General features: G+C 54.0%; 49 protein-coding genes, 2 tRNA genes, 1 pseudogene and 1 riboswitch (1 of these 53 running past the window's edge). Of the genes and pseudogenes, 35 read left to right on the top strand and 17 right to left on the bottom strand.

From position 1 onward, the window contains the following. The 13 genes from VGM48_RS24385 to VGM48_RS24325 all read left to right on the top strand — a co-directional run. Nucleotides 1–3,254, top strand: the 3' portion of a protein-coding gene (locus VGM48_RS24385; RefSeq protein WP_331583498.1) for a hypothetical protein. The gene continues 757 nt to the left of window position 1, outside the view; 3,254 of the gene's 4,011 nt are visible here — the last part of the coding sequence; its start codon lies off the left edge, out of view; the stop codon is at nt 3,252–3,254. Continuing rightward, nucleotides 3,254–5,410, top strand: coding sequence for a hypothetical protein (locus VGM48_RS24380; RefSeq protein ID WP_331583496.1), 2,157 nt, complete (start codon nt 3,254–3,256; stop codon nt 5,408–5,410). The genes VGM48_RS24385 and VGM48_RS24380 overlap by 1 nt, the downstream gene beginning before the upstream one ends. Then, nucleotides 5,403–6,344: a hypothetical protein gene (locus tag VGM48_RS24375; protein ID WP_331583494.1), complete on the top strand. Its 942-nt coding sequence runs from the start codon at nt 5,403–5,405 to the stop codon at nt 6,342–6,344. The genes VGM48_RS24380 and VGM48_RS24375 overlap by 8 nt, the downstream gene beginning before the upstream one ends. After that, nucleotides 6,345–7,772 carry a hypothetical protein gene (locus tag VGM48_RS24370; RefSeq protein ID WP_331583492.1) on the top strand — a complete coding sequence of 476 codons (1,428 nt, stop codon included), beginning with the start codon at nt 6,345–6,347 and terminating at the stop codon, nt 7,770–7,772. Further along, the gene (locus VGM48_RS24365; RefSeq protein ID WP_331583490.1) at nt 7,769–11,875 is read left to right on the top strand and encodes a hypothetical protein; all 4,107 of its coding nucleotides are present in this window, start codon (nt 7,769–7,771) and stop codon (nt 11,873–11,875) included. Before VGM48_RS24370 ends, VGM48_RS24365 begins: the two co-directional genes overlap by 4 nt. 7 nt (nt 11,876–11,882) lie before the next feature. Further along, on the top strand, nt 11,883–13,397 hold the full coding sequence (locus VGM48_RS24360; RefSeq protein ID WP_331583488.1) for a hypothetical protein: 1,515 nt from the start codon (nt 11,883–11,885) through the stop codon (nt 13,395–13,397). Next, a complete protein-coding gene (locus tag VGM48_RS24355) occupies nt 13,397–13,681 on the top strand; it encodes a hypothetical protein (RefSeq protein ID WP_331583486.1) in 285 nt (94 codons plus the stop codon). Before VGM48_RS24360 ends, VGM48_RS24355 begins: the two co-directional genes overlap by 1 nt. Before the next feature lie 4 nt (nt 13,682–13,685). Then, entirely contained in the window at nt 13,686–13,949 is a 264-nt protein-coding gene (locus VGM48_RS24350; RefSeq protein ID WP_331583484.1) for a hypothetical protein, read from the top strand. 19 nt (nt 13,950–13,968) lie between these two features. Then, nucleotides 13,969–14,118: a hypothetical protein gene (locus VGM48_RS24345; RefSeq protein WP_331583482.1), complete on the top strand. Its 150-nt coding sequence runs from the start codon at nt 13,969–13,971 to the stop codon at nt 14,116–14,118. Beyond that, a complete protein-coding gene (locus VGM48_RS24340; protein ID WP_331583480.1) occupies nt 14,115–15,158 on the top strand; it encodes a hypothetical protein in 1,044 nt (347 codons plus the stop codon). The genes VGM48_RS24345 and VGM48_RS24340 overlap by 4 nt, the downstream gene beginning before the upstream one ends. Then, nucleotides 15,155–15,577: a hypothetical protein gene (locus VGM48_RS24335; RefSeq protein WP_331583478.1), complete on the top strand. Its 423-nt coding sequence runs from the start codon at nt 15,155–15,157 to the stop codon at nt 15,575–15,577. The genes VGM48_RS24340 and VGM48_RS24335 overlap by 4 nt, the downstream gene beginning before the upstream one ends. Continuing rightward, on the top strand, nt 15,559–16,176 hold the full coding sequence (locus VGM48_RS24330; protein ID WP_331583476.1) for a hypothetical protein: 618 nt from the start codon (nt 15,559–15,561) through the stop codon (nt 16,174–16,176). The genes VGM48_RS24335 and VGM48_RS24330 overlap by 19 nt, the downstream gene beginning before the upstream one ends. Before the next feature lie 98 nt (nt 16,177–16,274). Beyond that, nucleotides 16,275–16,532 carry a hypothetical protein gene (locus tag VGM48_RS24325; RefSeq protein ID WP_331583474.1) on the top strand — a complete coding sequence of 86 codons (258 nt, stop codon included), beginning with the start codon at nt 16,275–16,277 and terminating at the stop codon, nt 16,530–16,532. Here the strand turns inward: VGM48_RS24325 and VGM48_RS24320 are convergent. The 6 genes from VGM48_RS24320 to VGM48_RS24295 form a co-directional block, all read right to left on the bottom strand. Further along, nucleotides 16,512–16,742, bottom strand: coding sequence for a helix-turn-helix transcriptional regulator (locus VGM48_RS24320; RefSeq protein WP_331583472.1), 231 nt, complete (start codon nt 16,740–16,742; stop codon nt 16,512–16,514). The two genes, VGM48_RS24325 and VGM48_RS24320, sit on opposite strands and share 21 nt — an antisense overlap. Nucleotides 16,743–17,081: 339 nt before the next feature. Next, nucleotides 17,082–18,353: a hypothetical protein gene (locus VGM48_RS24315; protein ID WP_331583470.1), complete on the bottom strand. Its 1,272-nt coding sequence runs from the start codon at nt 18,351–18,353 to the stop codon at nt 17,082–17,084. Between the two features lie 107 nt (nt 18,354–18,460). After that, a tRNA-Met gene (locus VGM48_RS24310) sits at nt 18,461–18,534 on the bottom strand. Between the two features lie 555 nt (nt 18,535–19,089). Next, complete coding sequence (locus tag VGM48_RS24305) at nt 19,090–20,289, bottom strand: pyridoxal phosphate-dependent aminotransferase (RefSeq protein WP_331583468.1); 1,200 nt, start codon at nt 20,287–20,289, stop codon at nt 19,090–19,092. An 80-nt stretch (nt 20,290–20,369) separates the two neighbouring features. After that, nucleotides 20,370–20,807 (bottom strand): DUF1573 domain-containing protein, encoded by a 438-nt coding sequence (locus VGM48_RS24300; protein ID WP_331583466.1) that lies wholly within the window; start codon nt 20,805–20,807, stop codon nt 20,370–20,372. Between the two features lie 5 nt (nt 20,808–20,812). Then, nucleotides 20,813–21,271 carry a DUF1573 domain-containing protein gene (locus VGM48_RS24295; protein ID WP_331583464.1) on the bottom strand — a complete coding sequence of 153 codons (459 nt, stop codon included), beginning with the start codon at nt 21,269–21,271 and terminating at the stop codon, nt 20,813–20,815. A gap of 168 nt (nt 21,272–21,439) precedes the next feature. On the opposite strand from VGM48_RS24295, the gene VGM48_RS24290 reads away from it, so the two are divergent. Further along, nucleotides 21,440–23,836 (top strand): alpha-ketoacid dehydrogenase subunit alpha/beta, encoded by a 2,397-nt coding sequence (locus VGM48_RS24290; protein ID WP_331583462.1) that lies wholly within the window; start codon nt 21,440–21,442, stop codon nt 23,834–23,836. A 38-nt stretch (nt 23,837–23,874) separates the two neighbouring features. Here VGM48_RS24290 and VGM48_RS24285 read toward each other — a convergent pair whose 3' ends face one another. Together VGM48_RS24285 and VGM48_RS24280 are read right to left on the bottom strand one after the other, a co-directional pair. Continuing rightward, on the bottom strand, nt 23,875–24,597 hold the full coding sequence (locus VGM48_RS24285) for a YebC/PmpR family DNA-binding transcriptional regulator (RefSeq protein WP_331583460.1): 723 nt from the start codon (nt 24,595–24,597) through the stop codon (nt 23,875–23,877). Between the two features lie 88 nt (nt 24,598–24,685). Then, nucleotides 24,686–26,182, bottom strand: a complete 1,497-nt coding sequence (locus tag VGM48_RS24280) for an amino acid permease (protein ID WP_331583458.1) — start codon at nt 26,180–26,182, stop codon at nt 24,686–24,688. Nucleotides 26,183–26,359: 177 nt separating this feature from the next. Here VGM48_RS24280 and VGM48_RS24275 point away from each other — a divergent pair, with 177 nt between their 5' ends. The 5 genes from VGM48_RS24275 to VGM48_RS24255 are packed head-to-tail and all read left to right on the top strand — an operon-like array spanning nt 26,360 to nt 31,638. Further along, nucleotides 26,360–27,604, top strand: coding sequence for a dicarboxylate/amino acid:cation symporter (locus VGM48_RS24275; protein WP_331583456.1), 1,245 nt, complete (start codon nt 26,360–26,362; stop codon nt 27,602–27,604). Nucleotides 27,605–27,614: 10 nt separating this feature from the next. Continuing rightward, entirely contained in the window at nt 27,615–28,319 is a 705-nt protein-coding gene (locus VGM48_RS24270; RefSeq protein ID WP_331583454.1) for a DedA family protein, read from the top strand. A 6-nt stretch (nt 28,320–28,325) separates the two neighbouring features. After that, complete coding sequence (locus tag VGM48_RS24265) at nt 28,326–29,558, top strand: MFS transporter (RefSeq protein WP_331583452.1); 1,233 nt, start codon at nt 28,326–28,328, stop codon at nt 29,556–29,558. 2 nt (nt 29,559–29,560) lie between these two features. Continuing rightward, the gene (locus tag VGM48_RS24260; protein WP_331583451.1) at nt 29,561–30,565 is read left to right on the top strand and encodes a glycosyltransferase family 9 protein; all 1,005 of its coding nucleotides are present in this window, start codon (nt 29,561–29,563) and stop codon (nt 30,563–30,565) included. A 14-nt stretch (nt 30,566–30,579) separates the two neighbouring features. Next, nucleotides 30,580–31,638 carry a DUF3667 domain-containing protein gene (locus VGM48_RS24255; protein ID WP_331583449.1) on the top strand — a complete coding sequence of 353 codons (1,059 nt, stop codon included), beginning with the start codon at nt 30,580–30,582 and terminating at the stop codon, nt 31,636–31,638. A gap of 51 nt (nt 31,639–31,689) precedes the next feature. Here the strand turns inward: VGM48_RS24255 and mdh are convergent, their stop codons facing one another. Together mdh and VGM48_RS24245 are read right to left on the bottom strand one after the other, a co-directional pair. Next, nucleotides 31,690–32,619 (bottom strand): malate dehydrogenase, encoded by a 930-nt coding sequence (gene mdh, locus VGM48_RS24250; protein ID WP_331583447.1) that lies wholly within the window; start codon nt 32,617–32,619, stop codon nt 31,690–31,692. 32 nt (nt 32,620–32,651) lie between these two features. Further along, entirely contained in the window at nt 32,652–33,194 is a 543-nt protein-coding gene (locus VGM48_RS24245) for a hypothetical protein (RefSeq protein ID WP_331583445.1), read from the bottom strand. 119 nt (nt 33,195–33,313) lie between these two features. Between VGM48_RS24245 and VGM48_RS24240 the strand changes: the two genes are divergently transcribed. The 5 genes from VGM48_RS24240 (at nt 33,314) to accC (ending at nt 38,672) form a co-directional block, all read left to right on the top strand. Further along, a complete protein-coding gene (locus VGM48_RS24240) occupies nt 33,314–33,679 on the top strand; it encodes a BlaI/MecI/CopY family transcriptional regulator (RefSeq protein ID WP_331583443.1) in 366 nt (121 codons plus the stop codon). A 19-nt stretch (nt 33,680–33,698) separates the two neighbouring features. Then, nucleotides 33,699–35,975 (top strand): M56 family metallopeptidase, encoded by a 2,277-nt coding sequence (locus tag VGM48_RS24235; RefSeq protein WP_331583441.1) that lies wholly within the window; start codon nt 33,699–33,701, stop codon nt 35,973–35,975. Nucleotides 35,976–36,122: 147 nt separating this feature from the next. Continuing rightward, nucleotides 36,123–36,686 carry an elongation factor P gene (efp, locus tag VGM48_RS24230; RefSeq protein WP_331583439.1) on the top strand — a complete coding sequence of 188 codons (564 nt, stop codon included), beginning with the start codon at nt 36,123–36,125 and terminating at the stop codon, nt 36,684–36,686. A 134-nt stretch (nt 36,687–36,820) separates the two neighbouring features. Continuing rightward, nucleotides 36,821–37,312, top strand: coding sequence for an acetyl-CoA carboxylase biotin carboxyl carrier protein (gene accB, locus VGM48_RS24225; RefSeq protein WP_331583437.1), 492 nt, complete (start codon nt 36,821–36,823; stop codon nt 37,310–37,312). 22 nt (nt 37,313–37,334) lie between these two features. Next, nucleotides 37,335–38,672: an acetyl-CoA carboxylase biotin carboxylase subunit gene (gene accC / locus VGM48_RS24220; protein WP_331583435.1), complete on the top strand. Its 1,338-nt coding sequence runs from the start codon at nt 37,335–37,337 to the stop codon at nt 38,670–38,672. Here the strand turns inward: accC and VGM48_RS24215 are convergent. Next, nucleotides 38,659–39,882, bottom strand: a complete 1,224-nt coding sequence (locus VGM48_RS24215; RefSeq protein WP_331583433.1) for a 4-hydroxy-3-methylbut-2-enyl diphosphate reductase — start codon at nt 39,880–39,882, stop codon at nt 38,659–38,661. The genes accC and VGM48_RS24215 overlap by 14 nt on opposite strands. Nucleotides 39,883–40,061: 179 nt before the next feature. Between VGM48_RS24215 and VGM48_RS24210 the strand changes: the two genes are divergently transcribed. Beyond that, nucleotides 40,062–41,345, top strand: a complete 1,284-nt coding sequence (locus VGM48_RS24210) for an alpha-amylase family glycosyl hydrolase (RefSeq protein WP_331583431.1) — start codon at nt 40,062–40,064, stop codon at nt 41,343–41,345. On the opposite strand, the gene VGM48_RS24205 is transcribed toward VGM48_RS24210, so the two are convergent. The 3 genes from VGM48_RS24205 to VGM48_RS24195 form a co-directional block, all read right to left on the bottom strand. After that, a complete protein-coding gene (locus tag VGM48_RS24205; protein WP_331583429.1) occupies nt 41,335–42,084 on the bottom strand; it encodes a S1C family serine protease in 750 nt (249 codons plus the stop codon). The genes VGM48_RS24210 and VGM48_RS24205 overlap by 11 nt on opposite strands. Before the next feature lie 63 nt (nt 42,085–42,147). Next, entirely contained in the window at nt 42,148–43,665 is a 1,518-nt protein-coding gene (locus tag VGM48_RS24200; RefSeq protein ID WP_331583427.1) for a trypsin-like peptidase domain-containing protein, read from the bottom strand. A gap of 181 nt (nt 43,666–43,846) precedes the next feature. Next, nucleotides 43,847–44,842 (bottom strand): acyl-CoA reductase, encoded by a 996-nt coding sequence (locus VGM48_RS24195; RefSeq protein ID WP_331583425.1) that lies wholly within the window; start codon nt 44,840–44,842, stop codon nt 43,847–43,849. 109 nt (nt 44,843–44,951) lie between these two features. Between VGM48_RS24195 and VGM48_RS24190 the strand changes: the two genes are divergently transcribed. From VGM48_RS24190 to VGM48_RS24175, 4 genes are all read left to right on the top strand, one after another. Next, nucleotides 44,952–45,299 (top strand): 4Fe-4S dicluster domain-containing protein, encoded by a 348-nt coding sequence (locus VGM48_RS24190; protein WP_331583423.1) that lies wholly within the window; start codon nt 44,952–44,954, stop codon nt 45,297–45,299. Nucleotides 45,300–45,569: 270 nt separating this feature from the next. Beyond that, nucleotides 45,570–46,562 carry a D-alanine--D-alanine ligase gene (locus tag VGM48_RS24185; RefSeq protein WP_331583421.1) on the top strand — a complete coding sequence of 331 codons (993 nt, stop codon included), beginning with the start codon at nt 45,570–45,572 and terminating at the stop codon, nt 46,560–46,562. A 26-nt stretch (nt 46,563–46,588) separates the two neighbouring features. Then, nucleotides 46,589–47,398, top strand: a complete 810-nt coding sequence (locus tag VGM48_RS24180) for a PASTA domain-containing protein (RefSeq protein ID WP_331583419.1) — start codon at nt 46,589–46,591, stop codon at nt 47,396–47,398. A gap of 15 nt (nt 47,399–47,413) precedes the next feature. Then, a complete protein-coding gene (locus VGM48_RS24175) occupies nt 47,414–47,722 on the top strand; it encodes a rhodanese-like domain-containing protein (RefSeq protein WP_331583417.1) in 309 nt (102 codons plus the stop codon). On the opposite strand, the gene VGM48_RS24170 is transcribed toward VGM48_RS24175, so the two are convergent. Beyond that, nucleotides 47,719–49,719 carry a S9 family peptidase gene (locus VGM48_RS24170; RefSeq protein ID WP_331583415.1) on the bottom strand — a complete coding sequence of 667 codons (2,001 nt, stop codon included), beginning with the start codon at nt 49,717–49,719 and terminating at the stop codon, nt 47,719–47,721. The genes VGM48_RS24175 and VGM48_RS24170 overlap by 4 nt on opposite strands. Before the next feature lie 8 nt (nt 49,720–49,727). Then, nucleotides 49,728–51,983, bottom strand: coding sequence for a TonB-dependent receptor (locus VGM48_RS24165; RefSeq protein WP_331583413.1), 2,256 nt, complete (start codon nt 51,981–51,983; stop codon nt 49,728–49,730). 56 nt (nt 51,984–52,039) lie between these two features. After that, nucleotides 52,040–52,143, bottom strand: a riboswitch (TPP riboswitch). A gap of 64 nt (nt 52,144–52,207) precedes the next feature. Here VGM48_RS24165 and VGM48_RS24160 point away from each other — a divergent pair. The 6 genes from VGM48_RS24160 (at nt 52,208) to VGM48_RS24135 (ending at nt 56,409) form a co-directional block, all read left to right on the top strand. After that, nucleotides 52,208–52,930 carry a head GIN domain-containing protein gene (locus VGM48_RS24160; protein ID WP_331583411.1) on the top strand — a complete coding sequence of 241 codons (723 nt, stop codon included), beginning with the start codon at nt 52,208–52,210 and terminating at the stop codon, nt 52,928–52,930. 31 nt (nt 52,931–52,961) lie between these two features. Further along, nucleotides 52,962–53,678, top strand: a complete 717-nt coding sequence (locus VGM48_RS24155) for a head GIN domain-containing protein (protein WP_331583409.1) — start codon at nt 52,962–52,964, stop codon at nt 53,676–53,678. A 52-nt stretch (nt 53,679–53,730) separates the two neighbouring features. Further along, nucleotides 53,731–53,802, top strand: a tRNA-Met gene (locus VGM48_RS24150). A gap of 179 nt (nt 53,803–53,981) precedes the next feature. Beyond that, the gene (era, locus tag VGM48_RS24145; protein WP_331583407.1) at nt 53,982–54,851 is read left to right on the top strand and encodes a GTPase Era; all 870 of its coding nucleotides are present in this window, start codon (nt 53,982–53,984) and stop codon (nt 54,849–54,851) included. A 12-nt stretch (nt 54,852–54,863) separates the two neighbouring features. Beyond that, complete coding sequence (gene der, locus VGM48_RS24140) at nt 54,864–56,174, top strand: ribosome biogenesis GTPase Der (protein ID WP_331583405.1); 1,311 nt, start codon at nt 54,864–54,866, stop codon at nt 56,172–56,174. 46 nt (nt 56,175–56,220) lie between these two features. Then, entirely contained in the window at nt 56,221–56,409 is a 189-nt protein-coding gene (locus VGM48_RS24135; RefSeq protein WP_331583403.1) for a hypothetical protein, read from the top strand. Between the two features lie 33 nt (nt 56,410–56,442). Here VGM48_RS24135 and VGM48_RS24130 read toward each other — a convergent pair. Beyond that, a pseudogene (locus VGM48_RS24130) lies at nt 56,443–57,671 on the bottom strand (DUF4954 domain-containing protein); the annotation flags it as partial.

Below are 57,671 nucleotides of genomic sequence, written 5' to 3'. Positions count from 1 at the left end.
ACTACACCAATTCTTTTTCCAAGGCCCTGACGGTCCTACAGGATCAGCTGGCCGGGTTAAAGGGGGAATTAAGCAACCTTGACCCGGGGTCGAAAGGCTTCGCCCAGACCGAACAGCAGGTGGCGCTCCTGGAGCAGATACTGCAAAGCGTGTCGGGCGAATTCTCATCCTCCAGACAGCAGCTCCGGGCCTTCCAGGAGGCCGCTGTCAACCTCGGGCTCGCCGTAGGACAGACGGACGAAAAGTTCCTCCTGTTCAACGAAGCCATAGGCGAAGTAAAGAATTCCATCAACGACATTAAAGCCGCGACTGCCTTCCAGGCTCAGGATGCAAAAGTTATCGTTGGTCTTACTTCAGCAGTAAATGGCCTGGTGGGAGCCTACGGCGCTGCTCAGGCAGCCATTGCACTCACCGGCGAAGAATCGGAGGACGCCCAAAAGCAAATGGCGAAGTTTCAGCAGTTGCTTGTTCTGATCAACGGATTACAGCAGGTCAGCAACGCCCTGCAGGAAGAGTCTGGGGCTGTCCAGTTAGTGCTGGCGGCGAGGACGGCTCTGCTGAGCGCTGCGAAGAAGATAAACATCATCCTGACCTCCGAGGCCGTCGCCACAATAAACGCGGAGGCTGAGGCAAATCTCGCCCTCATTGAATCATACAATGTCGTTATTACGACCGAGGCAGAAGCTGCCGCGGCGATAGAGGCGGTTGTGGCGGCGAATACCGAAGCCACTGTGTCAGCTTTGGGGCTGGCCGAGGCGGCGGCGGCAGAGGCTGCGGCAATGGGTACGGCCACAGCCGCGACGACAAGTTTCGGCGCGGCACTCGTCGCTACCGGGATTGGGGTCGTCATCGTTGCCGTCGGCGCAGCCGTGGCCTACCTGGTTGTGAAGATACAGGAATGGACGGCATCGACCGCGCTCAGCGTCGAGCAGCAGAAAGACTTGAACGACGCCCTGGCTGCTCAGTCCGACGCCCTGCAGAAGATCAGCGACCTGCAGGACAAGTCCGGGAAGAAGTATCTCGATGACCTGCAGCATCAATTGGAATTAGAACAGGCGAGCGGTCAAAACCAGTTTGCTATACTCGCCATTAAGCAGAAGATCGCCGACAAAAATGCGGAGATCGCCGACAATAAATATGCTCTGGCGCTGAGTAAGGCGGAAGATCAGTATGTAAAACAGGGCCTTATCGGTATCGATGCCCTGCACAGGGCGCAGGGCGACTATTTCGAAGACCTCACCAACAAAACGTATAAGGTATCGGTGGTTCAGCAGGAGCTAAATAACGCCCTGTCGCTTACCGACAAACAAAGGAAACAGCAGGGCGTCTCCAACAAGGATATCGACCATATTAAGGACCGCCTGGCATTAGCCAAAAGCGAGCAGACTAACGCGCAGGCCAATTACGACTTTTATGAAAAGGCCGAGGAGGATCGGACCAAAGGCCACAATGAGCAGGAGAATATCCGCACCGACGTGTCGAAGTTGAATGCCGACGAGATCCGCGAGTACACGTTGTTGTCCGAAAAGCTCAGGGCAACGGCGATTATCGACGCCAACCAACTGATCCTAAATAATGAGGCGTCCACCAAGGACCAGCGCATTGCCGCCGAGGAGGCCATACTGGCGGCGCAGAAGGCGACCGCTCAGGCCGAACTGAATGCGAAGTTGTCCGATCCATCGCTGACAGATGGACCCAACGGGCAGAAGGCGCAGGCCAGAAAGCAGGCGGCCGCCGATCAGATAAAGCTGGAGCAGGATACCGCCGAGAAGATCAGGGCCATCACTGAGCAGTACGCGAAGAAAGACCGCAATGCCTCTGCCCAGATATACCAGTTGGAGCTGCAGGACCGGATAAATGGTGATCAGGTTGTTATCGACGATGAAAAGGTATCCTACGAGAAGAGACTCGCCGCCCTGTCGGCAGCGGAAAGCGATCGCCGGGCTGTTATTATTTCCCAGTATTACAATGAGCTGGCGGACGTATCGCTGACCGAAGAACAGCGGGCAGCGATCCTGGCGAAGGCCAATAGCGCACTGAAGGCGGCAGAAATAAAATATCAGTCAGATGTCCGAAATATAGTCAAGCAGAATCAGGCCAAGATATTGGCCGATCTGCAATCTTTCGCCGCGATCCGGCAGGCCCAGATCAATACGGATGAGGCGAATGCTTTAAATGAGCTGAACGAGAGATACAATAGCGGGCTCGTCTCGGTAGCTGCGTATGAGAAGGCCAGAACCGACCTGCAACGCAACTATGCTAAGCAGCGTCTTCAGGCGGCGATACTTGACGACTATAGACTTATCGCCCAAACAGAGGTTGGCACTGCGGCTCGCGCTAAGGCTGAGGAGCAACTAAGCAAGGATATCCTTGCTCTTAGTCAATCCACAACCGACAAACAAATCGCCGACCAAAAGAAGTTGGCCGACGCTTATAAGGAGGCATTCAATGCGGTTCAAGATGCAGTCTTCGCCGCCTTGGATGGGAGCATTGACAGCCAGAAAAACGCCATCCAGAAGCAGATCGACCTCATCACACAGCAGAAGGATGCGGCGATCGACGCTGAGAATGCTACGGCGGATGCGGCTGCTGTAAAGGCCGATAAGATCGCCAATATCAACGCAAAAGCTCAGGCGGACACAGAGCGGCTACAGCTGCGGCAAAAGCAGCTGGACGTACAGAAGGCGAAATATGACCGGGCGAAGTCGATCGCGCAGGTGATCGAGAAGACGGGCGTGGCTGTCATGGAGTTTCTGTCCGAAGGAGATGTGCCACTCTCCATCTTAGCCGGCATAACTGGCGCGGCCGAACTCGCCACCATCCTTGCTACGCCTATTCCGCAATACCGGTATGGCACCGGCGAAGGCGGTCACCCGGGCGGTCCGGCTATCGTTGGGGATGGCGGCCGGCAGGAGCCTATCATTCTCCCCAGCGGAAACGTGCTACTGTCGCCTGCAGTCGCCACCCTGATCCCAGACCTGCCGAAAGGCTCCGCCGTGCTACCCAGCGTTGAGTCGATTGCCAATGACCTGCTGCGCATGTCCTTGCGTGCAATGCCTACCTATACCGGGCAAGTGAGAGATGACGGCATGGCTGAGGCGATGGGGCGCCTTGAGACTCGCCTAAAGAGTCTGGAGCAAGCTATTAACAACAAACCCGTTGCGATGATTCACAATACATATGCTGGTGTTCAAACGAGTTTTGAAAGCGCCCAGCGGCGTCAGCAATGGCTTAACCGAAATCTGCAATCGTAATGGAAGGTAAGCCGTTCCTATATTTTCTTGAAAATGAGCTGTCTCAGTTCTACTATGTGGATGCCCTTGGCAACCTACAGGTTTCGTCGAACCCGGTGCCGCTGACCTTTACCCCGGACGGTTGGCAGGACATATCAATCCTGACGGAGAAGAACAAAGCCTATTTCGGCTACGACCGCACGTATGGGGCGCCGCAGAATTTTGTCGAGGACGGCGCGAGGATACTGAAGAAGATATTCTACGGCAAGGGTTTCGAGACGCCGGTGTACCTGGTGATCCTGGAGCAGCAGTTGTACTTCTCCGACACCGAATACGGGTACTATTACGACCTTCTGGTCCGTTGCGAGGTGGACCTGTCTACCTTTAGTCATAATGGCCCTGTAGTCACCGCCAGCATCCTGGACGGCGACATCAGCCGGGCCCTGAAGGCCAATGAGTCGACCGACTACGAGTTTGACGTTGACGTCGATGCCGCGAAACCGGTCCTGTTGGATGGCCTTAGATTACGGGAAACCGTACAGGCAATCGCCAACCAGTCGGCCGGGATATCCGTGGCGAATAGGCGGAATATCATTATCGAGTGGCAGATCACTACCACAGAACAGAACAGCCAGCTGGGCGCGGTCAGCACGACAGGTGTGACCACGTCCTACGACGATGATGCGGCCGTGTTCGCCTCTAAACGCAATCTTCTCAAAACCACCGTCGCGACCGATCTGGTGACCAACTGGGACTTTAAGGCCGACATCCTCATGCGGGGCGGCACCACGAAGCTGTTTATCGTCTGGCGTGTATTCACGGCTGCGGGCGTCCTGGTGAATGACCCGTCGTACATACTGGATACCGAGAACCTGGTGTCGGGGGTATCCTTTTCCAAGCAGCTGACCGGCACTAAAACTATCAATCTGCCGGCCAACTGTACCGCCTATCTGTGCGCGATCGTTTCCAATGACATCAATTCGAATACCGGCATTGCGGACGTGACCTTCCTGTTTTCCGACACGACGTCTACCGGCAACGCCGGCGACCCCAATCTGTCTTTCGGGTACTTCTATCGGTTTCCCGCGACGACCTGCAACACCCTGCCGGCCGCTTATCTCTTCCAGCAGCTGGTCGATAAGATCACCAACGGGAACTACGGCGTCACCAGCACACTACTGGATAATCTTGACCCCTACGTGGTCTTTACGTCCGGCGATGGCGCCCGGGGACTGCCTGGTGCCAAGCTGAAGACGAACCTTAAGCAGTTTTTCACCTTCATCAATATGCGGTTCGGGGTGGGGATGGGGGTGATTGGCGGTCGCCTGGTCCTGGAAAAAAAGAGCTTTTGGACGTTGCAGGATGGCATCCAGGTCATCAACATCGGCGAGGCGTCGCAGCTGAAGACGACCCTCAATACAGACTTCCTGTTCGCCTCGATGAAGATCGGCTATCCCAACCAGACGTACGACACGGCCTTGGGGGATATCAACGGGCGATATGAGTTCAATATGACTCAAACCTGGATCGCGCCGGTGACCCGGGTCAATACGGTGCTGGACCTGACCACGACGTACCGGGCGGATATGTATGGGATCGAGTACACCCGGATCAACCTGGACGGCAAAACGACCTCGGACAGCAGCTCGGATAATGACGTCTTCGCGATCGCCGTTATCCCGGCCGGCCCTACGCCCCTGCAGTTGGATCGGACTCAAAACCCGTTTATCGTCGGGCTCCTGGATGCGGAAACCGCGTTCAACAGCCGGCTGTCGCCCAAACAATGCTTTCTCGCCAATGCCGACTACTTCCATTCCTGCCTGGACATGCTGGAAATGAAGAGCATGGTATTCTCGACCGCCGATAAGGACGTGGCGATGGCTATCAATCTACCAGACGGCACCGTCATCGAGGAGCGGGCCGATGTACCGATCCACACCATGCCGCCGAAGCTCTTCCGGCCCTATACCTTCGACATTGTGATCCCCGACCGGGTGAATATATTTACTCTGAGCCAGCGCAAAAAGATCGTCCTGACCTACAGTCAGGGTACGATCTCGCTGGGCGGCTTCACCTTAAAGACTGGATCGCAGCCGGCCAGCAACGCGCCCCAAAACTACACGCTGCTATGCAGTGCGGACACGGAAATAACCCCATTAATCGACGTCTATGAGTAATACGCTATACATCCCCGAGGCCAACCCTATTCACTTTGTGCCGGTCAATCCGAACACGCCGGGGTCGTACGCGACTAGGTTTTTTGATGCGTATGTATTTGCGGATACACTTAGGGACTTTGAGCAGCCCGATAAATTTTTCATGCCCTGGTATAAAAATGACCGCATCCATTTGCAGTTTCAGGCCAACTTCGCGCCCCTGCAATTGGACGTCCAGGACTGCGACCTGAATACCGTCCTGACAGTCACGGCGGCGCAGGTTCGCGCTAATAGATATCAGCCAGGGTTTTATATCTACGAAGCGTCCATCGACGTCAGCAGCCTGCCAGACGGCGCCTTCAGAATACTGCTCACCCCGGGCGAAGATGATTCCGCAGCGCAAAAATCCGAGTGGCTGCAATTGTCACTAAATACTGAAAATACCATATTTTTAGAATACTTCAACAGCCGGTTCAAAGACGACGTGGTGTATGAAACGGGCATCCGGTTCGGGTTGAGGGTTCCGGGGTTTCTACAGAAAGTGGCGCCGGGAAGCGTGGATCAGCTGTATAAGGATCAAATCCTGAATCAGTCCACGCTATCATCGAAGCCCTTTAAAAACTGGAAGGTGTTCATCGGCGATGGGCGGGGGGTGCCGGAATCGCTGATCGAGAAGGTGAACCGGGCGTACGCTGTCGACAATATCAGCCACGACGGGCGATTGCTGGCGAAGGCGGACGGTGCGAAATGGACCGAGGCGACGGAAGATAAGAAGCGCCTGGTGGGGTATACGATGGACTTGGTAGAGGGCCTGAACCGGCCCAGCCGTATCGTCAATCCCGATCTGAACACGAATATCCGGCTGATCGTGCAGTATAATATCGAGGCTGGTGTCTTCGGGGATACCAGCGGACAGGCCGGCGAAAACACAGTATCCATTAACTACTACGAATAAATGGGAAACATAACAAGGTCATTCAGTATTGATGTGGTAGGTGTGACCACCTTTGTTATTTTCCGTTGGCGGAAAGTCTCAGACCCAACGGTTGAGATCGACCGTCGGGTGTTCGGCCCTGCTCCCGCCGTCACCAACAATTTCAGCATTACCGACCTCGACCCTGTTACCTACGAATTCGACACCTATGTCTCGTCCGACGGGGTGACGCTCAATACTCTTTTTGCCACCTACACGATGGACGTCAAAAACAACGTCATCACCAATGAGCGGTGGTATTACGTCGTCGGCAGCGGGGTAGGGAATGCACCGGCGGCAGACACGCAGTCCCTGGTCGACAGCAACCTGGATGGCAAGACCGTTACCGGCGTCTTCCAGCGAGCTTTCGGTTATCTCCTACCTACATCAGAATGGGTGCGCACTTCTGGCGGCGTTGATCTGGTCGGGGCGTTGGAGTTCAACCAGGACGACGTCTATATAGTCGAAGTGAGTTACGTCACACAGTCGACGGACACCTCCGGCGGAGTGGTTGGGCTGTTCTCGGGAATAAAGGTAATCACCGCCAACACCACCCTCGACAATACCTATTACCAGAAGCGGATCAAGCTCAATGGAGCTGCGCCGCAGTTGGTTGTGACGATGGACTCCATCGGCAATATCCCTGACGGCAGATATTTCTACTTCGTCGACAACGACGGCGGGGCGCAGTTGCAGACAAAGGTCGTTTCCCCCGACGGCTCCTTCAAATGGAATGGTAATACGACAGCGGAGATATGGGTAGGGAAGGGCGAGCATCTATGGGTTGAAAAGCAGGGCAGCAACTTCGAGCTTGTCCAGGCTCATCCAGGGCTTACGGCCGTCTACGAGATATTCGAGGGCACCTGCCTGGCGCATCCCAATGCGCTGCCCGAGGATAACACCCTATTCAGCGCAGACGACTACCCACGTATCTGGTGGTTTCTTAACAACAAGCTCTCGCCCACGCTGGTGATCAGCGACAACAACCTGGATCTCGGCGGCTATGTCCGGCCGGCGAACAAGCAGGGGCAATTCATTATCAGCGCCTCGAAGCGCAAGTTTCGGATGCCTGATACCCGTAACCTCAGCAAAAAGGGCTTGGCGCGGTTTGACGCCGGCAGCTGGAATCTGGACGCCACCAGGGCCTACGACTACCCAGGCGGCTTCCAAGACGCGATGGTGCTTCGCCACCGGCATGTCATGCACGGCTTCAATGCTATCAGTGGACCTGCCGGGCTGCTCTTCTTGAGCCGCGCAGGCGGCACCCAGGGCAAGCGGTACGACGCAGGCGGAGGCACGGACAACTTCGGCGGCAGCACCACTCCTGATACCGATTTCCTTACTGGCGACACGGGTGGCGACGACAATATCGTGAAAAACTTTGGCGTAATTCATTTCAGACGTATATGAAAAAAACACTCTTTTTCCTGTTTTCGGTTCTGTGCTTGGGCGCCTCCGCTCAGGTCGATACCACCAAGGTGCGGCAGCAGATCAATGCCTATGGCTATGAGTGGAACAACGCCGCCTTCAACGGGTCGCTCAGGATTCCCAGGGACACTTTTAAGCTGAAGGTGGCCGACAGCGGATCCGTGGCTTACAAGAGCGGTGAGCTGTGGAAGTGGAACGGCTATCTGTGGTCGCAGATCACGGGCGCCGGCGGCGGCGCTGACTCTGGCTTTCAGGTTCTGATCGTCAACGGCCTGGCAGGGATGCCCGTAACGAAGTTCGTGGACGGCTCGGGTAACCGGTTCATCCTGGTGGACACTTCTGCACCCAACGCCGGAGCGATCCTGACGCGAGGAGAAGGGCAGAGGAAGTTGGACTCAGCGAAGACAGCCAACGACGTCACATACAAGCAGATCGCCGACTCGAATAAAACGGTCAGCTCCTATGCCAGCGTAGGGCGGCTGAATAAATTGGGGGACTCGCTCACCTTTCTTCTCGTTCAAAAGCTCGATTCCAACCAGTCGATACACTCCTGGGCAAGCATCGGCCGTATCAATAAAATAGCGGACTCCTTATCTAACCTCTTTGTTCGAACGATCGATTCCAACAAAAGCATCCATTCCTGGGCGAGTATAGGACGGATCAATAAGATTGCCGATAGCTTGGGGGCGCTGATCGCCGCGGGTGGGGGAAGCTCCGTCACTGTATACGATTCGACTAAGGTATGGAATACAGGAGGCGTCATTTATACGTCAACTCTGGAAAACAACGTGCAGGAAGCGACGGGTTTGCTGGATAGTAATTCGTATGCCTATAGCGGCTCTGTGGCGTCCTCTTATTTTGTCCGAAAAGTGGTTGCCACTGAAGGCTTTGGCAGTCCAAGATTGATCTATTTTGAAACAAAGGACTCCTTCAAAACACATTCGTCGCCCATTGTGCTGATGACGGGGTATTTTCGAAGCAGCATTCACCGCAAAGGCGATAGCCTCATTATGATCGCTGTCAAAGTGTCTAACGGGAGCGTCGACCGATTCGCCTCAACAGCGTTAGGCGCCCCAAGTTTTACCCTGACAAATGCCGCGATTCTTTCCTTTGGTTCCACCGGAACATGGAATGGACTCGGTTACGCTAACAGTTATGTATTCTACGATCCAGATTCCACTTCGTCGAAGCCTTATCGAATGATCATTGACGGCGTTAGCGCCGTGAAAGCGTATTCCGATGGTATATTCGCCTCGGCTGATGACGTTAACTATTCGCCTTACACCGACAGTAATTGCACTTACCTAACCGGAGTTTGGGTTGGAAAAGTCGGACCGGTTTTTCATATGATCGGGCACCGGGCGCCATTAACTAACGATCCTTCCTCGGTGAATTATGTTCTACCTACCGATATTTATCACGAATGGTCCCTGGATTTTAAGCATTGGTACATCGACATGATCCAGCCTATTCTGGGTAAAGCCACTTTCGACGAGGGCGTGGACTCATCCAACGGTCAACGAGCTGATCCGTCAATTATCGTACAAGGAAACCGAGTAGAACTAATATATGATGCTTTTCGCGACGGGTCAAGTCAGGGCCCCACTCCGCCATTTAACAACCTCGGCGGTCAGATCAAGATGAAGTATGCGAACATGTCGCTGGCTAATCTTTTTCAAACTACCCAGAACGCCGTCAGCGGCCTCCCGTGGCAGGTAGCGGCCAATAGGAATACCAATCCTGTGACAGGTACCGGTTTCGACCTGTTCATCACGGGTTTGGGTGACGGGCTGACTGGGTACGGCATCGGCGCGCGCCCGGATACAAGCGCGCTAGTAACCCTAGGACCTTCAAGCAACCTTAGGGGAGGCATTGAAATGAAGCAGGGCAAAGCGTGGCCGCGTAATCCGTTCCCTGGGACTCTCAACTGGGACGGGGATAGTATCCTATATACTTACCGGACATCTCCGAACAACGTCTTCCGCAAGACCGTCCGATTGGAAGACCGGCAGCATGTGAATACGCGCTTTGACAGCCTGACTCTCGAATCGGTCTTAGCCATTAAGGGAATTTTCATTGGCAACAAGCAAACACATGCAGATACCCTTTATCAGAACGGCTTCCCGTTCGTGTTTAATAATAATTTGCATACTCAAAACCTGTTCTTGGATAGCCTGAATTCGGCCCCGGTGCTACAGATTGCGTCGAGGGGAGTTATTGCGATGACTGACAATGCCAACACTCCGAATCTCACGTTTGGGGGTACGCATTGGAATATGCAATCTATAGGCCTGTCGCAATTTGCTCTCGGCGCCGCAAGGTTTGACAACGTCAACTGGCTTGCCAATGGAAGTTCGGGCGTTCAGATACAGCTTGCTAGTGGCAACTTCCTCGTCAGCCCTTGGACGACAAGCGTGGCCAATTCGCCAATCACTTTTGTTCCTCAGTTTCTCGTTAGTTCTGGCGGAAACACTACCATTGGGGCTGGATCGGACCCGGGTCTTGGAAAATTCAATGTCATCTCATCGAGTAAGCAGATATTTTTCGGTCCATCAGCCACGGTTAATGGAAGCTTGGAAATGGATGCCGGACATAATGTGATCATCAGCACCGGTACAACTGCGGGTACCTTCAAAATGCACCCGGGCCTCATGCCGCCCATGGCCCTCGCCCGGGATAGCGTTATCGTATCCAATACCGGCACGGCTGGGGGGCCCACCTCCTACGGCAAATTTGCGTTCGCGAAAATGGCTCGTTTGGATAGCGCGGGAACCTTTGGCGACAAGATGACATTCTTTGCTCCTACCACCTCCAAGCCATCTGCTAACTTTCCGGCCGGAACTTTTCCCACTTCTCCATCCGTTGGGGATTTCGGATTTGACGGCACTCACCTCTACTTTCATACCTCTGGCGGAAACACCGATCTGTTATTGGGCGGCGGCGGCGGAGGCTCTTTGCCATCCGGTCAAGTAGGTTATGGCACAGGGTCGGGGATCACCTCCTCTTCAAATTTCATATATGACGGGACGCAACTTTTTATCGCAGGGGTTGCTACCAATAATTCACCTCTCCGTGCTGGCAACTGGGAGTTTTCAACGCCCGCTTTGAATAACATGGCGTTCGGTGATAACTTTCATTGGAACAATGGCGCGTCCGCCTACCAAGCAACTCAGACTGGGTACGTATCCGGGATTCAAATGTTTCACGGTAACGTCGGCATATTCAACGGAGGCACATCAACGGTATCTGCCGGTGGAAGCGTCACCTTTAATACCCCTATCGTGGCTTCGGTTGACGACTCCGTCTATCTGGGTGGAAATATTACCAGTTTAAGCGCAGGGACAGGGGCGAGAATGATCGTCCGCGCCGACGGGGATGTTCGCATACCCACGATGAGCCCGACGCTACTCGACTCTACGAATTACAAAATTTTGGTCCGCAATGCGGCCAATGGGAATTTGCGGTGGAGCAACTGGCCGATGTTCGGGGCGAGCGGCGGATATTCAACGATTCAGGACAACGGCAGTAGCGTATCAGTACAGTCTAAAATAAATTTCGTTGGCGGCAAAGGGTTGGTAAATAACAATTCCGGCAACTCCTCTACAGACGTACGTATCAGTGGGGTTATTTGGAGTCAAACAGCCAATGGGACCGCAATAACCAATACCACAAGTTTCACTACACTTTTGGGTACAGGCGTTGGCAATGGGAGTTTTAACGGAGATGGCAGAGTGGGGGCAACTGCCGTATGGCATGGATTTGTGTTGATAAGCACATTAGGCACGCCTCAAACTATTGAGATAAGTACAGCCGCCGGTCACACCTTCACTCTTCCGGCGGGCCTGTCCAATCAGCTATGCGAACTATCCACATACGTGGTTCAGACGACGAATAGTGGTGGAACTGTGGCGGGGACAGAAACAATGGTGCTGACTATTCCAGGGCAGACCACTATAATGCATACGGGCTCGTATGCGGGGGGCGGCACCGATTTGGTAGACTCTTATCCATTAGTGCAATGGACAACCGCCTCAACCAGCAACTCCATCCAAAGCGTCCTTCCTTTCACCTTAAAATTTGAATAAAAATTATATGAAAAAGCTACTTCTTCTCCTCCTTCTACTCCCGGCCCTAATATCCGGACAGGTTCTGGAGACCTCTTTAAGTAATATTTATAAGCTCGGATTCAGCGAAGCCATCGGCATCCCAAGCGCCGACCAGGGCGCAGCGAAATACCAAGTCTACCCGGGTGAGTACAATACGTACGTCCGCAACCCGGGGACGAAGCTGCTGTATGACATTACGAGCGCGGGGCTGAACCCGGCCAATATTTCCCCGCTACCGGGCAGCCCGGTGATCGCCGACGAGGATCAACCGGGGCAATCGTGGAAAGGATCCGCGGCGCTGCATCATGCCGGATTCATCGACAATACCGGGAATGTCTGGGCTATAGGTCAGGTGACCATATCGGGAAAGTCGGCTGCCAATGGTTTGGTGAAGACGCCGGTAACTAACGCAGTTCAGGTAGTTGCTTATGCCAATGGGGGGGACGCCAACGGGAACGGGATCGCCGTGCTGACCAAAGACGGGAAAGTAGTACTCATAGGAAACACCCAATCCGGCATGCGCGGCGATGGGACGGAAGGCAATGCGGCCGAACCCGCGCCCTATACCGTCAACCTGCCCGTTGCGATCAAAAAGATTCAGGCCGGCTCTTATTTCTTTGCTCTCGGCGTTGACGGTAAAGTCTACCGGTGGGGCGGCACCCGGCCGGACGCCTATTGGTCGCAGTTCTCTTGCGGCGCGTTTTCCAGCAAACCCAACCTGACAATCCCGGCCGCCATGGTCCTTCCTGAACCGATCGTGGATATCCAGGGGGGTGCAGACTGGAGCTACGCGGTAGGCGCCAGCGGGAAAATCTACGTATGGGGGTATGATGGCCGGTACTGGGGAAATTCAGCCCAGTCGCAGAAGCTGCAATGCTTCGATATCACCGCGTCGCTGAAGTTGCCCGGCACAAACGGTCAGCTCTCCATCGGAACCCAGGCTTCCTACTATCTGATGCCCAATGGCGATGCTTACGCATGGGGAGATAATACCGAAGCCCAGATCGGCAATGGGGCTGAAGCCAAGTTTGCCAATGGGCTGGCTCCCTGGAATGGCGGCTTACTGTGGGTCTTCCCCCCAGTCAAGATCAACCCGGCCGGCGTATCCTTCGTAAAGCTCTTCACCAGCATCGGGGATGCCTTTTACGTGTATGCGGAAGACGCCAACGGCAACCTGTGGGTATGGGGCCGAAATAAGGGGTTTGTGCTTTGGAACGGCCAGGGCTCGACCAATAGCGATACGCAGGCCGCGCAGCCCAACTTTTGGGATGTTTTGGCTCCGATGAAGATCGCCGGCTTCGGGACGATCGCTACGACAACGCCGCCGCCTGTAGTGATCCCTGCTTGCCCGACCTGCCCGACCTGTCCCCCGCCGGTAGTTTGTCCGGTGCCGCGGACCGTGTTGTCGGTTACCATCACCCTTTTTGGAGTGGACATAACGATCCCGGCCGCGCAGGTCAAACAGATCACCTACGACAACGGAACTACTCAACTACCATAATGGAAACAGTAAAAGACCCTATCGTATTTGACTCATCCGCGAGAGAAGGTTCCCTCGAAAAAAGAGTAAACACCGTACTACTCAGCGTATCTACAGCGCTCATCCTTATCACCGTTAACTTCCTGTGGAACCTAAAGGGCGATTTCGCTGCCATGCAGGAACGAGAGAAGGCGAGGACCGAGACGATCGATGCCACCAGGGCGGCCGTCAACAGGCTGCAACTTGACATCGAGGACCTGAAGCAGCGGACGACCCGAATTGAAGTATTGCAACAACAAAAATAACTATATGAGAGAAGCACTTAAGGCTATTCTTCGCGGTGCAGGCAACGGCCTCAGTAGCAAGCGGCTCGCCCTTTTCATCTTTATCCTGATGTTTATCGGGGAGTTTGTCATCTGGTATATGTTCGCCAAGGCTCCGCAGGAGGATCTACGCGTCGAGCTGTTCACCTGCCTACTGGGAACGCTGGCTACCGTCTTCGGTGAGCCGATCATGGAAGCATTTCGGCTGATCAAGGGCAGCGGCAAGTCGGACCAGCCTGAGCAAAAGTAAGTCACTAAAAACCAAGCATATGTATATCGCAGGAATCATCGTAACGGCCGGCGTATTTTTCTTGATCGGCCGCAACAACCCCCATTTGGGCGCAGTAAACGATCTTGTTTCGGCGGGGAAGTGGGTCATAGACGAGACCGGCAAGCTCATTGAAAAGATCGCAAAATGAGGCTGATAATCGCTCTCATAGCCATCGCAGCGCTTGCCAGCTGCCATGCGACCAAAAAGGTCACGCAGACCGTGACGAAGCAAGTCGATTCGACTACGACGATCGCTACCCATGTCCAGCAGGACTCGGTGAGTATCGCCCGGCTGATCCAGGGGAAGGACGTCCATATTACGATCAAGTACTTCGACCGGCAGCAGCTGCAGAGTTTCGCCGACTCCTTCGTGAAGACGACGAAGCACTCGATTGAGCAAAAGCAGACTACCCACAGCAGTAGCCGGGGCGGCGTGAATGACCTCCTGCCCGATCAGTCCAGGATCGCCGAGATCACCATTGATGCCGCTTCGATCACCGACTCGGCGGTTGCGGTGCGCACCGCGAAGACGAACGACACCACCCAGAAAAAGAAAGTGGTTACGACCGTTAAAAACCAAATCGTTGTGGAGACACAGACGGCCTGGTGGGACCTGCCCGTGAAGATTGGGTGCGGCCTGATCCTGCTGATCATCATTGTATTAGTCATCTATAAAAAATTCTTCAACGTGAAAAAAGTAATTCTTTTGGCTTTGCCCATTCTACTGCTGGCCTCCTGCCGCTCGAACGACTCCAAAATCCTTTCGACCCGATACGACAGCGTCGGCTTTCACACGGTGTTCGACCACACTCAGATTGGCGAAATCCTTCATCCCGGCGACACCGTCTGGGCGCATAACGTCGCGACCGTAGACACGGTATATCATGTACAGGCCAATACGGCCGAACAATGGCACTACGCATGGGCGCACGGAGATGTCTGGTGGCTCGTTATCGGATTGTTCATTATCGCTGCCGGCCTGGTCTGGTATATCAAAAAGAACAACCCAGGGGCGAAGGAATGGACCGTGGTCGTCCTGATAGCAGCGATTTCCGTCGGGGGCGGAATCATCGGCACTTCTTTGGGTTGGTGGGATGGTTACTCATCGGACATCAAAAAGCCGGTCTACGACGGCTACATGAGCAAGGACGGGAATCTTAACGCTTACTTCTATAACCTGCTCCAATGATCTACGCCATCCAAGGATACCTCATTGTCTACGTCCTTTTCCTTGCCGGGAAGGACGCAGATTCCTACCAGCTGAAGGACCGGCAGGACAACCCACTGTCGTCCGGCCGCGTGAAGCGCTGGCATCGGGACGGCCTGGCGCTGTTCGTCCTGTATGTGGGAATGCTCATGTATTATGAGCAGCCGTTATGGTGGAAGACAGGCCTAGTCGCCATCCTGATCCGGCTGGCGATCTTTGACATCTTCTTCAACCGGTGGTCCAGCTTGGAGATAACCTATCTGGGGGGAACCGCCGGAATGGACAGGCTCTTCGTATCGATCTTCGGCATCAACGGCGCCGTCCGCAAATCCCTTTTCTTCGCGGCCATCCTGGTCGCGCTTAACCTCCTAAACATCTTTCTATGGCACGACCGAATATGACCCGCGAGCAGGTCCTTACCTTGCCCGGTGTCGCAGACCTGGCCTCGGCAGGCCCTGCCATCATCGGCATTCGCGGCTTTTTTGACCAACCCGACCACAATCAGAGGGGCGTATACGACGATGCCGCATTCATGGTCGGGCCTGACGCTGTCGACTTCCGGGCGTTCAACTGGAATACGGATCCGACAATTACCCGTCCCGGGATGGCCGTGCTCCAGCCGGGGACGTACGATTGGAAGAAAGGCATTCACGGGATGCACCACCTGAATATGGGCAATCCCAAAGACAAAGCCGCCTACGACTGGCTCATGGCCCACATTGGGGAGGATCACCCGGACCCGGTCTACCGGCTTACGTACTGGGCATTCCGCCAGGCGTCACCGTTTACTGTTTTGCGCGACGGCCAGAAAGCTCCTGAGACGGTAATTGATCCCGCTAAATGGCCCTGGATCGACGGGCACCACGGCGGCGCGGGAACTAGCTCAGAAGGCTGCCAGACGAACCCCATCGAGCAATGGCTCGAATTCCGGGCCTGTGGGTATGGGCTGATGGACAAGTACAAGTCGACACGGATAAAATATCACCTCATTTTAAAATAGCTAGTGGCCTCAATGGCCTTCGGCGAACAGTTTCTCATAAGCAGTTAGTTTTGGTTCCGACCCCTGTTTCTACAGGGGTTTTTTACTACCTTGGTTCAATGGATAACGCAAAGTTGATGGCCGCAATGGGAGTCATGTATCGAACCGGGGAAATCCACTCCTTCGCCGATATCCTGAAGTACGTCCCGCGGACTGCCATCGCAAAGGCCATTGGACTGGGCGGGGTGCGCTTTAAAAGCAAATGCGATTCTCCCGCAACTTTTACGAACCATGAGATCGATCAGATGGCGCCTTTGTTGGATATTCCGGTGGAAGACTTAAGGGCCATCTGCCGATCAGCAGGGGAAGGAAAATAGCTCACTAGGATCCACGCCCAACCCTTCGGCCAGATCGACGACCGTCGTCATTTCAAGGTTACTCTCACCCTTCTCATATAGGCTGATTTGGACATGATCGACGCCCGAGGATGCGGCCAGCTGGCGCAGGCTGAGGCCCTTCGCTTTCCGAATACTTTTCAAATTTTTGCCGAATTCTTTGATAATCTTCCGCTTGCGCCTATCGATCATTGCCGAAAGGTCAACGAAACCCGGCTATTTTTTGTTGTGGAATTCCACAACAAGTAAGAGTTTTTTCGTATCTTAGACATTCAACAGTATAAGGTTTAATGGTTCAATGGTTCTGATCCCGAGTGCGGATGCTCTGGTTTCTGCCATCAACGCACATGGAACTTCGCCCGGAGGGTTAAGCCGGCCCGATTTTACCGTAGCAACTCTGACGTAGCAACTTCACTTAATCGAGAAACCCCGAGCGACACACTCGGGGTTATTTTTTTGGAAAAGGGGAATGGTTAGTAGCCGCCCCGGGGTTAGGAAAGGACCCCCTCCCTGGCTGGGTTGGGGGTCTTTTCAGGCAAAAGGGTTGTTGACTCTCTTCATCTGCTCATGCATCCAGCCGGCGCGATCGACGTCATATATTTCCCGAACCATGGCCGTCGACCTGTGCGCATTCTGTTCCGCTGCGACCTCTTCGCCGGCCAATTTGCGGGTTTCCGTGGTATTCGAATGCTTGAGGGAATAAAAGTCAGCGGTATATCCGAGATTGCCCTTCACCAGGCGTAGCCACACTTCGCTGATCCAGTCCGGGCGGATCGATCTTTTGCCTGGCACAAATCCTTTTGAGAAAATGAAATCTTCAGGATCGCATTCGATAACGGAGCCTGTTTTCCGGTCGTATTTCAATATCGCCTCTTTCCACAGCGGAAGCGCCACGTTTTTAATGGTCGTTGAAACCTCGCGGTAAGACCGATCTTTTTTGACCAGGCGGACAAATTTCTGGTTCTCGAGGTCGACGTGTTTCCGTTGTACCATCAATATCTCGCTCTCCCGCGCGCCGCTGTGAAAAAATATGTGCAGGAAGCGCCAGAAGCCGTAATTGAGGCGCTTGAGGTATCGGTTGATCGTCGCCCGCTGTGGCATGGACAGCGTTTCGCGGACCCGCTTTGTAGCCTTCCTCTTACGCAGCTCGCGGCAGGGATTCATTTCCAAACCTCCCAGTTCGATGATTTCCGAGAAAAGGATCATCAGGTAGGATCGGTATTTGTTGAATTTGTGGTCGCTCCATTTTGCCTTAACGAGCCTGCCCGTTTCAGCATCGGTCCTGGTCGAGATCTGTGCGCATTGGTCCAGGAGTACCCGGATGTGACTTGTCTTTATTTCCGATACCGGCAGGCTTTGCCAGCTGAGAGCGGTAACGGCGAGGGGTATCCAATGCAACATGCCTCGAATATCGCGTAGGGCGTACTGTGAGCATTTTACCGACTTCTGGGCGGCCTCGAGGGCGACAAGGATGGGGGTGTGTTTGTCGATCAGGCCGGCGACGGAGCTCGCGGCCCATCCCTCGGTGATCGGGTTGAAGCCTTGCGTCAGCCTCCCGAGTTCGTCACTCAGAAGCCTTTCCGTTGCGGCTCGTCGCTCCCGGGCGGTCTTGTAGTCATTCATTCCCTTGGCGATAATTTGCCGGGAGCCGTTGGTGGGATCGTAAAATCTGTAGTGGATGTACCAGGGCCTCGCGCAGCTGGCGGCGACTGTTTTCCAGTTGGCCGGATGGACGGAGGGGGTGCTGGCTGAGCAGCCACCCGGGAGCAGAATACGCGGGTTTTGTTTTCTGGAGCGCTTCATGTGAGCAATTTTCTGTTAACGTTTCAGTTAACGTTTGATAAAAATTGCCACAAAACGAGAGTTTTAAAAGAGTCGGAAACTACTGATATCCAGCAGTTTCCGACTTGTAGCGCGATCGAGATTTGAACTCGAGACCTCAGGGTTATGAATCCTGTGCTCTAACCAACTGAGCTATCGCGCCGGCTATTTACGGATCCGGCCAATGGCCTCCCGTAAAGGGACGCAAAAATAGAGAAAATCCGGCGGAAAACCGCACAAACGAACATCGAAATCTCTGTGCACCAGGGGAGAAAATAGATCGGAGCGAAAATAAAAAAGGCCCTCTGTGGAAACAGAAGGCCGTCTAACGATTGCTTGCCATATGAAAAATCGTAAAAGATCGATGTCGATGATCGCAACTCACTTCTCTTTCTCTGCTATTCTCCCTGCGTTGCGGCCACAAATGTAAGCTCCCCGGAACACTTAAAAAAGAATCGAATAATATCAAAACGTTAAAAAGCTAAATCCTTTTATCAACTCCACCGCTTTCGCTCGTTTCTAAATGCAATATCGGCGGTTTTTCTGAAAAATGGAAATTATTTTGCCGTCGATTAACTATAATTCATCGATTTTCTTTTAGAAACTATATATAGTATAAAAGATAATATAAAAAATGAGGTCTTAAAAGGCTAAAAATGCCGTATCTCCCATGAAAATCACAAATTGTTTAAAAGCTTCAAATAAATATAAAAATATTTTAATTTGTCTGAACCCCCGGATACTCAAGCAGCGCTCGCTCCAGGCAGTCCATCGCCTTTCCAAGGTCCTCCGTATTCAACACATAAGCCAGCCGAACCTCCTTCTTCCCCAATCCCTTCGTCCCATAAAACCCCCCAGCCGGCGCCAGCATCACCGTCTGGTTGTTGTAGGAGAACTTCTCCAGCACCCACTGACAGAAGACATCGGTATCATCCACGGGCAGACTCGCCATCGCATAAAATGCACCCCCGGGGTTCGGGCAATAAACGCCCGGCATCTGGTTGAGCCGCTTTACCAGCACATCCCGCCGCCGCAGGTATTCGGCCTTCGTCTCATTAAAGTAATCCGCCGGCAGATCGGTCGCCGCCTCACCAAGGATCTGTGAAAAGGATGGCGGGCTAAGCCTGGCCTGGGCAAACTTCATCACGGTATCAAGGACGGCCTGGTTACGGGTGACCAGCGCGCCGATCCTGCCCCCGCAGGCGCTATATCGCTTCGAGATGGTATCCATCATCAGCACATTCTCTTCGGCGCCCTTCAGATTCATCGCGCTGAGATGCTCCCCGCTATAACAGAAATCCCGGTAGGCCTCGTCGGAGAAGAGATAGAGGCCATGACGGACCACAATCTCTTTCAGGGTCTCCATCTCCTCCCGGCTATAGAGATAGCCCGTCGGGTTATTGGGGTTACAGATCACGATCGCCCGTGTCCGGGGCGTGATCAGCTTCTCAAATTCCGCAACGGGCGGCAGGGCAAACCCATTCTTGATATACGAGGTCAACGGCTTTACCACCACGTTTGCGGCAACTGCAAACCCGTTGTAATTGGCATAAAAAGGTTCGGGGATGATCACCTCATCGCCGGCATCCAGGCAGCTCATAAAACCAAACAGGATCGCTTCCGACCCACCGGTAGTCACAATGATCTGCTGATAATCCACATCGATCCCCGCTCTTTTGTAATAAGCGGCAAGCTTCCGGCGGTAGCTTTCGTTACCCGCGCTATGACTGTATTCGAGAACCTTGAAATCAAAATGCCGGACAGCGTCCAGGGCCATTTTTGGCGTTTCGATATCAGGCTGCCCGATATTCAGATGGTATACTTTTATGCCTTTCTTTTTGGCGGCCTCGGCAAAGGGGACGAGTTTCCGGATCGGCGAAGCCGGCATCTGTTGTCCGCGCTGACTGATGGTTAACATGGCGCAAAAGTAAAGAAAATGAAAAGAGGACGTTCACTTTTAAAAGCAGACGTCCTCCTTACTATATTATTATAAAAAACCTAGCGTCCGGTCTTGTTCTTGGCAGCTTCATATTTGGCATAGGCATCCGGGGTCAGCACCTCGCCCGTGATATGCAGAACGACGGGCAGATCGATCCCGGCCACCTTCACCGTGATGTTCTTGTTGAACGGCCCCTGCGCGGCTGCGTTGAAACCGGCAGTGATCTTATCGTCCTTGCCTTGCTGGATCGCACCTTCCGGCTTGACGGGCGTGGTACATCCACAACCGGGAATCGCGGATTCGATGATCACCGGCTTATTGCTGATATTGGTAAATGCAAAATCATGACTGACGGGACTGCCTTGCTTGATCTTGCCGAAGTCATAGGTCAGCTCCTTAAACTTCACTGCATCTTCAGCTTTCTTTTGTTGTGCCCCCTGAGCAAAGACTCCGACGGACAATACGATCGCACTGGCAAACAGGAAAAGTTTCTTCATGATAGTCAATTTATTTGTTTTAGTAATTGTACTGAAGCATTATCCGGCGCCGAAGTGGCCGGAGTCTTATATACCTCACCCGAAATGGTAAGGGTCTTGGTCATATTGGTGTTATAAACGACGGTAACCGTCTTTGTAAACGGGCCTTCTGCATAGGCATTATAGCCGACAACGATCTTTGCCGTGCCTCCGGCTTCGATGGGATCGTGGCTCCAGACCGGTGTCGTACAGCCGCAGGAGGCCTGGACATTGTCCAGTTTCATTGCCACCGTGCCCGTATTTACCACCTCGAAGGTGGTTGTAGCCGGTCTTCCCTGGGGGATCTTGCCGAAATTATGGCTGTTCTCTTTTACCAGCAGCATATCTGCCGGACGGGGTAGGGCAGTCCCACCGGTATTCACCGCTTGCGCGCTGACGGCCAGCGATGTGACAAAAAGGGTGATTACAATTCCTAATTTTTTCATAGTTTGGCTGCGTTATTATTCTGCCGCGGGACGGCCCGGGCATCCATAAAATTACTTAATTAACGTCGGCTTTGCCAACAAATTACCCCCGGATTTTATTTTTTTAACAATCAATAAGATACAGGTATTTTTGCCCGGTCATCCATTGCGATTCAAATATTCACTCTAATGGAAAATCTAGCTCCCTTTGACCTGCTTGATCCTGAAAAACTGTCCTTTGACAGGTTCCGGGAAGAAGTATTAAAAGACTATCGGCTGGCTACTGAAAGCCGGGAAGCCAGCCTCCTCGGCCGCAAAGAGGTTCTTACCGGGAAGGCTAAATTCGGCATCTTCGGTGATGGCAAGGAAGTACCCCAGGTGGCGATGGCGAAATTCTTCAAACCCGGGGATTTCTATGCCGGCTACTACCGTGACCAGACCTTTGCCTTCGCTACGGAAGCCGCGACCGTTGAAGAGTTCTTTTCCCAACTATATGCCGATCCGGATCCCAGCCATGACCCGCATAGCGCCGGCCGGCAAATGAATTCCCATTTTGCCACCGCCTTTATCGATACCGATGGAGCGACGCTCGACCTGGTCAACCGGAAGAACCTTACCGCCGGACTGGCGCCCACCGCCGCCCAAATGCCCAGGGCCCTGGGTCTGGCCGGCGCTTCGAAGGCCTTCCGCGAAGTAAAAGCATTGAAGCAGTTTTCCGAACTGTCCAATAACGGCAATGAAGTGTGTTTCTGCACCATCGGCGACGCCTCCACCAGCGAAGGGCATTTCTGGGAAACGCTGAACGCCGCGGGCGTCCTGCAGGTTCCCCTCGCCATCTTCGTATGGGATGACGGCTATGGCATCTCGGTTCCCCGTCAATACCAAACGACAAAAGGGTCCATCTCCGAGGTCTTGAAGGGCTTTCAAAAGGAGGATGGTACCAACGGTATCGATATCTATAAAGTCAAGGCCTGGGATTATGCCGGCATGTGCGAAACCTTCGAAACCGGTCTGCGGGCCGTCCGGCAGACGCATACTCCCGCGGTTTTCCATGTCGAAGAAGTCACCCAGCCACAGGGACATTCCACGTCCGGGAGTCACGAACGCTATAAATCCCCCGAACGCCTGGAATGGGAACGCGATTGGGACGGTATAAAGAAGATGAAGGAATGGATCATCGACAACGCCCTGGCAGACGAAGACGAGCTGAATGATATAGAAACGGAAGCAAAAGAATCCGTTCGCAACAGCCGGAACCTGGCCTGGGAGAAATACCAATCCCCCATCCGCGTACAGGTGACCCGCGGTGCGGAGCTTATCCGCGAGATGGCCAATCAGACACCTGAAAACGCCCAACGGCTGCAAAAACTGGCTACCGTCCTCTCTGCGAATCGCGAACCGGGTCGCAAAGAAGTGTTGGAAACGCTGCACGAAGCCATCCTCCTGGCGGAAGCCGGGACAGCCGCGGCCCGCAACGCAGCCACATACTACAAACAGCTCAAGGAAGAGAACGCCGGACTATACAATAGCCACCTTTATCACGAAGGGGCACGCAAGATCAGTCAGGTGCCGGAGATAAAGCCGGTTTACACCGACCAATCACCCCTGCTCAACGCCTATGAAGTGTTAAACCGGTACTTCGACGAGCTGTTTACTCACAATCCCAAAGTATTGGCCTTTGGCGAAGACCTTGGGAAAATTGGCGATGTCAACCAGGGTTTTGCCGGCCTGCAGGCAAAACACGGCGCCGATCGCATATTCGATACCGGTATCCGGGAACTCACCATCATGGGCCAGGGCATCGGCATGGCCTTCCGGGGACTGCGGCCCATCGCCGAAATTCAATACATCGACTATCTTTTATACGGTTTGCAGCCGCTGAGTGACGACCTGGCTACGCTGCAATACCGGACAGCCGGCAAACAAACGGCTCCCCTCATCATCCGCACCCGGGGCCATCGGCTTGAGGGCATCTGGCACAGCGGTTCTCCCATGGGGATGATCCTGCATTCCCTGCGCGGACTGCATATCTGCGTACCCCGGAACATGGTCCAGGCCGTGGGGATGTACAACACCCTGCTCCAGGGCGCCGACCCGGCCCTGATGATCGAATGCCTCAACGGCTATCGCCTGAAGGAAAAGCTGCCTTCCAATCTGCTCGATTTCCGGGTGCCATTGGGCGAACCCGAAGTGGTCAGGGAAGGGGAGGACATAACCGTCATTTCATATGGAGCTACCCTGCGGATCGTCCAGGAGGCCGCCAACGTCCTCGAAACCCTGGGCATCAGCTGCGAGGTCGTAGACGTTCAGACCCTCCTGCCATTCGACGTCAAACATAACATCCTCGAATCCCTGAAGAAGACCAGCAGGCTGCTCATCGTGGATGAAGACGTGCCCGGCGGCGCCGCAGGGTTTATCTTCAATAAAGTGATGGAAGAACAGGGGGGCTATCGCTGGCTGGACTCGGCCCCGCGCACGATCACCGGCCGGGCACACCGGCCCGCGTATTCCAGCGACGGGGATTATTTCAGCAAACCCAATGCAGAAGAGATCATCGACGCCATCCGCGAAATGATAGCCGAATAATCTAAAATAAAATAGGCCGCTGAGGAGCGGCCTATTTCTTATTTCAAGTTGTGAAACACCTTTTGTACATCCTCATCCTGCTCCAACCGGTCCACCAGTTTCAGCACATCCTGCACCTGCTCCTCCGATAACTCCACCGTGGTCGACGGGATCCATTCGATCTCCGAGCTGATCGGCGTGATCCCCTTTTCTTCCAGCGCCTTTTGCATGTTGCCGAAGTCCGGGAAACTCACCCGCAGAACGATCACCGGCTCATCGTGCTCACCCGTACCTTCCCCCATCTCCTCCAACCCATGATCGATCAGCTCCAGCTCCAGGTCATCCATATTCAGCCCTTCGGGTTTCAGCTTGAACACCCCCATCTTTCTAAACTGAAAACTCACGCTGCCATTATTCCCCAGCGTGCCATGTCCCTTGGTGAAATGCGATTTGACATTGGCTACCGTGCGGACATGATTATCGGTGGCCGTCTCCACAAGAATGGCCACGCCATGCGGTGCATAGCCTTCATATAGGATCTCTTCATAATTCTCCATTTCCTTGCCCTGCGCGCGCTTGATCGCGGCTTCCACGCGGTCCTTGGGCATGTTCACGCTCTTCGCATTCTGAAAGCAACGGCGTAGCGCGGGGTTGGTTGCGGGGTCGGGCCCACCGATCCTTACGGCAATGGCGATTTCCTTTCCGATCCGCGTAAACTGCTTGGCCATCCGGTCCCACCGGGCAAACATGGCGTGCTTTCTTACTTCAAAAATACGACCCATAAAAAATCTGGTTTGGGGTGCAAATCTAACAAAATCCAACAAAAAACCGCATGCCGTTGGGCATGCGGCTGATAAACACACGGTTTTATCAGGCCTTTAGCCTGCTATTGTTCTTACTATAGCTAAAATAAACGATCAATCCTATCACCATCCATATCAATGCCGTGATCTGGGTGGCAGAGTCCAGCCCGACGATCATGGCGGAACAAACGATCACGCCCAGGATCGGCACGATCGGCACCAAAGGCGTCCTGAACGGCCGGGGCCGGCTGGGGTCGGTCTTCCGCAGGATCACTACTCCGATGCTGACGAGGATAAAGGCAAACAGAGTTCCGATACTGGTCAGGTTACCCGCTACGCTTTCAGGGACAAGCCCGGCGAACAGGCCGACAAAAAGGAACAACAGCATATTCGACTTATAAGGGGTGCGCCATTTCGGGTGCAACTCGCAAAAGATCTTGGGTAACAGGCCGTCGGTAGCCATCGTGTAGAACACCCGGCTTTGACCCAGTAACATCACCAGGATCACGGACGAAAATCCCATCAGAATAGCGATCGTCACCAGCGTAGACAACCAGCCATACCCATGCATATAGGTTTCGATCGCATAGGCAACCGAGGCTTCCCGGCCCGACTTGATGAAGTCGGTATACGGTGCGACCCCGGTGAGCACCCAGGAGAACAGCACATACAGGATCGTACAGATCGCCAGCGAACCCAGGATCCCGCGGGGCATATCCCTGGCAGGGTTCTTGGCTTCCTGCGCCGCCGTGGACACCGCATCAAAGCCGATAAAAGCGAAGAATACGACACCAGCCCCCGAGAGGATCCCTCCCCATCCATGCCGGAAAAAATCGGCATAAGAGTATTGGGTGCCATCCCGCATGAGGGCAGGGGGCGCATCAGCCGGAATAACATAGGGATGATGGTTCCCCGGGTTTATGAACTGCCAGCCGATGACAATGAACACCAATACGATAGCTACTTTTATAACGACGATGATGGAATTCACTGTAGCAGACTCCTCCGTGCCTTTCATCAGCAGCAGGGAAAGCAGTGCCAGGATGATCAGCGCGGGAATATTGAGTATACCGTGATGCATAACCCCCGAGGCGTCGAGGATCCGCTCAAACGGCGAATGACTCCATTCAAAAGGAACGGTGGTATGGAAGACCTGCTCCAGCAGCTTATTGAGATATTCGCTCCAGGAGATGGAAACCGTCGCCGCACCCAGGGCGTATTCCAGCACGAGGGCCCAGCCGATGATCCAGGCTACCAATTCACCCATCGTGGTATAGGCGTAGGTATAAGCGCTGCCCGCGATGGGGATCATCGAGGCGAATTCAGCGTAGCAAAGACCGGCAAAGCAGCAACCCACGGCGGCCACCAAAAAGGAGATGGTTACGGCAGAACCGGCATGCTCTCCCGCCGCGGCGGCTGTTCGAACGAACAACCCCGCGCCGATAATGGCGCCGATACCCAGGGCGATCAAGCTCCAGGCCCCCAACGTCCGCTTGAGACCTTTCTCCGAATCCGCCGCCTGAGCCATGAGGGAGTCCAGGGATTTCTTCCGAAATAAACTCATAATAAGCTTGTTTTGATAGTATTTCTTAATAAGATGACATGTGATGACTAGGGCCGAAAATAAACAAATATTTAATACTCATACACCAATTCTTTACCCGAAAGTTTTGCCAAATCAATAATTTTCGATTGTTTGCAGGGTCATTCACGGGCCGCCGGCCCACTGACCGATGGACCTATGCCGAAAATCAGTCTAACAGGATGGATTTTGATCGCTATGGTGACGGGAACGTTGCTTGGGCTTGTCGTGCATTATAATAGCAGCCCTGCAACGATCGACGGCTTCACCGCCGTACTCGGTGTGGTCACTGACGCCTTCCTGCGGCTGATAAAAATGATCATCGCCCCGCTTGTTTTTTCGACGCTGGTAGTCGGCATCGCAAAACTCGGCGATATCAAAGCAGTGGGACGTATCGGCGGCAAAGCCCTTCTCTGGTTCCTGTGCGCCTCCTTGCTTTCCCTGTTGCTGGGGCTGGTGATCATGAACAGCCTCAATCTGGGCTCTGAGCTCAACCTGCCCATACCCACGGCGAGCGCCCCCACTGGTATCGACGCCAGCACCATTACCTTCAAAGGCTTTATCACCCATATCTTTCCCCGCAGCATTTTTGAGGCGCTGGCAAACAACGAGATCCTGCAGATCGTCGTCTTCTCCGTCTTTTTCGGCATCGCTACCGCTTCCATCGGCGAACAGGGAAAGATCGTTATCCGGGCCCTGGATGCCGTAGCCCATATCATCCTTCGCGTCACGGGTTACGTCATGTACCTGGCGCCCATCGCAGCCCTGGCCGCCATCGCCTCGATCATGGCGATAAAGGGCCCCGAATTGCTGGTCACCTATGGGAAATTCATCCTAAGCTTCTATCTGGCGATCCTTGGCCTCTGGCTGATCCTGCTGCTCATCGCCTCCTTTTTCATCGGCCGCCGGGTCATCGATCTGGCCCTGAACATAAAGGATATGATCCTGCTGGCCTTCAGCACCGCCTCTTCGGAAGCCGCCTTTCCCCGCCTGATCGTCGAACTGGAAAATTTCGGCTGCTCTCCGCGTATCGTCAGCTTTGTGTTGCCCCTGGGGTACTCCTTTAACCTCGACGGCAGCATGCTCTATATGACCTTTGCCTCCCTGTTCATCGCCCAGGCCTATGGAGTGCCGCTGACCCTCGGCCAGGAGTTTTCCATGCTCCTGGTCCTGATGTTGACCAGTAAAGGCATCGCCGGCGTTCCGCGGGCAGCCCTGGTCGTGATAGCCGGAACGCTTTCACTATATAATATTCCGCAGCAGGGACTGCTACTTTTGCTGGGCATCGACCAGATCCTGGACATGGCCCGCAGTGCCACAAACGTATTAGGGAACAGTATCGCCGCAGCCCTGGTAAGCAAATGGGAGGGAGAACTGGAAGAAGCCGCGGTCAATATAAAATGAACCTTTATTTATGCTCCAACTCTTAACGATCACTTTCAGAGACCTTCTAAACCCTGAGTTCTATATCAATAACGGCGGTCTATGGGTGCTCCTGTTCATCGTTTTCGCGGAGACCGGACTGATGTTCGGCTTCTTTCTGCCCGGGGACAGCCTGCTCTTCGTCGCCGGCATCTATAATCAAAGCCTCATCGCCAGCGTTTTCAAGCAAAGCACCGGAAGCGATCTCCTGGACCTGATCGTCCTCTGGGGCGCGATCTCCATCTGTGGGATCATCGGCAACGCCGTCGGCTACTGGTTTGGCAACAAAAGCGGCCCGTTCCTGTTCCATCGCAAGGACAACTGGCTGTTCAAGAAAAAACATCTCTACCAGGCCAAAGAATTCTACGATAAACATGGCGGGGAAGCCATCATCTTCGCCCGTTTCCTGCCCATCGTCCGAACCTTCGCCCCGATCATCGCCGGCATTGTCGCCATGAATAAAAGAAAGTTCTGGCTGTATAACATCGTCGGCTGTGCCGCCTGGGTCTTCGCCATGCTGTTCGCCGGCCACTACCTCCAGAAATTCATCCTGATGAAATGGAATTTCGATCTGAAAAAGCATCTCGAGATCATCGTCATCGGCATCGTGGTCATCACGACCGCTCCCGTTCTCTATAAGATATTTTTCGGCCGGAAGGACAGCACCTCGGTGGAAGACCCCTATAAAAAATCATAATCTCACATGGAGAAAAAATCACCTTCTCTCTTCAACCTGGCAGTCATTGTCGGCGCACTGGGTTATTTTGTCGACGTATACGATCTGCTGCTGTTCAGCATTGTCCGCATCCCATCCCTTAAATCGCTTGGCATCAGCCAGGAAGATATCGATAAGACCGACATCCTCAACATTCAGATGATCGGCCTGCTCATCGGCGGTATCGTATGGGGGATCCTTGGTGATAAAAAGGGCCGTCTCCGGGTCCTCTTTGCGTCGATCATCCTGTACTCGCTGGGCAGCATCGCCAACGGCTTCGTCCATACCGTCGGGCAATATGCCGTCGTCCGCTTTGTCACCGGTCTCGGTCTTGCCGGGGAACTGGGCGCGGGTATTACCCTGGTCAGCGAGATCATGCCGAAGGAAAAACGGGGCCTGGCTACCTCGCTTGTCGCGGGAATCGGACTCAGCGGCGCGGTCTTCGCATATTTCATCAACGTGATGTTCCGCGACAACCCTGAAGGCTGGCGTACCTGTTATTTTATCGGTGGCGGCCTCGGCTTCCTCCTGCTCCTGCTCCGGGTCGGCATCCTCGAATCGGGAATGTACAAGAACATCCATCAGAGCAACGTCCGCAAAGGCGATTTTCATTTGTTATTTACCGATGGACGCCGGCTTAAGAAATATCTGACCTCGATCCTTATTGCGTTGCCCAATTGGTATGTCATCGGCATCCTGATCACCTTCTCCAATAAATTCGCGAGTATCATGAAGGTCAGGGACCCCGTAGACCCCGGGAAAGGCATCATGGTCGCCTATGCGGCCATTTCGGTGGGCGACGTCCTCATCGGCTTTATCAGCCAGTGGCTCAAAAGCCGTAAACTATCCCTCTGGGTCTTTCATATCATCTCGGTCATCGGCGTTATCTGGTTCTTCCTGTTGCAGGGCGCGTCATCGAATACCGTCTATTGGGTCTGCGTGATCCTGGGATTCGGCACCGGGTTCTGGGCGATGTTCGTGACCATGGCCGCCGAACAGTTCGGCACCAATATGCGCGCCACCGTCGCGACAACCGTTCCCAACATGGCACGCGGCTCGCTGGCGCTGGTAGCCTTGCTGTTCAAATCCCTGATCCCCTCACAGGGCTATTATAAGAGCGGCTGGATCACCGGCATCATCGTTTTCGCCATTGCCTTCGTTGCCCTCGCGCTGACCGAAGAGACCTATGGCAAGGAATTGAACTATATTGAGCCTTTATAAGAATGAAATTTCTGATCATTCGTTTCAGTTCCATCGGGGACATCGTCCTCACCACACCGGTGGTGCGCTGTCTGAAGAAGCAGGTACTGACGGCCGAGGTGCACTATCTCACAAAGGCCGCCTTCCGGCCGATCCTGCAGGCAAATCCCTATGTCGACAAGATCCACTGTCTCGACAAGGACCTCGATGCGCTGATCGAAACATTAAGATCCGAAGACTACGATTATGTCATCGATCTTCATCACAACCTGCGAACGCTTAAAGTAAAGCGCCGCCTCAAAAAACAGGCCTTCTCCTTCGACAAGCTCAATATCAAAAAATGGCTCCTCACGAATTTTAAGATAAACAAACTTCCTCCGGTGCATATTGTCGACCGGTACCTCGACACCCTCAGCACCTTCGGCATAAAGAACGACGGTGCGGGATTGGACTACTTTATTCCAAAAGAGGACGAGCTGAAACCCGAAGATATCCCCACGTCCCATCAGGCCGGCTATATCGGTCTGGTGATCGGCGCGGCGTTGGCCACCAAGCGGCTTCCCCTGCACAAACTGGAGACGCTTTGCCGCGAAACCCGCCACCCGCTCATCCTTCTTGGCGGACCCGAGGATGCGGAAACGGCCAAAAAGCTCGCCGCCATCGACCCGGTAAAGATCTACAACGCCTGCGGACTTTTCAATCTCAACGAATCGGCTGGCCTCGTCCGTCAGGCCAAACTCATCGTGACCCATGATACCGGTCTCATGCACATCGCCGCGGCCTTCAAACGCCCCATCATTTCCATTTGGGGAAACACCGTACCGGAGTTTGGAATGACCCCTTATTATGGGGAGAATTTTTTATCCCACTACCGGGGCGGTCCTCTCGGCGAAAACCCCCATCGCCTCATGGAAATAAAAGGCCTTTCCTGCCGGCCTTGTTCGAAGATCGGTTACAGCAAATGTCCAAAGGGGCATTTTAAATGTATGGAACAACAGGCCATGGATCAGATTTTTCAATATTTTTAGAAAAAAACCGCCAAGTGAGCCGCCACCATCTCCGTCATGACAAGACCTGCCTCAACTGCGGCGCCACGGTCGAAGACCGGTTCTGTACCCGCTGCGGCCAGGAGAACCTCGAAGCAAAAGAGAGTGTCGGCCATATCGTCGGCCATTTCTTCGCCGATATCACCCATTTCGACTCAAAGCTCTTCATCACCCTCAAAGACCTGCTCTTCCGTCCCGGCTTTCTCACCCGCGAATATGTCGCCGGCCGCCGGATGACCTATCTGAATCCGATCAGGATGTACATCTTCATTTCGGCAATGTTCTTCCTCGCGCTTTTCTCGGGTAGGAAAGAACACAAGCCCGACCAGGGAGACCATCAACAGGCCCTCAACAGTTACCGCCAGCACCTGGCCGACAGCCTTCGGGCGGCCGCTCCCGACAGCGTTCGCGGAACGGTTAACCGCGAGTTGGCAGCCCGCCTCGATACGGCAAATGATAAAAAGTCAAAAGACGAATCGCTGAACCTGACGATGGGTTTCGGCGAAGTGATCATCGACATGTCGGAGTACAAATACAATAACATCCATGAGTTCGATTCCGTCCAGCGGACCCTTCCCGACAGCGCGAAAGAAAAAGGGACCATGCGTTGGATCCTGCGGCATAATATCGAGCAAAAGGAACGGCGTGGCACCGCCAGGATCCATATCGCGATCGATATCAGTCACGATATCCCCAAGCTGATGTTCGTTCTTCTGCCCTTGTTCGCGTTATACGTAGGATGGTTTTATAGCCGGAAGACCTATTTTTATGTCAACCATGCCATTTTTTCCGTTCATTACCATTCTTTCGTTTTCCTGCTCTTCGGGTTCTTTCTTTTGCCCGGAAAACTCATTCCGGGAGAATGGACCGAGATTATCTTCGCCGTGCTGTCGCTGATCCTGGCCTTTGTGTACCTGGTGGCGGCCCTGCATGGGATGTATCGGCAATCCTTCTGGCTAACCCTTTTTAAAGGCCTGGGTATCGCCCTTCTCTACTTTGTAACCCTCGCCCTCGCCTCCACGCTGCTGATGATCGGCGCCTATATCTGGCTATAAAGGGTAAAAAAAAGCCGCCCCGAAGGGCGGCTGCCAACTATTGAAACGATCTTATAAAGTCTTCAATACATCATTCATGCTGCGTACGGCCTCTGCACTCTTGTTGAACATCGCCTGCTCGTCCGCATTCAGCCCGAAATCCAGGATCCGCTCCCAACCATTCCGGCCGATAACGACGGGAACGCCAAGACAGATATCCTTTTGACCGTACTCCCCGTTCAGCGACACGCAGCACGTAAACAGTTTCTTCTCATCGCGCAGGATCGCTTCCACCAGCGCGGCGCCCGCGGCGCCCGGAGCATACCAGGCGGACGTGCCGATCAGTTTGGTCAGCGTCGCGCCGCCAACCATGGTGTCGGCTACAATCGACTTCTGCTGTTCCGCACTCAGGAATTTTGTCACCGGCACACTGTTCCAGGTAGCCAGCCGGATCAGCGGGATCATCGTCGTATCCCCGTGGCCGCCGACCACAACGGCATTCAGATCGGCCGGGCTGCAACCCAGATGTTGGGAAAGCTGATATCTGAAACGCGCACTGTCGAGTGTGCCGCCCATTCCGATGATCCGGTTCTTCGGCAGACCCGTGGAGGTCAGCGTCAGATAAGTCATCGTATCCATCGGATTGCTGATGATGATCAGAATGGCATTGGGCGAATGCTTCAGGATATTCTCAGCCACACCCTTTACGATCCCGGCATTGGTACCGATCAATTCTTCGCGGGTCATACCCGGTTTACGGGGGAGACCCGAGGTGATCACGACCACATCGCTGCCTGCCGTTTTGGAATAATCATTCGTACTTCCCGTGATCCGGGTGTCAAAACCCAATAAAGCCGCTGTCTGCATCATGTCCTGCGCCTTGCCTTCGGCTAGTCCTTCCTTGATATCGAGTAACACAAGTTCCTCTGCCAATGCTGCACGGGCGATATTATCGGCACAGGTAGCGCCTACGGCGCCGGCGCCTACAACCGTAACTTTCATCTGTTAAAATATTTGAGTGATAAAATTGATGACTATTTCTTTGGCTTGAAAGCATCCATCAGGGTCTCCACCTTCTGGGTTCCTTCGAAAGTGGTGATCAGGTTGCCTTTCTTGTCATACAGGGCGAGGTAAGGCAGATTGCGGATCTTGTAAAAAGGCGGCAGGAAAAATTTCTCGTCCCGGCCGATCAGGATATTCGGGTGTTCATAGATCTTGTAATGCGTGTTAAAATCCTTCAACTCACTAAATGGCTGATAGGTGGCCATCACGAGCTCGATATCTTTGAACTTGCGCCAGTCCGCGAGAAAAGACTCTATCTCATGCTTGCAATGCTCGCAGTCCGGGCTGAAATACATGATGATCGTCTTCCGGTTCTTCTTTACATCATCCTTTGTCAGGTAGCTGCTGCTGTCGAGTTTCAGCAAATGAAAAGGCGGGATCGTGGGAAACCGCATAAACGGCGCCTGAGCGTTGGCCGAGTCGGTGGCCGGCTGGTTTGGCTTTGTGGGCTGGGCGGAGGCGGAAAGGATACTGAAACAGGCGATAGCGATCAGGACGAGGAATGCTTTTTTCATCTTTATATGAATAGTTTACAAGGGAAATCCAGTGTAAAAATAGTTTATAAACGAAAAAGGGGATTTTTTATTTAGGAGTTACGAAAAATTCGTAGCTTTACGAAAACCTCGTAATTATCATGGAAAAATTAAGTCGCCAGGAAGAACAGGCCATGCAGGCCGTTTGGAAGACCGGAGAGGGCAATGTCAAGCTTTTTCTCGAGAACATGCCCTCAGGCGTTATGCCCTACACGACGCTGGCCTCCACCATCAAGAATCTCGAGAAGAAAGGATTCCTTTCCGGCCGCCTCATCGGCAACGCATATCTCTATAAACCCCTTATCTCGGAAGACGAATACAAGAAAAAATTCATGAATGGCTTTGTAAAAGAATACTTCGCCGATTCCTATAAGCAGCTGGTCAATTTCTTCCTCGAAGAAAAAAAGCTCAGCCCGAAAGAGCTAAAGGAGATAATCGATCTCATCGAAAAGCAAGCATCGAAATAGTACCTGTTAAATCTTGTCTATGCCATCCATCATCATCTATCTGCTGAAGCTGTCCATCAGCCTGTCCGTCGCCTGGCTCTTTTACCGGCTGGTCCTTCGGCCGCTGACGTTCTATACCCTGAACCGCTGGTATTTGCTGGGCTATTCCCTGCTTTCCTTTTTAATACCCTTTATCGACATCGGTTCCTTCGTGGCCGAACGCGATCCGGCCAGCCGGCCGCTGGTGATCCAATATATCCCCACGATCGCGAACTACGCTCCGGCAAATGCCGCCGTCCAACAACAAACCACCGGTTGGGACCCCTGGACCATCGTCCTGATCGTGCTCGGCGCCGGCATGATCTTTCTCCTTTCCCGTATCCTTATCCGTTGGCGATCCTTGGTGAACATCCGCAGGCAGGCTCGGCTCCTTAGCGACACGGATATCCGCATCTACCAGGTGGATAGCAACATCACCCCTTTTTCCTTTGGCAATGCCATCTATATCAATCAGCGGTTGCATAGCGAAAAGGAATGGGAGGAGATCATCCTCCACGAATATGTACATATCCGCCAGCGCCATACCCTCGACATCCTGCTGGCCGAATTCATCACCGTCCTCAACTGGTATAACCCTTTTGCCTGGCTGATCCGGCATTCCATCCGCCAAAACCTCGAATTCATCGCCGACCAAAAAGTGCTGGACAATGGAGTGGACAAAAAGGGATATCAATATCATCTGCTGAAGGTGGTGGGCCACCCCCAGTATCGCCTGGCCAACAACTTTAATTTTTCCTCATTAAAAAAACGTATTGTCATGATGAACAAGATTCGGAGCGCCCGCCTCCACCTCCTGAAATTCTTATTCCTCTTACCCTTACTGTCCATCCTGTTCCTGGCTTTCCGCGATCGGGTCCCCGGGTTCGGGCTCCAAAGGACCGGCCCCGTCTATGTCAATGCCGCGGGCATCGTGATCGCCCTTCCGGCAAGAACTCCGCTGACCGGCGTCGTTGTTCGGGAAAAGCGCACCGGGCTGCAAACCACCACTGATGCCAACGGATATTACAAACTGCAGATCCTGGTTTCCACCGACTCGGTGAGGATCCATCTTGATTATAGCAAGGAAGGATATCCGAGTATCAAAGAGGAGCGGTTTTGGCCTGCCCTGAAAAAGACAACAGGAATGCTCGATGTGGCCCCAATGGAAACCCCATCCGTCCCGATGAAAGGGATGTTCGTAGCGATCCCCGATTTCGATGGGACGACTCCGGCGGACCCCACTTACGCGGACGCCCAAAGGCAACTGGCGAAAGTGTTGCAGCAGAATGTGGAGATCAACCGGTTCAATGACATGAAAACGAGTCATCCCGACGTGGCGCTGTTCTATCTGACCGAAGGCCGGCAACAACGGCTTGTCATTCATTCCGATGGAACGGCAGAACGGTATGGCTATCCCGATGGGCCCACATTGGCCGACATGGACAAAAAATATGGCGCTATGCCCTGGTTTATGCGCCCCGAAGGGCGTCCGGCAGGTAAAGGCTATCTCGACCGCTGGGCGGCTATTTCCAGCCAGGCGGAGAAAGAATTCCATCCTACCGGCGGGGATCCCCGGGCCATTATCTTCCCCGGCGACAGTCGGGTCATCGCCGTTTCCTCCGCGGGGAAGGCGGAGGTCTACGACATGGAGAACAACAACGATCCCAAAGAACGCCCCGCATTCGAAAAGCTCTATGGCAAGCTGCCCGCCTGCGTACCCGTCCCGGGCGGCTCCGCACCCACGAGCAAACAACCGCCGGCGTCGCCGGCGGACACCGTTCCCAAAGAAGCCAATATGAAAATCCGCATCGACGCCGGGCCCGGGAACATGGAGCTGAATAAAGCGCTGCTTGTCGTCAACGGCGTGGTAAGGGAGGACTGGTCAAAAGACTCGCTTCGTGACTATTCGAACAATATCGCCTCGATCGACGTTATAAAAGGAGACGAGGCTTTTCACCTGTTCGGGGAAAAAGGCGCCCACGGCATCATCGCCGTCATAACAAAGGACTATGCGAAAAAGCACTCGCCGCTGCCAACGGCGACACTACCCAATCACGTCGATCTCAACCCTCTGTATATCATCGATGGTGTTCGCCTGCCGATGGGTACCAACTGGGCAAATTTGCTCGATCCCGAGATGATAGCCTCCATAAATGTCATTAAAGACCCGACCGCCGCCGCTGTTTATGGCCCCGAGGCTGCGAAAAAGGGGGTACTCAGGATCACCACAAAATCTGCGATGAAAGGGACTCCAAAGGAGACTCAAAAACCGCTCTGAGGTCCTTTTTCGGCGAAGTTTGCCATATACTTTAATTTGATGTAAATTTGCCCCTTCCTACCCGGAGACGGTCCTGCTAGTTTTTTTAGCCGTCGCCGCCTGGTAAGGAGGGGTTCAAATTAAATCTCAAAAAATACTACCGCTTTTATGGCAAATACGGCAGACATCAGTCGTGGCATGATTATCAAATTAGATGGCAGTTTGTATACCGTTGTGGAGTTCGGGGAGAATAAGACCGCCCGGGCCGCAGCAAAAGTCTGGGCCAAACTGAAAGGGGTGGACAACAGCCGATCCATCGAAAAGACCTGGAACAGCGGTGACACTATCCATCCCGTCCGCGTAGAAAGAAAAGCCTATCAATATCTTTACAAGGACGACACCGGCTACAACTTCATGGACAACGAAACCTTTGAACAGATAGCCCTGCAGGAACAACTGATCGATGCCCCCCAATTCCTCAAGGAAGGCCAGGAAGTCTCTGTTCTTATCAATACCGAGAGCGAACAGCCGATGAGCGTGGAGTTACCCGACAAGATCGTCGTTGCCGTCACCTATTCCGAACCGGGAGTAAAAGGGGATACGGCCACCCGTACTCTGAAGCCTGCCACCGTCGAAACAGGTGCAACCGTCAACGTCCCTTTGTTCGTCAACGAAGGGGAATTGATCCGCGTAAATACCAAAACCGGTGAGTACGTCGAGCGGGTAAAATAAATGTTGAGGAACTATCTTTCACACCTTCGGTCATCGACTGAAGGTGTAAAATATTTATTTTCACCGGTGTTTTTGGGTATATTTAGCTATAATCCCTATTTTAGCCGCCCAATTAAACTGTAAATTCAGTCAATATGGATTTTAAACAGATTCAGGAGTTGATTAAAATGATCAACAAATCGAATATCGGCGAAGTGAGCATCGAGGAGAAAGGATTCAAACTGACGATCAAGCAAAAAGAAGAGCCGGTTCAGCAACTGATCGCGGCCCCCGTACACGCCCAGCCGATGGCCTCCATGATGGCTACGGTGCCGGTGGCTCCGCCTCAACCCCAGACCGCTCCCACGGCAGACAAATCCGCCAAGGCAGCGGAACCTCCGGCCGGCAATACCATTACTATAAAAAGTCCCATGATCGGTACGTTCTACCGTAGCCCGTCACCGGACAAACCTTCTTTCATCAACATCGGCGATGAGATTGCCCCCGGTAAGGTGGTTTGTATCATCGAGGCGATGAAACTCTTCAATGAGATAGAAAGCGAGATCTCCGGAAAGATTATAAAGGTGCTGGTAGAGGACGCCTCCCCTGTTGAGTACGACCAGCCTCTCTTCCTCGTAGAACCCTGATTGATCCCACAAAAAAGCAAGAATGTTTAAAAAGATACTTATCGCCAACCGAGGAGAGATTGCCCTCAGGGTTATTCGTACCTGTCGCGAGATGGGCATCAAGACCGTGGCAGTCTATTCCACGGCGGATAAGGAAAGCCTGCATGTCAAGTTCGCGGATGAAGCCGTGTGCATCGGAAAACCGGCAAGTTTCGATTCTTATCTCAACATCCCTCATATCATGGCCGCCGCCGAGATCACCAACGCGGATGCCATCCACCCCGGTTACGGTTTCCTGGCAGAGAACGCCCGCTTCGCCGAGATCTGCGGCGAGCACGAAATAAAATTCATCGGACCCACCCCCGCGATGATCAACTCCATGGGGGATAAGATCACCGCAAAAGAGACCATGATCAAGGCGGGCGTACCCGTTGTTCCCGGCGGCGAAGGCCTCCTGGAAAGCCTCGACCAGGCCAAAGGCATGGCCAAAGAGGTCGGTTACCCCATCATCCTGAAGGCGACCGCCGGTGGCGGTGGCAAAGGGATGCGCGTAGTCTGGGAAGAGGCTGATATGGAGCGGGCCTATAATACGGCGAAGGCCGAAGCCGGCGCCTCTTTCAAGAATGACGGCATCTACATGGAGAAATTCGTAGAAGAACCCCGGCACATCGAGATCCAGGTCGCCGGTGACCAATACGGGAAGGTCTGCCACCTGAGTGAACGCGACTGTTCCATCCAGCGCCGTCACCAAAAACTCGTCGAGGAATCTCCTTCTCCTTTCATGACGCCCGAACTCCGTCAGCGCATGGGCGACGCCGCGATAAAAGCCGCCTCCGCCATCAACTACGAAAGCGTCGGGACCATCGAATTCCTCGTCGACAAACACCGCAACTTCTTCTTCATGGAGATGAATACCCGGATCCAGGTGGAACATTGCGTCACCGAAGAAGTGGTCAACTTCGACCTGATAAAAGAACAGATCAAGATCGCCGCCGGCGACAGCATCAGCGGGCTTAACTACGAGCCTCAGATGCATGCCATCGAATGCCGGATCAACGCCGAAGACCCCTACAACGATTTCCGGCCCTCACCCGGCCGTATCAACGTGCTTCATCAGCCGGGCGGTCATGGCATTCGCGTCGACTCACATGCATACGCCGGCTATACGATCCCCCCGTACTACGACTCCATGATCGCAAAGATCATTGCCGTCGCCCGTACCCGGGAAGAAGCGATCAATACCATGCATCGCGCACTCAGCGAGTACGTCATAGAAGGGATCAAGACGACCATCCCCTTCCATCTTCAGCTGATGAAAGACGAACGCTTCCGCTCCGGCGATTTCAACACAAAATTCCTCGAGTCCTTTAAAATGCAGTAACCAGCGATTCGATCGTTTCGGCGGCATCGAAGTAACCGGCGATCTTCCGGATCACCGCTTCTACCAGGGCATCCGGACAGGAGGCCCCGCTGCTGATCAACACCCGCACCGGGCGCCGCTCCGGCAGCCAGTCCATCTGCCGTTTTTCGGTTTTGGAATGAAAATCATAATGCTGGATCTCCTCCGGCGAGAGGATCTTTTCCTCGGAAGAGATAAAATAGGTCGGCATCTTTTCCTCGCACAATTCCACCAGATGCGAAGTGTTGGAGGAGTTATAACCGCCGACGACGATGGCCAGATCGGCCTCCACTTCAAGTAATCCCGTCACGGCCGATTGATTATCCAGCGTCGCATAGCACAGCGTATCCCGGGTATCGGCAAAGCGATCTCCGACATTTGCGTCGGTGAGTCCATGCCGCCCGATCATCGTCTGCTTCAGATAGTCGGCGATCGCCTGCGTATCGCTCGCCAGCATCGTGGTCTGATTGACCACGCCGATCCGCTCCAGATCACGCCCGACATCGAAGCCCTCGCTATGCTGACCTTTAAACCGATGGTAAAAGCTATCCACCGGCAATTCCCCTTTGATATATTGCGCCAGTACCCTTGTCTCGTTCATATCCCTGACCACCACCGTCGGCGTCTCGGCCGCCGCATGCGAAAAAGTAGCCCGCGTTTCTTCATGTCCCGGCTTGCCATGAACGATGATGGTATAATCCTTCTGCGCGATCTGGCTGCTTCGGTTCCAGACCTTTTCGACAAAGGGACAGGTCGTATTGTATTTTTCCGTTTGGATACCGATTGCCCGCAGCTGCTGCTCGATCTCCAGCGTCGTCCCAAAGGCAGGGATGATAACGATATCCTCCGCCGTAAGCTCCTCAAAGGGCATCAGCTGCCTCCCATGCGTATCCTGAAGGAACCGAACCCCGCGAGATTGCAGATCGGCATTCACCTGCGGGTTGTGGATCATCTCACTCAATAGAAAGATCCGCCGCTCCGGATTCTCCTCGATCGTCCGGAAAGAGATCTCGATGGCGTTCTCCACGCCATAACAAAACCCGAAATGTCTCGCGAGATAGACCTGCAAGCCGCCAAGATCGAGCAGGGTAGGGGTAAAATCCTTCTTCAACTTATCCTGCTGCTTGCGCTTATTCTTGATGGCGGAGATCAGCGGGCTACGGTAGATGATCGGTATATCAAAGGTCTTCATGCCGTGTAAAAGTACGAAATAGCCGGGCCCGGAAAGGCAGAAAATAGCCGTTTTCGGCATACCTTCGGCTGGCAACAAAACGGGCCACAGGCCCGTTGTCCGAAGGACCGACATAAGATATTTTGCGCCGGTAGGTATTTTTTCCCATACCTTGAGGCGCAAAATGCCGTTAATCAGCCATGAGTGAGACATTTCGCCCGGTAGACTGGATTTATTCATCCAACATCTATGAAATAAACCTTCGCCAATATACCCCCGAAGGCTCGATCAAGGCCTTCTCCCGGGAACTCCCCAGGCTGCGGGACATGGGCATCGACATCCTCTGGTTCATGCCCATTACCCCCATCAGCCGGGAAAAACGCCTGGGCTCGCTCGGCAGCTACTATGCCTGTTCGGACTATACCAGCATCAACCCCGAATACGGGACGATGGAAGACTTCATCGCCCTGGTCAAGGAAGCGCATACCCTCGGGTTTCGCGTGATCCTGGACATCGTCGCCAATCACACGGGCTGGGACCATCATTGGACCCGCGAACACCCGGACTACTACCGGCGCAACCAGGACGGCCAGTTCTTCGATCCGCACGGCTGGGCGGATGTGATCGATCTCAACTATGACAACCCTCACTTGCGGGAAGCTATGATCGACGTATTGCGATTCTGGATCCAAACGACCGGCGTCGACGGTTTCCGCTGCGATATGGCCATGCTCGTGCCGCTGGATTTTTGGAAACAGGCGCGCGAAGTCCTGGACCCGATAAAGCCCCTGTTCTGGCTTGCTGAGAGTGAAGAGATAGCCTATCATGAGGTTTTCGACGCCACCTATACCTGGAAATTCCTGCATAAGATGGAGGCCGTATGGCGCCATGAATCACCCGTTGCCGGGCTCGATGAAGTGCTGGATTACTACGATACGATGTTCCCCGCAGACGGCCTCCGGGTCTATTTCACCACCAACCACGACGAGAACTCCCACAGCGGCAGCGAATTCGAACGTATGGGGATGATGGCCAGGCCCTTTGCAGTCCTCTGCTGTACCTGGAACGGCCTCCCGCTGATCTATAGCGGCCAGGAACTGCCCAATCAAAAGCGGTTGAAATTCTTCGACAAGGATCAAATCGATTGGAACGGCAGATACGAATTGCATGGCTTCTTCCGGACCCTGCTCCAGCTTCGCAAACGCAACCCTGCCCTGCGATCCGGCGATCCGGCGGTGACTCTCCATCGTCTCCACAACTCGTTCGACGACCGCTGCTTCGCCTTTGCCCGCCGCGCCGGCGACGATCAGGTGGTCGTGGTGCTGAATCTCTCGCCCGATGAATTGCGTCTTCCCATTTCCCAATTACTGCTCCAGGGGGTCTTCCGCGAGGTCTTTAGCGGTAACTGGCTGAATATGTCGACGGCCGGCGATCTGGTCCTCCCGGGCTGGGGCTACGCGGTCTATGAAAAGATCAATGGGTAACCTTCGGGCTGCCGCCGCCAAGGATCATATTCACTACACGTTTGACGGTGACCGACGGGATCGCATAGGAATACCCCACATAGGCGCCTGTCGATGTAGCCAGGGCGGCATTGATCCCGATAAGCCGGCCCGTTCCGTCGACCAGCGGTCCTCCGCTGTTGCCATGGTTTACCGCAGCATCGGTCTGGATAAGCGATTCCCTTTTGGCGCTGACGATACCCGCGGTGACGGTCGCCCCCAACCCAAACGGATAACCGATCGCCACCACCCAGTTCCCAACCTTCAGGTCGCCGGAATTCCCATACGAAAATGCCGTCAGCTCATGCGCGTCGATCTTCAGTACGGCAAGATCGGTGGCCGCATCCGCACCAATAAGCCTTGCCTTGTATGCCCGATGGTTATTCAGGGTGACCGTAACGCCCTCCGCGCCCTTCACCACATGCTGATTGGTGACGATGATGCCGTCCCCGCTAAGGATCGCACCCGATCCCATCGACAGGCCGGACTCTCCCCATTCGTCGCTGATCTTCGCCGTTACCTGCACGGTTGCCGCAACTGCGGCCTGGGCCATATCTGTAAAATCGGCCGGGCCCTCGGAGCCGGCAGACAGGTCATAGCCGGCATAGAGGGTTTGATAAAGCGGTGTCTCCGTTCGGGCATAACTGCCCGGGTGGCGCCGGGAAAGCAATAATCCCAGCATTACCGTGAAACTGACGACAAGCGCAATAAGATATTTCATACGTAGAGTTTCGTAGATTGATAGCTAAAAAAAGGCTGACCACAAGAGGGCCAGCCTCGAAACTTATTGTCCCGCCGAAAGTCTCAGCGGATAGGTATAAACTCCTTCATAGCCGGGGAAGACCCCTTCGAGCTTCACGGTACCGCTCGCCTTGCCGACGATGCGTTGAAAATCTTCCAGGTTCTTCACCTCTTCACCGTTTGCCTTCAGAATGATAAACCCTTCCTGGATCCGGCTCTTGTCCATCAGCCCGTTCTCGGTCACGGATTTCACCACGACTCCGCCTTTTACATCCAGGCTGGTTGCATCCTTCTTGCTAAGGGTCTCCAGCTGTCCACCCAACTTATCCAGTACGGAAGTCTTGATGATGGCCGTCGACGTACTACCGGAATTATTGCTCAGCGTCACGGGGATCGTATTTTCTTTCCCGTCGCGCCGGTACGTTACCTTGATCTTGTCGCCGGGGCTGAAGGTGGCGATCTTGCCGATCATCTCGGCGCCCGTCAACACCTCTTCACCATTTAACTTGGTGATGAGGTCTCCTTGTTTGAGACCTGCATGTGCCGCGGGACCATCGGGTGTAACGGTCCACACATATACGCCATCCCCATCCTTGATGTTATTCTCTTTCTTCTGGTCATCGCTCATATCGTCGCGGGGATAGGAGATCCCGAGATAGGCCCGTTGCGGGGTACCGAATTTCATGATATCGTTCACCACCTTCTTCACAATATTCACCGGAATGGTAAACGAATACCCGGCATAAGAGCCCGTTGGGGAAGCGATGGCCGAGTTGATCCCGATCAACTGACCCGCCGGGTTGATCAGCGGACCACCGCTGTTACCCGGGTTCACGGCCGCGTCGGTCTGGATAAAAGACTCGACCGGGGATAGACTCTGCCGGCGATTGATATCCAATGTCCGTCCTTTGGCGCTGACGATGCCGGCCGTGACCGTGGTCTCCAGCGTCAGGGGATAACCGACGGCCAGCACCCACTGGCCCACTTTCACCTCATCGGAATTGCCATATAACAGAAAGGGCAGGTTTTGCGCATCGATCTTCACAACCGCCAGGTCGCTGGCAGGGTCGGTGCCGACCACTTTTGCCTTGAAAGATTTGCGATTGCTCAGGGTGACGGTTACGTCATCGGCCCCATCCACCACGTGGTTGTTGGTTACGATATATCCATCATTGCTGATGATCACCCCGGAACCCGAGGCCATCTCCGGCAGACTGCGCATGCCATTCCCGTTGCCGAAGAAATCGTCGGGGTCGATGCCGAACAGATCGGAGAAAGGGTTGTGCTTGGGCAGATTATTGCTCACCGTGCGAACCGTCTTCGTCTTGATATGAACGGTAGCGGGGATCGCCGCGGATGCCGCATCCGTAAAATCACCGGGAGGAGCCGCATTCCCACGGGTGCCATCAAAAAACTTGGCGTAATTGGCGGGTATCTTACCCGAGTCCTGCGTGGAGTAGTAATACGTCTTACCTTCGGTAAAATGATTATAGCCCCACATGGTAGCCACAGCGGTCGAAGCACTGATCAGGATGACTGCTACTACTTGTTTTGCTCTCATTTGAAAATTTTTATCTGAAACAAATTAACGCCATGGATCGATCAATTTCTATACCATCGGGTTAGTTTAACAAATGTTTTACTAAGGTCTTCGTAGATTAACCCCAATTGCCTATAAAATTACGAATTAAAAGGCAAATTTTCAGTTCCACCTGACAGTCCTGCACCCCGGCTGTCAAAAATTACAATCCCTTCAAAAACGCCATCGTGTCGACCCCGTCCGCATAGTCCGTCACCTCGGGCTGTTGCGCGCGGCCAAAAGGAAGAAAATTGCGCCCGACGACACACTGGATCTCTCCAGAAGCCTCCGGCAGCGGCGGGGCTTCACCCGGCCGGTAATACACATAATGCAAAACACTGATGGGACTGAAGGGCGAGGCCTCCTCCGCAAGCAGGATCGACCCGTTGGTCATATAGTATTTCTTGTTCAGGATCAACAGAGTCAGCTGATAGTCGTAATTGTGTTTGTATTTGGGCAGGTCCGCGAGGAATTGATATTTCTCAAATACGCTCAGCAAGGGGACAAAGTCGTAACCCTCCGGCACGGCAATCTGCGTAACGTTGCGACACCCCAATCCAAAATACAGATTGACATCATCGGCCAGGGCAGCGAGCTCCTCCGGGCTTTCTTCACCGGTCAGTATCGCCACCGAAGTGCGGTTGCGCCGGATCAGGTTGGGATACTTCCCAAAATAGTAGTCGAAATACCGCGCCGAATTATTACTGCCGGTGGCGATATAGGCATCGCATCCGTTCAGCCGGTCGGCAAACCCGATCCAGTCCGCGACCCTTCCATCTATTTCGATGAGTTGATCGACCAGGTGGCGGACCAGCACCTCATCCCGGACCGAAGGTTTGATCAATTGCCGGTGGCCGGAAACAAAGATGGCCAGCAGGTCATGAAATCCGACAAGAGGGATATTTCCCGCCATGATCAACCCAACCGTTCGGGGTGTCGCCGGGCCGGCCGCCAACCCGTAGCTACCTGCCCAGGCCTCCAGCGTATCCCGCTGCAGGAACCGGGTGGCAATCTGCCCCACCGCCACATCGATGAACTCGGGGATAAACCAGCCGTTACCTATATGCGCCCGATGCCTGGCTGCCTCCCAGGCGGGCGCCGCGGAAAGACAGTATTCTCCCAGCTGCGCCAATAAATCTATTCGTTGTTTGAAATACATAAATCCACATTATATTTGCCTTAAGTCCCGGGAGGGACGCTGTCCGGAGGACACCCTCCGCGACAAGACCGCAAAGTTAATCTTTAATCACTCCCTAATTCTCACAAAAATGGCTATTAAGATAACTGAAGAATGCATCAACTGCGGGGCCTGCGAACCCGAATGCCCTAATAATGCCATCTACGAAGGCGGTGTGGAATGGGCCATTGCGGACGGCAGCAGCGTAAAAGGTTCCTTTACTCTTCTCGATGGATCCTCTGTCGACGCAAATCAGCGCAACGCCCCCGTCAGCGTCGATACATACTACATCGTTCCTAACAAATGTACTGAGTGCCAGGGCTTCCATGAAGAACCACAGTGCGCCGCCGTATGTCCCGTCGACTGCTGCGTTCCCGATGAGCTGTACCGCGAAACGGTAGAAGACCTGTTAGCAAAAAAAGACCGGCTGCACCTGTAAAAAAACTTGGCCAGGTCCATCTAAAAACCTAACTTAGGTATCAGTAATCCGTGTTTGTTAAAGTAGTCCTCGTACTACTTAAAAATAGGCGGGTGATATTTCCCGTCGTAAAAGGGTGAAGGAGATTGAAGAAACCTTCACCTTTCTTATTTCTACACCATAACATTCTCACCTGGCAGCTGCTCGCGACGCATTGATATTTTTTTCTGGGCCTACTTTTCACAATAGGCGCAGGAAAAAATCCGTTCCTTTGCAAAAATCTTTTATTGAATGAAGCCCAACATCGCTTTCGTTACCGGCGGGTATTCCGGTGAATCGGTCATCTCCTATAAAAGCGCCATCACCATCCAGAACAATCTCGATTACGACCGCTACACCGTTTACCGGATCGATATCACCCCCGATGGCTGGTTTCATCCAACATCCGATGGCAAAAAGATGGATGTCGACAGGAACGACTTCTCCCTCACCATCGCCGGAAAAAAGATCCGCTTCGACGCCGTACTCATCGGCATCCACGGCACACCCGGCGAAGACGGCAAACTGCAAGGTTACTTCGATCTCCTTGGGTTGCCCTACACCAGCTGTGATGCCGCCGTCTCGGCGCTCACCTTCAACAAAAGATTTACCGTTGCGGTTGCCGCCTTCAGCGGCATCAACGTCGCCCGCTCGGTACTGCTTATAAAGGGCCGCATGGAAAGCCCCGAAGAAGCGGCCCGCCACCTGCAATTCCCCGTCTTCGTAAAGCCTAACAACGGCGGCAGCAGCATCGGCATGTCGAAGGTCAACAATGCCTCCGAAGAACTCGGGCCCGCTATCGAGAAAGCCTTTAAGGAAGACGACCAGGTCCTCATCGAGGAGTTTATCCCCGGCCGCGAATTCACTATCGGCGTATTCCGCTCAAAAGGCGAGATCATCACGCTGCCGTTCACCGAGGTCAAAAGCAAGAAGGAATTCTTCGATTACGAAGCGAAATACACCGCCGGCCTGAACGAAGAGACCACCCCCGCCGTGGTGGACGAATCCATCGCGGTAAAGGTCCGGGCCGCGGCCAAAAAGATTTACCAGGTATTTAACTGTTCGGGCATCATCCGCATCGACTTCATTTATAACGAAGCCAAGGGCGAGCCCTATATGCTGGAGATCAATACCGTTCCGGGTCAGAGCGAAGCCAGCATTGTCCCCCAGCAGTTGCGGGTCTTTGGCTGGACATTAATGGATTTCTATTCCGCCCTCGTCGAAGAGGCCCTGGCACGTAAATAGCTCAAAAAAATACGTATTTTACAACCATGTTCAAGTTTATCACTTCCAAACCACTATGGGTCAATATATTAGCAGGATTTGTCCTCCTTTTGCTCCTCCTGCTGGTCTTTCTTGGCTCCCTTGCCCTCCTGACCCAGCATGGTAAAACGATGAAGATACCCTCGGTCACCGGTCTTTCCTTTGACGAAGCCAAAAAGAGCCTTCAGACCCAGGGTTTCGACGTCCAGATCCAGGACTCCTCGACGTATTATGATACGATGCGGCCGCTCCAGGTCGTAAAGCAATTCCCCGAAGCCGACAACCAGGTGAAGATAAACCGGACCATCTATCTCACGATCAATCGTTCTCAGGCGCCTTTTATCCAGATGCCAAACCTCGTGAGCATGAGCTTTCGCAATGCCGAGATGTTCCTCCGTCAATATGGGTTGAAGCTGGGCGATACCATCTTCAAGCCCGATTTTGCCCGTAACTCCGTTCTCGAACAACAGTATAAAGGACAGGCGATCAAACCCGGCACTCAGATCCAGCAAGGCAGCCTGATCACGCTCGTACTCGGTAACGGCATTGGCGGCGGTCAGGGATTCATCGTCCCCGATCTGTTTGGCCTCACCTATGTACAAGCCAAGGCCCGCCTCGACTCGATGGGTCTCTCCTTTGGCGCCGTCGTCCCGGGTAAGGACGTCCGGGATTCCGCCGAAGCCTATATCTACTGGCAGGACCCGCCGCAGACAAGCGAGGATGGATTGGCAAATCGTATCCACCCCGGTCAGAATATCGATATCCGGTTGCAGGCGCAACGGCCGACACGGGACACCACCGGGGCCACTCCGCGATAATCATAAAATAACTATATGCAAGCAATCACTGTAGAAGAAGTAAAGGCCCGGCTCGATGCCGGTGAATCACTCCACCTGGTTGATGTTCGCGAACCCGCCGAACATGACGAGTTCAACATCGGGGGTGTCTTACTGCCCCTGGGCCGCGTGCGCATGATGGACACCGACGATATTGAAAAATGGCGGGACGAAGAGGTTATTTGCTACTGCCGCAGCGGCAATCGCAGCGGCCAGGCCTGCATGATCCTCGAGACCGCCGGCTTTACCAATGTCAAGAATCTCACCGGCGGCATGCTCACCTGGGTAGACCGGATCGGGAATTAAGGGGTCAGATATTTTTTAAACCAGGCCAACCACCTATCGAACCGGTCCCGCTGATAGGACGGCGTCGTGATCCCATGAAACTGTCCGGGATAAACGATCAGCTCTGTCGGTACTCCCAGTGTTCGCAAGGCCTGGTACATTTGTTCGCTGCCCGCCGTCGGTACGTTGAAATCTTTTTCGCCGCTCATAAACAATGTCGGAGTCTTGATCCTGTCCGCCTTCAGCAGGGGATAGGAGATCTTCAGATAGCGGTCGATCGCCTTCCACGGCGCCCCGATCTCATTATTATACTGGTTGATATACTGGTCCACCCCATATAGTGACAGCGTAAAGCCCGTCCCGGCCCCGCTGCTCGCCGCTTTGAACCGGGTGTCCGACGCGATCAGATAATCCGTCAATATCCCTCCATAGCTCCAGCCCGCCACTCCAAGATGATCCGCATCGGCGATCCCCTGCTTCACCAGATAGTCCACCGCGCCATGCAGATCGATCACTTCCTTGTTCCCCCAGTCCGCGGAGATCGCCTTGCTGTAGGCCAGCCCGCGACCATTGCTGCCGCGGTAATTCACCGCGGCGACCGCAAAACCTCCACCGGCCAGCATCTGTCGCGATAGATCGAAATCAAACGCATCCTGCCCCACCGGCCCGCCATGGATAAACAGAACCAGCGGCAACTTCGTACCCGTGGCGACCCCTGCAGGCCGGTACAAAATCCCCGACACCATCGTCCCGTCCGCACTCTTCGACTGAAATCCTTCTACCGTTGCCAGCGCCAGCGGCGCAAGAAAAGCTTCCGTTTGCCGCGTAAGCCGCCGGGGCGACCCGGCTTCCAGCGCATACACTTCCCCCGGCGTATGCGGGTCACTCATCATCGTTAGCCAGCTGCCGTCAGCGGCCGCCTCCAAAAAATTAAACGCCCGCTGCCCGCCGCAGATCTTGGTCATCTTCCCATCAGCTACCGAAAAGGTCGCCACATACTGCTCGCGATCGTCAGCCACAAGCGCGGCAATCGCCGCACCATCCTTTGCCCAACGTGGACTCATGACCGGCCGGTCCAGCGCCTGGCTGAGAAGCCGTGGTGCACCGCCCGCAGCCGCCACCACACAAAGCACCGGTTCATCATACATATGGTAATCCTCTTCGGAAACCGATCGGGTATAGCTGATCCATTTTCCATCCGGGCTCCACCGCGGACCGTTATCACTGCCTTTCCAGTCGGTCAGCTGCCGCATCGTGGCGCCGGCGCGGGCCTCGATGATATAGATATCGCTGTTCTCGTTCTTGTCGGGATCGGCGGTCCGGTTACTGACAAATGCGATAGCCGACCCATCCGGGCTCCACACCGCCGAACCCTCATCAAGGTTGCCCCGGGTCAGCGTGTCGATCTTCTTCGTCGCGATATCAAAAAGGTAGAGATGGGAATGGGTCTTCTTATACCGGTAGCCTTCCACATCCTGTTTATACTGGTACCGGTCGATAACGTATGGCTTCGTCGTTTTGATCTTGCTGCTGTCCTCGGGATCCGGATCGGTCAGCGTCAGCAACAGCTTCTTCGAATCGGGACTCCAGGCGTAGTCGCTGACCCCGCCTTTCAGCTCCGTCAGCCGTTTGCCCTCGCCACCGCGGCGATCCATCAGCCAAACCTGCGCCCCCTTCACTTCGGGACTGGCCGTCGCCCGCGCCGACAGGAACGACAACCACTTGCCATCGGGACTCCACCGCGCCCTCGATTCACCATCCTGGCTGCTGGTCAGCTGGATATCCTGACTGCCGTCCCAACTGACCATCCAGATATCCGCATTGCGGCTATCCTTCACGGAATCAATGGAAGACCGGCTATACGAAACCCATTTGCCGTCGGGCGAAAGCTGAGGGTCACTCACCGTGGGAAGCCGGTACATATCGGCCGGCCGGATGGGCCGTTTGGCCGGGGTCTGGGCATTCAACGTCATCCCGACGCTCAGGATGCCCGTCGCGAAAAGCAAGGATCTTAGCATCCCTGAATTTACAACTTAATGTTTATCGCAAACATAAAATTCGTCCCCGCCATTGGGAAGACGAAGTTCTCGGTGACCAGCTGGCCGCCATATACATAACTGTAGGTATAGCCGTTAGGGGTATACCGTTTGTCAAAGACATTGTTCAGTTGAAAGATAAAGTCGGTCTGCTTGCCGATCTTATTCGGCAGCGAATAGACGGCTCTGAAATTCTGCACATAGTAACCGGGCAGTTTCCGGTTCGCCTGCTGGGCATTGTCGAGATATTCCTGACTGACATATTTGGCCGGAAGACTCATCGTCAGGTTCTTCACCGGCATAAAATTGAGCGTGGCCGCTCCCACTATGGAAGGGGAGAAGGCGATAGCAGTCGATTTGTAAGAATGACTCACCTGGCCGCCGTTGTCATAGTCATCGTTGTATTCGACATAGTCGAGGGCCCTGTTGCGGCTAAAGGCAAGATTGCCGTCGAAAGAAAACCAGTCTACCGGTTTTGCACTGCCTTGCAGCTCGACTCCCAGCCGGTAACTCCGCGCGATATTGCTGCGGGTATAGTCGCCGACATCATTGATCTTGCCTGTCAGCACCAATTGATCATGATAGAGCATATAATACCCCGTCACTCCCCAGGAATACTTTAACCCCTTCTGTTGGATCCCGAGCTCGAAGTCATGCAGCCGCTCCGCCCTGGGTTGGTCGTTAACCCCGGCCTCGAAATCATCCCGGTTGGGTTCATGACCGGACATCGCATAGGAGAAGTAGGCCTGCCAGTTATAATGTGTATAGGTAATGCCGGCCTTCGGATTGATAAAATTATAGCGGGGATGCACAAGGATCGAGGGGTTGTCGTCAAACCCGTCCAGTTCATAGTCGAGATGACGCCATTGCAGATCGAGAAAACTTGTCCATCGCGGGCCCAACTGCTGTTGCCACTTGGCATATACATTGTAGTCGATCTTTATCGCCGGCTCATTGTAATACCGGTAGTTCTCCGGGAACCCGCCATCGGCGGCCCATACGACGTTGCCGTAGTGCTTGCCGTCATACCGGTCCCAGCCGCCGCCCAGCATCAGCTGCGTGTTATTGCTCTTGTATTGCAGAGAGCCTACGCTGCCATAGAAATAGTTGTCCAGCCAGCGTTGGCGGACAAGGCTGGTGCTTTGCAGGGTATCGCTGCCCATGACGACGGGTGATAATCCATAAGCAGCATAGCTGGCATTGGAAAAATCGCCCTGGTCATGATACTCCTGGTAATAGCCATATCCGCGGGTAAGGAAAACGGCGCTGTTGAACGACAGTTTGTCGCTGAATTGATGATTAAAGAACAGCTGATAGTGGTTCTGCCAATAGTTATCCGTCTGGTCCCGGTAGGTGAAATAATTATAGGTCCGGTTGCTGCCGCGGAAAAGATTCACCGAGTCCTGCGGCGTAAAATACAGCGACCCGATATTGTTCTCGTAGTGTTGTTGCAGGGCCGGCAGATTACCGTCCCATTTGGCCTGCGGGATCCCGTTCCAGGCCTGGTAGGTCTTTTCCCTGCCTTGCAGGATGTTGAACCGGATCGACGAGTTTTTGTCATACCAGGCGGCGGAGAAATATAACGATCGCAGGTCGCTGGCCGCCCGGTCGATATAGCCGTTGCTGGAGATCCGGGAGAGCCGCATGTCCACCGTAAAATGTCCGTCGATAAGCCCCGAGCCCGCCTTAAGGGTGTTCTTCCAGGTATTGTAGCTGCCAAAGCTGTTATTCAGTTCGGCATAGGGTTTTTCATTAAACTCATTCGTTGAAAAATTGATCGTTGCCCCAAAGGCACCCGCGCCGTTGGACGAGGTGCCCACTCCGCGCTGTATCTGGATGCTGTTGGCCGAGGAAGCGAAGTCTGGCAGGTCGACAAAGAAAATGGCCTGCTCTTCCGCATCGTTATAGGGGATGCCGTTCAGCGTCATATTGATCCGGGAATCGTCCGTGCCCCGGATATAGATCCCGGTATAGCCGACCCCGTTTCCGGCGTCGGAATTGATCACCACCGAGGGGGTCTGGTTCAGCAAAAAGGGCAGGTCCTGACCCACGTTGGTCATTTCTATCTCTCTTTTGCCGATATCGGTTTTTGTAAAGGGCGCCTTTTCCCCGGCGCGAAGCGCGCGGACTTCCACCGGCTGCAAAAACAGCTTTAAAGAGTCCTTTACTTTGGTGGGCGCCGGTGTCTGGGAATACGCGGTCACGACAACAGCTGACAGGCTAAAAAGAGCCAAGATCTTCTTCATAATTCGTCTGGTTTGTATGTTCACCAGGCGCAATGCCGCGAAAGGAGAGGAATATAAAAAGAGGAGATCACCTTCCCTGCGCAGGCATTACCCTGATCAGGTTCTGCGGGTATTTTCTCAGCCGTCTGCCGGTAGGCAGACAGCACCCCGAGGAACAGGCCACAAAGATAGGTGTTTTTCGGCGGCATTTGTAACTTTCGCGACCCCCTGGCCGTCCCACCAATATGAAAAATACTATACTACTCAGCCTTTTCACCCTCGCCGCCCTTTTCTCGGTCGCCCAGGACGGGAAAGTCATCAACGATAAAAATGCCCAAAAACGCAATGTTCAGGGCTTTCACGCCATCGAGATCTCCTCGGGCATCGATCTCTATCTGAACCAGGGTAACGAAGAAGCCGTGGCGGTAAGCGCCGCCGATACCGAGGACCGCGACCGCATCACCACCGAAGTATCCGGTGGCACGCTGCGCATCTATATTGATAACCAAAACCTGCACTGGCTGCTGCGCACTCACCGGCGGCTCAGAGCCTACGTATCCTGCAAGCAACTCGATCAGCTGTCGGCCCATGGCGGCAGCGACGTCTATATCCAGGATGGCATCCATGCCGATAACCTGAAAGTGCAGCTTTCCGGCGGCAGCGACCTCCGCGGCAAGTTCACGGTCGGCGACCTTGCGATCACCCAGTCCGGCGGCGCCGATGCCTATGTCAGCGGCACGGCCGGCACCCTTTATGTTCATACCAGCGGCGGCAGTGACTATCATGGTTATGATCTGGCCGCGGATAACTGCCAGGTGGAAGCCAGTGGCGGCAGTGACGCCTATCTTACTGTGAATAAGCAGCTAAGGGCAAGGGCCAGCGGTGGCAGCGACGTCCATTACAAAGGCCAGGGAGCCGTGGTGGAGTCCTCCGCCAGCGGATCGGGCAGCGTTTCCCGCAGGGACTAAAATGACTTATATTCGCTCAAAGTAACCACCCATGTGCAGATCGCTTTTCTTATTGTTGGCAGGGAGTTTTTTGATGTTGTCGGCTCATGCGCAAAAGACCATAATAAAGGATCCGAACGCCGAGGTCCGGCCCGCAAAAGGCTTTCATGGCATCGAGGTCTCCAACGCGATCAATCTTTACCTGAGCCAGGGGGAGGAAGAAGCGGTGGTCGTCAGTGCGAGTGACCCGAAATGGCGGGAATATATCCATACGGATGTGGTAGATGGTATTCTGAAGATTACGCTCGACACCCATAAATGGTCCCGCGGGAACATAAAGATAAAAGCCTACGTCAGCTTCACCACCCTCGATAGGCTAAGCGCATCCGGCGCCAGTGATGTCTTTGTCGACGGGGTCATTACCGGCGATAACTTCTCTGTCGACCTCAACGGCGCCAGCGATTTCAAAGGGGCCATCAACGTAAAGGATTTTCGGTTGGAGCAAAGCGGCGCCTCGGATGCCCATGTCACCGGGGCCGTTTCCGGGCTGGCGGATATTCGTTCCTCGGGCGCCAGCGATGTAAAAGGGTATGATCTGACGATCCGGAACTGTAATATCCATGCCTCCGGCGCCTCCGATATCCGCATCACCGTCAGCAATGAGTTGAACGCCGATCTATCCGGTGCGAGTACCGTCTTTTATAAAGGCGATGCGATTGTAAGGGATGTCCGTTCCAGCGGAGCCAGCGTCGTCAAAAAAAGCTCATAATCCACTTTTATTTGGCTGAGAAGGCAAATCCCCCTACCTTTGCCGTCCACATCGCGAAGTAGAGCAGCGGTAGCTCGTCGGGCTCATAACCCGAAGGTCGGTGGTTCGATCCCACCCTTCGCAACACAAAGCAGGGACCTCGGCGGTAGGTCCCTGCTTTTTTTAGCTAGTTGCTGCCGAGGTCCCGCTTTGTGTTGCAGCCCCTGAAGGGGGCAATCATCGGCCCCGCCAGGCACCGCAGGTGCCGGTACAGCTCAGCCATCCAAATCAGCCATCCAAAAACTATATCTTTGCACCACTAAAATGAAATCCGGATTCGTCTCCATATTTGGCAAACCCAACGCCGGCAAAAGCACCCTTCTCAACGCTCTCATGGGCGAAAAGCTGGCAATTGTCTCCCCCAAAGTGCAGACGACCCGTCACCGCATCAAAGGCATCCTTACCGAAAAGGACTACCAGATCATCCTCTCCGACACCCCCGGCATCATTGAACCGAAATACAAACTCCACGAAAAGATGATGCATGCCGTCCGCAGTTCCCTCGAGGACGCCGACCTGGCCCTCCTGCTCCTCGATATCCGCGACAACTGGGAAGAGAACGACACCCTTTTCTCCGCCCTCCGGCTAAAGGCCCCCGCCGTCGTCGTCCTCAACAAGATCGACGGCATCCCCGCCGCAACCCTCGCCGAGGCAAACGCGTTCTTCACCGGCAAACCTTATTGCCGCCAGATCATTGCCATCTCCGCTTTAAAAAAGACCAACCTCGATATGCTCTTAAATACCGTCCTCGGCTTCCTCCCGGAAGGCGAACCCTTCTTCGAAGGAGACGATCTCACCGATCTGCCCACAAAATTCTTTGTTGGCGAGCTGATCCGGGAAAAGGTCTTCTTATTATATGGGGACGAGATACCCTATCAAACCACCGTGCTGGTCCAGGAATTTGCGGAGAAATCCACCCTCACCAAGATCAGGGCGGATATTATCGTCCAGCGGGAATCGCAGAAAGGCATTATCCTCGGCGAAGGCGGTAAAATGATCCGGCAGCTGGGGTCGGATGCCCGGAAGGACATCGAAGCGTTTATCGGCCGGAAGGTCTTTCTCGAGCTGTTTGTAAAAGTACGGCCCAAGTGGCGCGACACGGAAAACTTCTTAAAAGAATACGGATACAATTAATAGATTCAGATCATGAGTGGATTTACAGTGGCCATTGTGGGCCGGCCAAATGTCGGAAAAAGTACCTTCTTCAACCGCCTTCTCGAACAGCGAAAGGCTATCGTCGATGACGTCAGCGGCGTAACCCGCGACCGTCAGTATGGCGTTGCAGAATGGATCGGCAAGAGCTTCAACCTCATCGACACCGGCGGTTTTGTCCCGGAAAGCGACGATATATTCGAACGCGAGATAAAGAAGCAAGTGCTCATCGCCCTGGACGAAGCCAACGCCCTTATCTTCATGGTCGATGCCGCCACCGGCATCACCGATCTCGACGAATCCATGGCCGATGTCCTGCGCCGCACGACAAAACCCGTATTTCTGGCCGTCAATAAGGTCGATAACAGTGACCGCCTCCTCGAAGCCGCGGAATTCTATAGCCTGGGATTCGAAGAGATCTATTTCCTGTCTTCCATGACCGGCAGCGGAACGGGTGAAATCCTCGATGCCATCGCCGCCCTCATGCCCGACGACCGCGGGGAAGCCGAAGACGACAACCTGCCGAAATTTGCCATCATCGGCCAGCCCAATGTCGGCAAGTCCTCCCTGCTCAATGCCCTCGTCGGCCAGGAACGCACCATCGTCAGCGATATCGCCGGCACCACCCGCGACACCATCCACACCCGCTATAATTTATTTAAAAAGGATTTTGTCCTCATCGACACCGCCGGCATCCGCCGCAAGACAAAGGTTCATGAAGACCTCGAGTTCTATTCGGTGATCCGCGCTATCAAAGCCATGGACGAAGCCGACGTCTGTCTGTTGATGATCGACGCCGCCAATGGGATCACGGCCCAGGATCTGAGCATCTTTAGCCTTGCGGTAAAAAAAGGGAAGGGGATCGTCCTGCTGGTCAATAAATGGGATCTGCTCGCAAAGGAAACGAATACGGCAAAGGAATACGAAAAACAACTCAAAGACCGGATCGCCCCTTTCACCGACGTGCCCATTCTGTTTATTTCCGTCACCGACAAGACCCGCATCTTCCGTTCCGTGGAGATCGCCCTCGAGGTCTATGACAACCGCCAGCGCAAAGTGCCGACGAACCAGCTTAACGAGGTGATGCTAAAGGCCATCGAATCCTATCACCCCCCTGTCGTCAGAGGCTACCCGCTCAGGATAAAATACATCACGCAGCTGCCCACCGCCGTCCCCTCGTTTGCCTTTTTCTGCAACTTCCCGGACGACGTAAAACAACCTTATAAGAATTATCTGGAGAATCAACTTCGGGAGAACTTCAACTACAAAGGAGTGCCCATCCGGCTTTTCTTTAGAAAGAAATAGAAAGAAACTGTAGTTTTGCCATCATTAAAAACTTAAAACTCTTTCCATGAAGCATTTGTTGGCCGTTCTCGTCATAGCCGCTGCTATGACCACTTCTTGCAACAACAGTGGCGTTGAAGCCGCCGCAACCCCTGCCAAGACCGCTGATTCTGCTGCTAAGACCGTAGATTCCGCTACCAAGGCCGCGCCTGATACGCTCAAGGCCGCAGCTCCTGCTGACAGCACCAAAAAGTAACTTGCATGCTTCCCGCCTTCGGGCGGGAAGCATCTACAGCTTCCACCGCTTCACCGCCTCCCCCACTTCCCTGCGATACTTCTTCAGCGCTTCCTTCTCCTGCCGGATAAAACTGTTGTCCTGTAACCGGCCCACCACCGCATTCATCTCTTCCGTCGATTCGTACACCATCTTCCGGAAGGGATTGGTATAATCTTTTGCCCGGGAGGCATAGATATCCTTTGTCAGCTTTTCCTTCGTCGCGACACTCTCCTCGAGCAACCGCCGCAACCCCGTGGTGCCGGCTCGCCGGATCGAAAAACCCGTCACCGCCCGCAACGCCGCCAGCGCATGGACAAGCTTGTCAAAAGAATATTGCTCGCCCTGGCGCAGATAGAAAAGATGCACCTGGTCCCAACTCTTTACCTTACCGGTATGGATATGCCTGGTCAGTTGCTGCAGTTGGGATTCGCGGATCAGCTGGCCGCCCACATTTATCCAGGGTTGCAGCGGGAGGCTCGACGGGGTCAGTTGAAGCAATTCGTCAAAGCTGTCGACACTCTCTTCCCGGATCAGCCGCATCAATTGGTTGGCGGCATGATAAGCGACCAGTTCGCGGTAGATCGACCAGGCGGGGGCCACCTTTACCAACCGGATCTTCCGGTCGCTGTTCTCCCAGCCCTCGGCCAGGATCTCCAGCGTGTCTGCCTTTCCGGGATCATCGCGCAGCAACGCCGCGCCGAGGGTAACCAGTTCGTCATCGGCAACCTTTTGGCGCTGCCCTTCGGCCTTCACCAGGGCCTGACCGGTATATCGTTCCAACAGCGTCAGCGCGGCCACCATCTCGCCGATAGTGTCGGGGGCCAGAAAATCGAATTCGAGCAGTTGGGTCTTGTCGATCCGCTTGTCCCGGTCGACGTATTTCCAGGAGTTGCGCGCAATGGCGTACATATTGTGCAGGAACCAGTAAGCCGGCATCACGATCAGTTCATCGGAGCTCACATCATTGCTGATCAACGCAAACGGAACGGGGATATCCAACTCCGCCGGATAATCGCCCTTCGCAAGGATGGCAAAGGAGGCAAACCGGGAATTGTGTTTGAGGCTGACGCAAAGCCCTGGCCAGAAACCCCGGCCGGCCACGATCTCTCCGTCGGGACTGCGCGAATTGTGGTTGGAGCCGATGGTGGCGCCCGCGGCCATATTGCTCTGCCCCATCACCAGCGCCGCGCAGAGAAAAGAGTTGTTATGGTGTTGTTCATGTGCCGGAAAGATCAGGGAAT

Origin of the sequence: Puia sp. (assembly GCF_036500295.1) — a bacterium.
In the GTDB taxonomy this organism is placed as follows: Bacteria; Bacteroidota; Bacteroidia; order Chitinophagales; family Chitinophagaceae; genus Puia.
The sequence above is the reverse complement of the archived record's forward strand: the minus strand, read 5'-3'. Positions and strand labels throughout refer to the sequence as shown.

Excerpts from the sequence above, each read along its gene's own strand:
- VGM48_RS24260 (WP_331583451.1), top strand. The coding sequence starts at position 29,561 with ATGAAATTTCTGATCATTCGTTTCAGTTCCATCGGGGACATCGTCCTC.
- VGM48_RS24235 (WP_331583441.1), top strand. The coding sequence starts at position 33,699 with ATGCCATCCATCATCATCTATCTGCTGAAGCTGTCCATCAGCCTGTCC.
- VGM48_RS24285 (WP_331583460.1), bottom strand. The coding sequence starts at position 24,597 with ATGGGTCGTATTTTTGAAGTAAGAAAGCACGCCATGTTTGCCCGGTGG.
- VGM48_RS24345 (WP_331583482.1), top strand. The coding sequence starts at position 13,969 with ATGTATATCGCAGGAATCATCGTAACGGCCGGCGTATTTTTCTTGATC.
- VGM48_RS24185 (WP_331583421.1), top strand. The coding sequence starts at position 45,570 with ATGAAGCCCAACATCGCTTTCGTTACCGGCGGGTATTCCGGTGAATCG.
- VGM48_RS24335 (WP_331583478.1), top strand. The coding sequence starts at position 15,155 with ATGATCTACGCCATCCAAGGATACCTCATTGTCTACGTCCTTTTCCTT.
- VGM48_RS24270 (WP_331583454.1), top strand. The coding sequence starts at position 27,615 with ATGCTCCAACTCTTAACGATCACTTTCAGAGACCTTCTAAACCCTGAG.
- VGM48_RS24160 (WP_331583411.1), top strand. The coding sequence starts at position 52,208 with ATGAAAAATACTATACTACTCAGCCTTTTCACCCTCGCCGCCCTTTTC.
- VGM48_RS24245 (WP_331583445.1), bottom strand. The coding sequence starts at position 33,194 with ATGAAAAAAGCATTCCTCGTCCTGATCGCTATCGCCTGTTTCAGTATC.
- VGM48_RS24300 (WP_331583466.1), bottom strand. The coding sequence starts at position 20,807 with ATGAAGAAACTTTTCCTGTTTGCCAGTGCGATCGTATTGTCCGTCGGA.
- efp (WP_331583439.1), top strand. The coding sequence starts at position 36,123 with ATGGCAAATACGGCAGACATCAGTCGTGGCATGATTATCAAATTAGAT.
- VGM48_RS24155 (WP_331583409.1), top strand. The coding sequence starts at position 52,962 with ATGTGCAGATCGCTTTTCTTATTGTTGGCAGGGAGTTTTTTGATGTTG.
- VGM48_RS24290 (WP_331583462.1), top strand. The coding sequence starts at position 21,440 with ATGGAAAATCTAGCTCCCTTTGACCTGCTTGATCCTGAAAAACTGTCC.
- VGM48_RS24200 (WP_331583427.1), bottom strand. The coding sequence starts at position 43,665 with ATGAGAGCAAAACAAGTAGTAGCAGTCATCCTGATCAGTGCTTCGACC.
- VGM48_RS24180 (WP_331583419.1), top strand. The coding sequence starts at position 46,589 with ATGTTCAAGTTTATCACTTCCAAACCACTATGGGTCAATATATTAGCA.
- accB (WP_331583437.1), top strand. The coding sequence starts at position 36,821 with ATGGATTTTAAACAGATTCAGGAGTTGATTAAAATGATCAACAAATCG.
- der (WP_331583405.1), top strand. The coding sequence starts at position 54,864 with ATGAGTGGATTTACAGTGGCCATTGTGGGCCGGCCAAATGTCGGAAAA.
- accC (WP_331583435.1), top strand. The coding sequence starts at position 37,335 with ATGTTTAAAAAGATACTTATCGCCAACCGAGGAGAGATTGCCCTCAGG.
- VGM48_RS24195 (WP_331583425.1), bottom strand. The coding sequence starts at position 44,842 with ATGTATTTCAAACAACGAATAGATTTATTGGCGCAGCTGGGAGAATAC.
- VGM48_RS24170 (WP_331583415.1), bottom strand. The coding sequence starts at position 49,719 with ATGCTAAGATCCTTGCTTTTCGCGACGGGCATCCTGAGCGTCGGGATG.
- VGM48_RS24370 (WP_331583492.1), top strand. The coding sequence starts at position 6,345 with ATGGGAAACATAACAAGGTCATTCAGTATTGATGTGGTAGGTGTGACC.
- VGM48_RS24355 (WP_331583486.1), top strand. The coding sequence starts at position 13,397 with ATGGAAACAGTAAAAGACCCTATCGTATTTGACTCATCCGCGAGAGAA.
- VGM48_RS24165 (WP_331583413.1), bottom strand. The coding sequence starts at position 51,983 with ATGAAGAAGATCTTGGCTCTTTTTAGCCTGTCAGCTGTTGTCGTGACC.
- VGM48_RS24325 (WP_331583474.1), top strand. The coding sequence starts at position 16,275 with ATGGATAACGCAAAGTTGATGGCCGCAATGGGAGTCATGTATCGAACC.
- VGM48_RS24320 (WP_331583472.1), bottom strand. The coding sequence starts at position 16,742 with ATGATCGATAGGCGCAAGCGGAAGATTATCAAAGAATTCGGCAAAAAT.
- VGM48_RS24305 (WP_331583468.1), bottom strand. The coding sequence starts at position 20,289 with ATGTTAACCATCAGTCAGCGCGGACAACAGATGCCGGCTTCGCCGATC.
- VGM48_RS24330 (WP_331583476.1), top strand. The coding sequence starts at position 15,559 with ATGGCACGACCGAATATGACCCGCGAGCAGGTCCTTACCTTGCCCGGT.
- VGM48_RS24295 (WP_331583464.1), bottom strand. The coding sequence starts at position 21,271 with ATGAAAAAATTAGGAATTGTAATCACCCTTTTTGTCACATCGCTGGCC.
- VGM48_RS24215 (WP_331583433.1), bottom strand. The coding sequence starts at position 39,882 with ATGAAGACCTTTGATATACCGATCATCTACCGTAGCCCGCTGATCTCC.
- VGM48_RS24360 (WP_331583488.1), top strand. The coding sequence starts at position 11,883 with ATGAAAAAGCTACTTCTTCTCCTCCTTCTACTCCCGGCCCTAATATCC.
- VGM48_RS24315 (WP_331583470.1), bottom strand. The coding sequence starts at position 18,353 with ATGAAGCGCTCCAGAAAACAAAACCCGCGTATTCTGCTCCCGGGTGGC.
- VGM48_RS24365 (WP_331583490.1), top strand. The coding sequence starts at position 7,769 with ATGAAAAAAACACTCTTTTTCCTGTTTTCGGTTCTGTGCTTGGGCGCC.
- VGM48_RS24275 (WP_331583456.1), top strand. The coding sequence starts at position 26,360 with ATGCCGAAAATCAGTCTAACAGGATGGATTTTGATCGCTATGGTGACG.
- mdh (WP_331583447.1), bottom strand. The coding sequence starts at position 32,619 with ATGAAAGTTACGGTTGTAGGCGCCGGCGCCGTAGGCGCTACCTGTGCC.
- VGM48_RS24135 (WP_331583403.1), top strand. The coding sequence starts at position 56,221 with ATGAAGCATTTGTTGGCCGTTCTCGTCATAGCCGCTGCTATGACCACT.
- VGM48_RS24210 (WP_331583431.1), top strand. The coding sequence starts at position 40,062 with ATGAGTGAGACATTTCGCCCGGTAGACTGGATTTATTCATCCAACATC.
- VGM48_RS24375 (WP_331583494.1), top strand. The coding sequence starts at position 5,403 with ATGAGTAATACGCTATACATCCCCGAGGCCAACCCTATTCACTTTGTG.
- VGM48_RS24265 (WP_331583452.1), top strand. The coding sequence starts at position 28,326 with ATGGAGAAAAAATCACCTTCTCTCTTCAACCTGGCAGTCATTGTCGGC.
- VGM48_RS24280 (WP_331583458.1), bottom strand. The coding sequence starts at position 26,182 with ATGAGTTTATTTCGGAAGAAATCCCTGGACTCCCTCATGGCTCAGGCG.
- VGM48_RS24240 (WP_331583443.1), top strand. The coding sequence starts at position 33,314 with ATGGAAAAATTAAGTCGCCAGGAAGAACAGGCCATGCAGGCCGTTTGG.
- VGM48_RS24380 (WP_331583496.1), top strand. The coding sequence starts at position 3,254 with ATGGAAGGTAAGCCGTTCCTATATTTTCTTGAAAATGAGCTGTCTCAG.
- VGM48_RS24350 (WP_331583484.1), top strand. The coding sequence starts at position 13,686 with ATGAGAGAAGCACTTAAGGCTATTCTTCGCGGTGCAGGCAACGGCCTC.
- VGM48_RS24175 (WP_331583417.1), top strand. The coding sequence starts at position 47,414 with ATGCAAGCAATCACTGTAGAAGAAGTAAAGGCCCGGCTCGATGCCGGT.
- VGM48_RS24205 (WP_331583429.1), bottom strand. The coding sequence starts at position 42,084 with ATGAAATATCTTATTGCGCTTGTCGTCAGTTTCACGGTAATGCTGGGA.
- VGM48_RS24340 (WP_331583480.1), top strand. The coding sequence starts at position 14,115 with ATGAGGCTGATAATCGCTCTCATAGCCATCGCAGCGCTTGCCAGCTGC.
- era (WP_331583407.1), top strand. The coding sequence starts at position 53,982 with ATGAAATCCGGATTCGTCTCCATATTTGGCAAACCCAACGCCGGCAAA.
- VGM48_RS24190 (WP_331583423.1), top strand. The coding sequence starts at position 44,952 with ATGGCTATTAAGATAACTGAAGAATGCATCAACTGCGGGGCCTGCGAA.